The organism is Sphingomonas sp. Y38-1Y (genome assembly GCF_032391395.1).
In the GTDB taxonomy this organism is placed as follows: Bacteria; Pseudomonadota; Alphaproteobacteria; order Sphingomonadales; family Sphingomonadaceae; genus Sphingomonas.
The window spans coordinates 2027071-2084338 of record NZ_CP135916.1; the positions used below are offsets into that span (position 1 = coordinate 2027071).

Sequence of the window (57268 nt, forward strand, 5' to 3'; positions counted from 1 at the left end):
CCTCAACGTCGGGTCGAACGCCGGCTATGCGATGATCTTCGCGCTGCTGCTCGCGGCAGTGCTGTGGAACCTCGCCACCTGGTATGTGGGCCTTCCCAACTCGTCGAGCCACACGCTGATCGGTTCGGTGCTGGGCGTCGGCGTGGCCAATCAGCTGATGGCATCGGGATCGATGGCGGGGACCGCCGGCGTCGACTGGAGCCAGGCGCAAAAGGTGCTGACCGGCCTTGCGATGGCGCCGGCGATCGGCTTCGTCGCGGCGTTCCTGCTGCTGTTCGTGATGCGGCGGATGCTGCGCAATCCGACGCTCTATTCGCCGCCCGCGCGTAGCGCGCCGCCGCCAAAGGGCATTCGCGCGCTCCTCATCTTCACCTGCACCGCGGTGTCGTTCAGCCACGGCTCGAACGACGGGCAGAAGGGGATGGGGCTCATCATGCTCATCCTGATCGGCTGCGCGCCCACCGCCTATGCGCTCAATCGCACCATGCCCGAGAGCGCGACGCCCGCCTTCATCCAGTCGGCCGAGCGCGCGTCGACGGTGCTCGCGGCCAAGGGCGGCTCGACGCCGCTGCCGGTCGAGAATGCGCGCAACATCCTGACCGGTGCGCTCCAGGCGCGCCGCGCGAATTCGCCGGACGCCTATGCCGCGATCGCGACGCTGTCGCGCGACGTGTCGTCGCGAGTCGGCGAATATGGTGCGCTGAGCAAGGTGCCCGCCGCGGCGACGCCGAACCTGCGCGCCGACATGTATCTCGTCCTCGACTCGACCAAGCTGGTGCTCAAGGACAAGTCCGCCGAAGCGCGCTTCACCGCGGCGGAGACCGCCGCGCTCGACGGCTATGCCAAGCAGCTCGAGCAGGGCACGCGCTACATCCCGCTCTGGGTCAAGATCGCCGTCGCGCTGGCGCTGGGCCTGGGCACGATGGTCGGCTGGCGCCGGATCGTCGTCACCGTGGGCGAGAAGATCGGCAAGCAGCACCTGACCTATGGCATGGGTGCCTCGGCCGAGCTGGTCGCGGCCTGCACCATCCTCGCTGCCGATCGCTTCGGCCTGCCGGTCTCGACGACGCATATCCTGTCGTCGGGCGTGGCGGGTGCCGCGGTCGCCAACGGACAGGGGCTTCAGGCCAAGACGATCCGCAACATGGCGCTCGCCTGGTGCCTGACGCTCCCGGTCGCGATGGCGCTGTCGGGCGGGCTCTACTGGCTCTTGCTGACGATCGTGCGGGCGACGGGCAACGCCTGATCGACGACAGTCAGCTTCGGGCCGGCGTTGCTGCGCGCGGCGTCGACCATCGCGGTGATCTCGCGCTTCACGCTGTCCATACGGTCGGGCGTGGGATCCGCCCAGGCGGTGAGGAGGCCGGCTAGCGTCGCGGCGGCGACGGCAAGCGCCAGGCGTCCGGTGCGGCGGTTCTCGCGCATCTTCTCTCTCCCTTACGCTGTCGTGGCGCCGGGCTAGAGCGGCTTTCCTGAGCCGTGGCTGAACGTGGATCAGCCCTCGGCGCGAAGCAGGGTCAGCCGTGCCTTGCCGTGGTTGCGCGAGGTATCGACCGCAAAGCCCTTCACCTCGACCACCTCGTCCTTCGCGGTCTCAATGCTCACCCAGGTCGCCGGCCCCGCCCAGCCGAGCCGTGCCAGCCGGTCGAGCGCGACCATGCCGGCGCCGGTTCCATAGGGCGGATCCATCAGGATGACGTCGAGCGGCGTCGTCACCGGGCCGAGCGCCAGCACCGATTGCGCGCGCACGTCGAGCTTGCGGCCGAGCTTGGCGCCATTGGTCTTGAGCGCGTCGAGCGCAGCGCGATCCTGCTCGACGAACACGCAGCTTGCCGCGCCGCGCGAAAGTGCTTCGAGTCCCAATGCGCCCGAGCCGGCGAACAGGTCGGCGACCGCCAGCCCCTCGAAACTGCCGACCCGGCTGAGCAGCATGGAGAACAGCGCCTCGCGAACGCGATCGGCAGTGGGGCGGGTGGCTTCACCCTTGGGCGCGACCAGCGGGCGGCCGCGATCGGTGCCGGCGATGATCCGCATCAGCGCGGCCCCTTGCGCGGCCCGGAGGGTCGCGGCTTGCCGCCGGGGCGGGGCGAGCGGGTGCCGGTGGCCGGGCGATCGCCGCGGGTCGGCGCAGCGCGGTCATTCCGCTGCGGTCGGGCGGCGGCGCCGCGGGGATTGGCGGGACGCTCGGCCCGGGCGGCGCCTTCCGCGCGAGGCTTCAGCGTGCCGGGGGCGCGCTCGCCATCCGCGTTGCGGGCGGTCCGCTCGCCCGGGTTGCGCGGTCGTTCGGCACGCGGCTTCGGGTTGCCGAACTTGCTGTCGCTGGTCCGGCGCGGCTTGCCCCGAACGGGGCGCGCGGGCTCGGCCGTTTCGTTACTGGCCGGTCGGGCGCGAGGTGCGTTGCGGCCCGCTGGTGCCGCCCGGTCGGGAAGCCGGCGCCGGTCGGTTTCGAGGAACTCGGGCTGCTCGCGCTTGCGAACTGCGCCGGGTGCGCGGCGGGGGCGCTCGCCGACAGCGTCCCAACGCGGCGCGCGCTCGGGTGCCACTTCCTCGCGCTCGACCCTGACCGGGCGGGCGCGGGTCACCAGCGGCGTGTCGCTGCGCTTGTCGGCCGGCAGCTTGAGCTCGCGGCGGAACTGGATCAGGTCGTGCTGGCGAACCTCGTCGACCGCGCCGATCGGCATGTCCGCGAGCGGGATCGGCCCATAGCTGGTCCGGATCAGCCGGCTGACGCGCAGGCCGAGATGTTCGAGGACGCGGCGGACCTCCCGGTTCTTGCCTTCGGTCAGCGTCATTTCGACCCAGACATTGGCGCCGGTGCGACGTTCGAGATTGGCGTCGATCGAGCCATAGCGCACGCCCTCGATCTCGATCCCCTCGATCAGATCCTCGAGCTGCGCCTGGCTGATCTCGCCGAACGCGCGCGCGCGATAGGTGCGCTTGACCTTCGTCGCCGGCAGTTCCAGCGCGCGCTTCAGTTCGCCGTCGGTGGTGAGGAGCAAGAGCCCTTCGGTGTTGAGGTCGAGGCGGCCGACGGGGACGACGCGTGGCATGTCCCGCGGCAGCATGTCGTAGATCGTCTTGCGCCCGCTGAAGTCGCGTTCGGCGGTGAGCACGCCGGCGGGCTTGTGGAAGCGGAACAGGCGCGCCGGCTCTGGCGCGGCGACCGGCTGGCCATCGACGGTGATGCCGCGCAGGTCGGCGAGGATCGTCGCGGGCGTTTCGATCGCGACGCCGTTCAGGGCGATGCGGCGATCCTCGATCATCCGTTCGATCTCTCGCCGCGACGCGATTCCGGCACGGGCGAGCAGCTTTGCGATGCGATGCGTTTCGGTGGGCTTGGACACGGGGTCGGCTGATAGTGCAACCATCGCCCGTCCGCAAAAAATTCTCGCGCCGGGATCGACCGGCGGTCCTAGGATGTTCTGCGGACAGGGGGCTTGAGGCCCGAGTCGCGTCAGGGAATTCGCCAGGGCCATGTTGTTCGGACGCAAAAAGCGGCGCATCGCACGGATCCTCATCGTCGAGGATGAGCCGCTGGTCGCGTTCGACACGGAGCATTACCTCAGCGAAGCCGGATTCGAGGTGGTCGCGACGCTGGACCGCGTGGCCGATGCGGCGATGATCCTGGCGAGCGAGGCGGAGATCGACCTGGTGCTCGTCGACCTCAACCTGGCCGACGGCAGCGGTATCGCGGTGGCGGAGGCGGCCGGATCGCGCGGCGCGCTGGTGCTGTTTGTCACCGGCAATTGCCCGGGCGAGGCGCGGTCGCTGGCGGCAGGCTGCCTCGCCAAGCCCTATCCGCAGCGCGACCTTCTCACCGCGATCGATGCGGTCGAGAAGACGCTCGATGGCAAGGCGCCGAAGCGTTTGCCGCAGAGCTTCAGCCTGTTCCAGCAGGCGGCTTAGGCCGACGCGTTCCCGCGCAGGCGGGAGACTAGGGCCGGAGGCGCGACGATTTTCCCATCATGGTTCCCCGGCGAGGGCCGGGGTCCAGTTGGGAAGGCCCTCGTTGGAGGGCGCTGTGCTCACCATCAGCGTCCCCCAACTGGACCCCGGCCTTCGCCGGGGAACCAAGGGTAAATCGCCCTCAGGACCGATAATCGGCGTTGATGGCGATGTAGCCGTGGGTCAGGTCGCAGGTCCAAACCGTCGCGCGGCCCTCGCCGAGCTTCAGGTCCACCGCAATGTCGATCTCGTCGCCGCGCAGATGGGCGGCGACCGGTGCCTCGTCATAGCCCTCGACGACCAGGCCCTCGCGCGCGACCTCGATTCCGCCGAACGCGATCGAGAGCTTGTCGCGCTCAGCGGGTTCACCGGCCTTGCCGACCGCCATGACGACACGGCCCCAATTGGCGTCTTCGCCGGCGATCGCAGTCTTGACCAGGGGCGAGTTGGCGATGCTCATCGCGATCACGCGGGCGCTGCGATCGCTCTCGGCGCCGTCGACGTCGATGCGGATGAACTTCGATGCGCCCTCACCGTCGCGGACGACCAGGTGCGCGAGCTCGCGGCAGACCTCGGCGAGCGCCGCGCGGAACGCATCCGCGCCGACATCGTCCTCGCGGCTCAGCTCGCGATTGCCGGCCTTTCCGGTGGCAAAGGCGAGGACGGTGTCGCTGGTCGAGGTGTCGCCGTCGACGGTGATGCAGGAGAAGGTGGCCTCGTTCGCATCCTCCAGCGCCTTTTGCAGGAACGCTGGATCGACCGCCGCATCGGTGAAGACGAAGCCCAGCATCGTCGCCATGTCGGGGGCGATCATGCCCGATCCCTTGACGATCCCGCTGATCGTGACGGTGCGCCCATCGACGATCGCCGTCGCCGACGCGCCCTTGGCAAATGTGTCGGTGGTCGCGATCGCGTTGGCGGCGTCCTCCCACCCGGCGACAGACGCAGCGAGAGCGGCATCCAACCCCGCTTCCGCCTTGTCGATGGGCAGCGGCACTCCGATCACGCCGGTGGAAGCCACAAAGACGTCGGACGGCTGGCAGGACAGCGCGCCCGCGACGCGCGCCGCGATCGCCTCCACCGCCGCGCGGCCGCGATTGCCGGTGAAGGCGTTGGCGTTGCCCGCATTGACGACGAGCGCGCGCGCGCGACCGAGCACCAGCGCCTTCCGGCACCATTCCACCTCCGGCGAGGGGCAGCGGTTCATGGCCCATGGCCCTACGAACCCCCACCATCGTACGCAAGCAGACGGTTGCGGGGACACCCCGCGACGCTACGGCGTTGCACCCGCTCGAAGGTTGCGCCTATAGGCCTGCCCAAGCTTGTAGCTCCCCAAGGAACGAGGTTTCATCATCGTGGCCAAGTCACCGGCGCGCGGCGCCCAGAGCGATCCCCAGATTACCAATCGTGAGCGCCCCGCCGAGCCCCAGCGCTACGAAGCCTCGAAGGAGGAGCTGCTCGACTTCTACAAGCAGATGCTGCTGATCCGCCGCTTCGAGGAGAAGGCGGGACAGCTCTACGGCCTCGGCCTGATCGGCGGCTTCTGTCACCTCTATATCGGCCAGGAAGCGGTCGCGGTCGGGCTCCAGTCGGCGCTGGAGGTCGGCAAGGATTCGGTCATCACCGGATATCGCGACCACGGCCACATGCTCGCCTACGGCATCGATCCCAAGGTCATCATGGCCGAGCTGACCGGCCGCGCCGCCGGCATCAGCAAGGGCAAGGGCGGGTCGATGCACATGTTCTCGACCGAGCACCGCTTCTATGGCGGCCACGGCATCGTCGGCGCGCAGGTGTCGCTGGGCGCAGGCCTCGCGTTCAAGCACAAGTACGCCGAGGATGGCGGCGTCTGCATGGCCTATTTCGGCGACGGCGCGGCCAATCAGGGCCAGGTGTACGAAGCCTTCAACATGGCCGAGCTCTGGAAGCTGCCGATCATCTTCGTGATCGAGAACAACCAGTATGCCATGGGCACGTCGGTCAACCGCGCGTCGTCCGAGGACCAGCTCTACAAGCGTGGCGAGAGCTTCCGCATCCCCGGCATCCAGGTCGATGGCATGGACGTGCTCGCCTGCCGCGGTGCGGCGGAGGAAGCGCTTGCCTGGGTGCGCGGCGGCAAGGGGCCGATCATCCTCGAGATGAAGACCTATCGCTATCGCGGCCACTCGATGTCGGACCCCGCCAAATATCGCAGCCGCGACGAGGTGCAGTCGGTCCGCGACAAGTCCGACCCGATCGAGGCGGCGAAGCGCGAGCTGGAGAAGCTGGGCGTGACCGAAGCGGACCTGAAGCCGCTGGAGCAGGAAATCCGCAAGGTGGTCGGCGAAGCCGCCGACTTTGCCGAGAACGCACCCGAGCCCGAGACGGGCGAGCTGTACACCGAAGTGCTGGTGGAGACGTACTGAGATGGCGATCGAACTGAAGATGCCGGCACTGTCGCCCACGATGGAAGAGGGCACGCTGGCCAAGTGGCTGGTGAAGGAAGGCGACACCGTCAAGGCCGGCGACATCATGGCCGAGATCGAGACCGACAAGGCGACGATGGAGTTCGAGGCCGTCGACGAGGGGACGATCGCCAAGATCACCGTCGCCGAGGGCACCGACAATGTGAAGGTCGGCACGGTTATCGCGCTGCTCGCCGAAGAGGGTGAGGACGCCGGCAGCGTCGAGGCGCCCGCCGCTGCCGCGCCGGCCGAGACCAAGGACGACACCGCCAAGGCTGACGCGAAGGCGGACGAGGCCAAGAAGGACGACAAGGTCGAGGATTCGGCGCACCCGGCGCAGGAGAAGGTCGAGACCGGCGCCCGTCAGCTGTTCGACGCCGCCTCCAACGAGGGCGAGGCGCTGCCCGAGGTTCCGGAAGGGACCGAAATGGTCAAGCAGACCGTCCGCGAGGCGCTTCGCGACGCGATGGCCGAAGAGATGCGCGCCGACGACCGCGTGTTCGTGATGGGCGAGGAAGTCGCCGAATATCAGGGCGCGTACAAGGTCACGCAGGGCCTTCTGGAAGAGTTCGGTGCCAAGCGCGTCATCGACACGCCGATTACCGAATATGGCTTTGCCGGCATCGGCACGGGCGCGGCGATGGGCGGCCTCCGTCCGATCGTCGAGTTCATGACGTTCAACTTCGCGATGCAGGCGATCGACCACATCATCAATTCGGCTGCGAAGACCAACTACATGTCGGGTGGCCAGATGCGCTGTCCGATCGTGTTCCGCGGTCCCAACGGCGCGGCCAGCCGCGTCGGCGCGCAGCACTCGCAGAACTACGGCCCGTGGTACGCCAGCGTCCCCGGCCTGATCGTCATCGCGCCGTATGACGCGGCCGATGCCAAGGGCCTTCTGAAGGCCGCGATCAAGAGCGAGGACCCGGTCGTGTTCCTCGAGAACGAGCTGATGTACGGTCGCAGCTTCGAGGTGCCGAAGCTCGACGACTTCGTCCTGCCGATCGGCAAGGCGCGGATCATGCGGCCGGGCAAGGACGTGACGCTGGTCAGCTATTCGATCGGCGTTGGCGTCAGCCTGGAAGCCGCCGAGAAGCTGGCGGCCGAAGGGATCGACGCGGAGGTCATCGACCTGCGCACGCTGCGCCCGCTCGATACGGCAACGGTGCTCAAGAGCCTGAAGAAGACCAATCGCATGGTGGTGGTCGAGGAAGGCTGGCCCACCTGTTCGATCGCCAGCGAAATCGTCGCGGTGGCGATGGAGCAGGGCTTCGACGACCTCGACGCGCCGGTGCTGCGCGTGACCAACGAGGACGTGCCGCTTCCCTATGCCGCAAACCTCGAAAAGCTGGCGCTGGTCGACGCCGCCAAGGTTATCGAGGCGGTGAAGAAGGTCACGTACAAGGGCTGATCGGCCCAACCTCGGTAATCGAACCCGTCACCCCGGACTTGATCCGGGGTCCCGCTTTCTGGCTACGGCTTTGAGTAAGCGGGACCCCGGCTCAAGGCCGGGGTGACGTCGTTTTGGGAGGTCCGCGCGTCTCACTCCACCGTTCGTGCTGAGCCTGTTGAAGCACGTGTTCCGGGCACGTCCTTCGACAAGCTCAGGACGAACGGTTTGGCTCGGTAAGCGTTAGGATCCCTTCGGCACTTCCGGCCCCATCGTCCGCCGCACGGGCGGCGCCACGACCGGCGCCGGCGGCGCGAGCGTCCCGCTCTTGCGGCGCACGCCGCTGAGTTCGGCCGGTGCTTCCTTCGCACCCCCGCCGACGCCGAGTGCCGAGCGGAGGCCGCCGCCGGGGAGCATGTCGAGCTTGAGGTCGTCAGACCTGTCGGGGCTCGACAGGAAGACCTGCGACTTCATGCACTGGCCGAGGTCGGGCCGCTCGTACCGCTCGCAATTCCACAGCGCCTTCTCGAACCCGCGAGCGCGGTCGCGGAGATAGCTGAACGCCATCCGCTCGGTCTGACGCGGATCGGCGGGGAGCGCGGCGGGCGTGTCGGCGCGGTCGGTCCACGCCATCAGCTTGCAATAAGGCCGGTCGCCGCAGACACGCGCGGCGAAGGCGGGATAATCGGCAGTGCCGAGCCGGGGGTCGAGTGTCACGAGGAAGCTGTTGGCATCGGCGGCGATCGGCGCCGGCATCGCCTCGGCCGGGATCGCCGCCGCCGCCAGCGTGCCCTCCGCCGGCGCGATCAGGTCGCCCGCGGCGCTGTGCGCGGGGGCGATGCCCTTCAGCTTGGCGACCAACGGCTCGGCGCCCGTATAGCGGCCGCGAAACGCAGGGGGCGTGCCCCACCAGCCGGTCCAGCGGAAGAACAGGTGCGTGTGCACCTCGCTGATCTTGTCGAGGCTCGCCGACCAGTAAGGGACCACCCAATCGGTGTGATAGTGAGTGGCGGTCCCCACCGCCTTCTCGACCGATCCCGCCAGCGCCGCCGCGGCGACCCCGCGCGCGCGATCCCAGGCGACTTGCGAGTATCGGCGGGCGAGCGCACCGTCGCAGGTGAAGGTGAACTGGCAACCGGTGCGCCGCTCCGCCCCCTGGAAGACGACGGCGCACACGCTCTTGGGAAAGGCGGGATGGCGGACGCGGTTGAGGATGACCTGGGCCACCGCCTTTTGCCCGACCGGATCGTCGCCCGCTTCGTAGAGGACGCCGGCGGTCAGGCAGTCGGTCGCCCGCGCGATGCTCGCCTCGTCGCCGGTGATCCGGAAGGGGCGCGCGGGAAGCAGCGGTGCGGTCGAGAACGGGATCGACGCGTTGTAGGCGCGGGCGTCGGCGGGATCGACCGCGACGAACACCGCGGGCTCGACCGGCGGCAGCTCGGCAGGCGGGATGACGCGCTGGGCGGGACGCACCTTCGCGACCTTGCGCTCGACGGGCACGATGCGCGGCGCGTTGGCGACGATCAGCAGCGGCAGCAGGATCGCGGCGAGCGCCGTCACCAGGAGCACGATCGTGAGCGGCAGGCGGGCCGGTCCCTCGGGCAACAGGCGCCGCGTCACTGGCGGGGTGGGGGTAAGCATCTGGTTCATCGGCTCTAACGAACAAACGCCCCGTCCGCGCGAAGCGGCGGGGCGTTAGCTCATTTGACCGAAAACGGCAAAAATCCGGTTTACTGTTCGGGCAGGAAATCCGGCACCGACAGATACCGCTCGCCGGTGTCGTAGTTGAAGCCGAGCACGCGGCTGCCCGCGGGCAGTTCGGGCAGCTTCTTGGCGATCGCCGCCAGCGTCGCGCCGGACGAGATGCCGACGAGCATGCCCTCTTCACTTGCCGAGCGGCGAGCCATGTCCTTGGCGGCGTCGGCGGACACCTGGATCACGCCGTCGATCGCCTGGGTGTGGAGGTTGGCGGGGACGAAGCCCGCGCCGATGCCCTGGATCGGGTGCGGGCCGGGCTGGCCGCCCGAGATCACCGGCGAGAGCTCGGGCTCGACCGCATAGACCTTGAGGTCGGGCCAGGCCTTCTTCAATTCCTCGGCAACGCCGGTGATGTGGCCGCCGGTGCCGACGCCGGTGATGATCGCGTCGAGCGGCTCTTCACGGAAGTCGTTCAGGATCTCCTGCGCGGTCGTACGGACATGGACGTCGACATTGGCCGGGTTCTCGAACTGCTGCGGCATCCACGCGCCCGGCGTCGCCTCGACGATCTCGAGCGCGCGTTCGATCGCGCCCTTCATGCCCTTTTCGCGGGGCGTGAGATCGAAGGTCGCACCGTAAGCGAGCATCAGGCGGCGGCGCTCGATCGACATACTTTCCGGCATGACGAGGACGAGCTTGTAGCCCTTGACCGCCGCGACCATCGCCAGACCGACGCCGGTGTTGCCGCTGGTCGGCTCGACGATCGTGCCGCCGGGCTGGAGCTTGCCGTCGCGCTCGGCCGCCTCGATCATCGCCAGCGCGATGCGGTCCTTGATCGAGCCGCCGGGGTTCGACCGCTCAGACTTGATCCACACCTCGGCCGTGCCGAACAGCCGCTGGACGCGGACATGGGGGGTGTTGCCGATGGTGGCCAGGATCGTCTCTGCCTTCATGCCATCTTCTCCTCGAGCGGGGGGTATTCGAGTGTCTTGGGGGGATCAAAGCTTCGCGCGGCGCGAAGTTCAGGAAAGAGCTTGTCCCAGAACATCGTGACGAGGATCGCGAGCGCGCCGCCGCCCGCGACGGCCAGCACCGGACCCATCGCCGCGGCCAGGAAGCCGGAACGTGCCTCGCCCAATTCGTTCGAGCCCGAGACGAACAGGGTGGAGACCGCGCCAACGCGGCCGCGCATTTCGTCGGGGGTATAGAGCTGGATCAGCGACTGACGGACATAGACCGAAACCATGTCGGTCGCGCCGACCACGACCAACGCCACGAGCGACAATGCGACCGCAGGCGCGAAGTCGCTGCCGACAGCTGAGGGTCCGAGGATCGGCACAAGCACCGGCGCGGCCAGCCCGAACACGACGGTGGCGGCACCGAAGCCGATCACCGCGGCCAGCATCTTGCCCCCGACATTGGTCTTGAGCGGGCGCCACGCAAACCACGCACCAACCGCAACCGCACCGACCGCCGGCGCAGCGCGCAGATGACCCAGCCCCTCGGCACCCACCATCAGGATGTCTCGCGCATAGATGGGCAGCATCGCGGTCGCGCCGCCGAGCAGCACTGCGAACAGGTCGAGGCTGATCGCGCCGAGGACGAGCCGGTTGCGACGGACGTAATGAAGCCCGTCTACCATCTGCGCCCAGGGATTGCTGGCGCCGGTGATCTTCGCACGCGGGATCGGCCGGATGAAGAGGAGGCAGACGAAGGCGAGGCCGAACAGGCCGGCGGAGGCGGCATAGGCGCCCCAGCTTGCCCAGGCATAGAGATAGCCGCCCATCGCCGGGCCGACGATCGACCCCGACTGCCATGCGAGTGACGAGAGCGCGATCGCGGTCGGCAGCGAAGCGGCGGGGACGAGATTGGGGGCGAGCGCCTGAAGCGCCGGGCTGGCGAAGGCTCGCGCGACGCCGAGCAGCGCGGCGACCGCGAACAGCGCGGGCAGGGTGATCGCGTTGGTATAGGTCAGCCAGGCGAGGATCGCGGCGCACCCCGCCTCGAGCCCCACCGACGCGCGCGCGATCCAGCGGCGGTCGAGCCGGTCGGCGGTCCAGCCGGTGACGAGGCTGAGCAGCAGCAGCGGCACGAATTGCGCGACTCCGATCAGCCCGAGCTGGAACGCGGCGGCCTGGATGCCCATCGTCTCTCGCGCGATGTCATAGACCTGCCAGCCGATGACGATCACCATCGCCATCTGTCCCAGCGTCGAGGCGAGACGCGCGACCCAGAAGGCGCGGAAGCTGGAGATGGCGAACGGATGGGGTGCGGACATGCGGCGTCAGTTGGAACCTAAAGCCCGAGTCTGCAACCGGGGATTGGCTTTCGCGCGCGCGACCTGCGCTATCGCCCGCCCATCTCAAGGAGGCGGCGAGGGGCGGCGAGTTCCCAGCTGATCGCGATCCGGTCGCCGACGCGCTCCCAATCGGTGTCCGGCGCGCCGACGCGCATCGCCACCCAGCCGGAGGGTCCGAGATAGGCCGGGCGATAGTAGAAGTCGGGATCGCGCTCGATCAGCATCGCCTGTTCGTCGGTGCCGGTGGTGCGGACCATCACCGACGTTTCGCCGTCGCCATGATGATCGTGCCAGAAATAGGCGAAGAACTTGCCCTTCTCGACATGGAAGCCGGGCGAGCCGTGGCTGAGCTTCTCGACCGCGGCGGGAAGGGCGAGCGCGATCTCGCGGACGCGGGCGAGGGTGGCGTCGCGATCGGGGCTGAGGCGGGTCATTCGGGGAGGGTAAATAGGAGCGGCGTGATCGGGCAAGATCCAGTGCTTTGCGACGTGTTGGCTGTACCCCCCCAAACCGTTCGTCCTGAGCTTGTCGAAGGACGTGCCGCAAACAGCGCGGCCTCCCACGTGCTTCGACAGGCTCAGCACAAACGGGATTTGTGGTATCGGACTAAATCCCATTCGTCCCGAGCTTGTCGAACGGCTGCTCTTCCGCTCACCCGCGTGGGTAAGGCGACAGGTCCGGACCCTCGGGCGGTGACGCGAACAGTTTGGACGCGCCCTTCTGCAATGCCGGCTTGCTTGCGACCCACAGCGCCTTGTGGAGGAGGGCGATGCCGGTGTCGCTCTTGGGATGCATCAGCCGCGGTGCGAACTTGGGGACGCCCTGCCCCGCCTTGACCATCGGGCGCATCGCTTCCTCATAGGCCGCGAACGCCGCTGCGGGGTCGGCATGCCGGATCAACTCGCTGGCGAGGACATAGCCACCGGTGACCGCCAGCGTCGCGCCGACGCCGCCGAGCGGGGTGACGCACCACGCGGCATCGCCGGTCAGGACGACGCGTCCGCTGGACCAGCGCGGCATCCGCACCTGACGCAGTGCATCGAAATAGAAGTCGTCCGTGTCCGCCATCGCCGCCAGGATCCGCGGCGTCTCCCATCCGGCATCCTCGAAGCGGTCGCGCAGCCATGCCTTTTGCCGTTCGACCGGCCAGTCCTGTTCGCCTTGCGCCTCGCCGTGGATCGACAGCATCGCGCGGGTGGTGCCGTGGCGATCGGGGCGGAGCGAGACGCTGCGCTTGCCCGGCGCATTGTACCAGCGCCACATGCGGTCATCGTCGGGCGCGCGCGGGATGGTGAAATAGGCGATCGTCAGGTCCATCCAGCGCGGATCGTTCTCGCCCGGAAAGACGAGCTCGCGCGTCGAGGAGCCGACGCCCTCGGCAACGATGATGGCGTCGTAGCGCGCCTGTTCGCCGCTCTCGAACGTGACCTCGCCATCTTCGATCGCCTTGACGCTGTCGCCGAAGCGATAGGTCGCGTGATCCTTGGCCTGATCGTAGAGCAGACGGGCTAGATCGCCGCGCAAAATCTCCATTTCCGCAGTGGGACCGTCGGTGCCGATCTCTTCGGTGACGAACGACGCCTCGGGCTCGCCTGATTCGTCGATGAAGGCCGTGCCCTCCTCGCCGGTTCCGGCATCGAGCGCCGCCTGTTCGAGGCCCATGCGCCGCATCACCTCACGCCCGGTGCCGCGAATGTCGACATTCTGGCCGCCGTCGCGGAATGCCGGCGCACGCTCGACGACCGTGACGTCGAAGCCGTGGCGGCCGAGCCACCAGGCGGCGGTATTGCCGGCGATACTGGCACCGGTGATGAGAATGTTGCGGTCGGTCATGCAGGCAGAAACATCAGTCATGATGTTTCGTTCCGACACCCTCCAGATTCTCGATGAGGCGCCAGAGCAGGCCGACCAGAAGCTCGCGTTCACGCGCGTCGAAACCCGCAAGGCCGGCGGCGTTGGCGTCGAGCAAAGCGTGGCCGCCAATCTCCGCCATCTTCGCCCCTTCGGGTGTAAGCGCCACGAGCGCCGCGCGGCGATCGCCGGGCTGGGGCGTGCGCTCGATCAGCCCCATGCGTTCGAGCTTGTCCAGCAGCGCGACCATCGCCGGCTGGCGTACGGCGGAGGCGACGACCATGTCGCGCTGGCGCATCGGCCCCTGCCACGACAGCAGCATCAGCGGGCCGATCAGTGCGAGCGACAGGCCATGCGGGCGAAGTGCCGCGTCGACCGCGCGGTTGAAGACGCGCGCGGCATGGTTGGCGAGATAGCCGGGCGCCTGCGCCGCCGCGGGATGCAGCAGCGGCGCCTCGTCGCTCACCGCGACAGAAACCGATCGAGCGCCGCGGGATAGAGCGCATGCTCGGCGTCGAGCACCCGCGCGGCGAGCGTGTCGGGCGTGTCGCCGGGCAGGATGTCGACCTGTGCCTGGCCGATCACCGGGCCGCCGTCGAGTTCCTCGGTCACCAGATGCACCGATGCGCCGGCAACGCTGTCGCCCGCGGCGATCGCCCGTGCGTGCGTGTCGAGGCCCTTGTACTTGGGCAGCAGCGAGGGATGGATGTTGAGGATGCGCCCGCGCCAGCGCTCGACGAAAGCGGGCGAGAGCAGGCGCATATAGCCGGCGAGCGCGATCACCTCGACCCGCATGCCGCGCAGGGCACGCTCGATCTCGGCCTCGTAATCGGCTTTGGGCCGGCCCTTGGGCGAGGTCGCATAGGTGACGATGCCCTCACCCTCCGCCCAAGCCAAGCCGGGGGCTTCGGGCTTGTCGCTGGCGACGATGACCACGTCGTAGCGCGCATCGGGCAGGCGGCTGGCGGCGACGAGCGCCTGCATGTTCGACCCGCGTCCCGACAGGAGGATTCCGACGCGGCGCCGTTCAGCCATGGTTGTGCGTCGCTTCCCATGCGCCACGCGCCGACCAGGTCTCGTCGCCGCCGACGACGGTGCAGCCGCGCGGTCCCGCCTCGATCGTGCCGATGCGGTGGACGGTCTCGCCGGCGGCGGTCAGGTCGGCGGCAACGGCGTCGGCGTCGTCGACCGCGACGATCGCGACCATGCCGATGCCGCAGTTGAAGGTGCGCGCCATCTCGCCGGGCTCGATCGCGCCCTGTGCCTGGAGGAACGCCATCAGCCGCGGCTGCTCCCAGGCATCCGCGTCGATGCGGGCGTGCGCGCCGTCGGGCAGGACGCGCGGAATGTTCTCAAGGAGGCCGCCGCCGGTGATGTGCGCCAGTCCCTTGATGCGCCGTGCGCGGACCAGCGGCAGCAGGTTGGCGACATAGATGCGCGTCGGGGCCATCAAGGCCTCGATCAGGATCACGTCCTGGTCGAACAGCGCGGGGCGATCGAGCTTCCACCCGCGATCGGCGGCGAGGCGGCGGACGAGCGAATAGCCGTTGGAATGAACGCCCGTGGAGGCCAGCCCAATCACGACGTCGCCGGGTGCGATGTCGCGGCCGGTCAGCAGCGCATCGCGCTCGACCGCGCCGACGCAGAAGCCCGCCAGGTCGTAATCGCCATCGGCATACATGCCCGGCATCTCGGCAGTCTCGCCGCCGATCAGTGCGCAGCCCGCCTGGCGGCACCCCTCCGCAATGCCGGCGATGACCCGCTCTGCAACGGCGTTGTCGAGTTTGCCGCTGGCATAATAGTCGAGGAAGAACAGCGGCTCGGCGCCCTGAACGATCAGGTCGTTGGCGCACATCGCGACCAGGTCGATGCCGACGCCGTCATGCGCGTCATGCTCGATCGCGAGCTTGAGCTTGGTACCGACGCCGTCGTTCGCCGCGACGAGCAGCGGGTCGGTGAAGCCCGCGGCCTTGAGGTCGAACAGGCCACCGAACCCGCCAAGATCGGCATCGGCGCCGGGCCGCCGCGTCGCGCGGGCGAGCGGTCCGATCGCGCGGACGAGCGCGTTGCCGGCATCGATCGAGACGCCCGCCTGGGCATAGGTATAGGGCTTGGGGTCGGTCATGCCCGTGCCGATACGGCGGGGGCGGGGGCGAGGCAATGGGCTGGGTGCGGCCCAGTGCATACTGCCCTCCGGCCGTCACCCCGGGCTTGACCCGGGGTCCCGCTGCCTTTCGCCGCCAGAAGAAGAAAGAAGCGGGATCCCAGATCAAGTCCGGGATGACGAACGAGACGGAGGATGACGAAAGCTCAACAGGACTCTTGGTTTTCGCCACCGGCTTCGCCAAAAGAGCCGCGATGCGGGGTCAGCTTGCCAGGATCGCGACGCTTGCCGCCGGTGCCGCGATGGTGCTGGCGGTTACGTCGTCGCGTGCGCAGGACGGCTCCGGTAGCTTCGAGGTTTCGGGCGTCACCGTCGACGTGACCGCCAAGGATGCCGATGCCGCGCGCAACGGCGGCTGGCGGCTGGCGCAGCGCAAGGGCTGGTCGATGCTGTCGCAGCGGTTGACGGGCAAGGCGGGCGGGCTGCCCGACGGCACGCTCGACAGCCTCGTCACCGGCATCGTCGTCGAGAACGAGCAGATCGGCCCCAATCGCTACATCGCGCGGCTGGGCGTGCTGTTCAATCGCGCGCGGGCGGCGGAGATCCTGGGCGTCAGCGGGTTCATGACGCGCTCCCCGCCGCTGCTGCTGGTGCCGATGATCCGATCGGGCGGAGCCGAGACGGTGTTCGAGCGCGAGACGCCCTGGCATGCCGCCTGGAGCCGCTTTCGCACTGGTAACACCTCGATCGACTATATCCGGCCCGCCGGCAACGGCACCGATGCGCTCCTGATGAACGCCGGGCTGACCGGGCGACCGGGGCGCGGCTGGTGGCGGAGCGTGCTCGACCAATATGGCGCTAACGACGTGCTGATCCCGCAGGTGACGCTCTATCGGCAATGGCCGGGCGGACCGGTGATCGGCGTGTTCCGCGCCGGGTACGGCCCCGACAATCGCGATGCCGGCAGCTTCAGCCTGCGCGTTGCGAACAGCGACGGCCTGAACGCGCTGCTCGACACCGGCGTCCGGCGGATGGACGAGGCGTATCAGGCGGCGCTGCGCGGCGGGATGCTGCGCCCCGATCCGCTGCTCGACTTTACCCCGCCGAGCGATCAGCCGGTGGTCGACGACACGCCGCTGCTGCCCGGCGACATTCCGATCATCGACGAGGGCCCCACGCTGCCCGCCGAGGGGCCGGTCGCCGTCGTCACGCTTCAGTTCGACACGCCGGGCGTCGGCGCGGTCAGCTCGGCCGAAGCGTCAGTCCGCGGCATCCCGGGCGTGCGCAGCGCCGCGACCAGCAGCCTGGCGCTGGGCGGCGTGTCGGTGATGCGCGTCGAGTTCGCGGGCGATCCCGCGGTGCTTGCCGTCGCGCTTAGCCAGCGCGGCTGGACGGTGGAGGGGAGCGGCAGCACGCTTCGTATCCGCCGCGGCGGCAATGCCGCGCCGGCCGAGGCGCCGCCGCCCGGATGACCCAGCTTCGCCTGCCGCTCCAACGCCCGGAGGGAGCGCGCAAGGACGAGTTCATCGTCGGCGACGCGAACCAGGCGGCCGTCCATCATCTCGAACATTGGGGCACCTGGCCGGTGATGGCGGCGCTCCTGACCGGGCCGCGCAAGTCGGGGCGCAGCCTGCTCGCCCGGCTGTTCACACGCCGCGCCGGCGGGCGGATGATCGACGAGGCCGAGCGCGTGAGCGAGACCGAGATCTTCCACGCCTGGAACACCGCTCAGGCCGAGCGCAAGCCGCTGCTGATCGTCACCGATCATGCGCCGCCGGACTGGAGCGTGCGGCTGCCCGACCTGCGCTCACGCCTCGCCGCGACGCCGGTGCTTCGGATCGACGAGCCCGACGACGCGCTGTTCACCGCGCTGCTCCAGGATCAGCTCGAGCGGCGCGAGCTCTATGCCGGCGAAGAGGCGGTCGCGTGGATGCTCCGCCGGGTCGAGCGGAGCTATCTGTCGCTGGTCCGCATCGTTGATGCGCTGGACGATGCGGCGCACGAGGCCGGAAAACGGCGGATTTCGATCCCGCTCGCCCGCCCGGCCTTGTCAGCAAGGGGCCTGCTGGTCCAAGGGGGCGGCGAATTTCGGCACGAGGAACCATGACCCGTCCCGTTCGCCCCAATTTCGAGGAGGCCGCCCCGGACGAGCCGTTCGCGGAGGCACAGACCGGCCGTTACTTCAATCGAGAGCTGTCGTGGCTGGCGTTCAATCGCCGGGTGATGGAGGAGGCGTGCAACACCGCGCACCCCCTGCTCGAACGATTGCGCTTCCTGTCGATCTCGGGCTCCAATTTCGACGAGTTCTTCATGGTCCGCGTCGCGGGCCTTAAGGGGCAACAGGTCCAGGGCGTCGATCCGCGCTCGCTTGACGGCCTAACGCCCAGCCAGCAGCTCGCCGCGATCGTCGAGGAGGCCGGGCGGCTCGCCGATTCCCAGCAGGCGATCTGGCGTGATCTGCGCGCACAGCTGGCCGCCACCGGCATCCTCGTTCTTGACGAGAACGGGATCGATGGGGAGCCAGCCGAATGGCTCGACCGACATTTTCGCGAGCAGATCTTCCCGATCCTGACACCGCAGGCGCTCGATCCGGCGCACCCGTTCCCGTTCATCCCCAACAAGGGATCGAGCGTGATCTTCGACCTCGTCCGCAAGGCCGATGGACAGGCGATCCGCGAGCTGGTGTTGCTCCCACCCACGCTGCCGCGCTTCGTGCGGTTGCCGGGTGATCGCGCCTGCTACGTCCCGATCGAGGCGATGCTCAAGCGGTTCGCGCCGCAACTGTTCCCGGGATACGAGATCAAGGGTGCGGCGGCGTTCCGCGTCCTGCGCGACAGCGATATCGAGCTGGAGGAAGAGGCCGAGGACCTGGTCCTCTACTTCCGCACCGCCATCAAGCGGCGCCGCCGCGGCCGGGTCATCCGGCTTGAGATGGAATCGGCGATCACGTCCGAGCTGGAAGCGGTGCTCAAGGAGGAGTTGGGCGGCAGCGAGGCGATCCTGACCGAGGAGGGCAGCTTCCTGGGCGTCGGCGACCTGTCGGCCTTGGTCGACGAGGATCGGCCGGACCTCAAATTCCCGCCTTTCAGCCCGCGTTTCCCGGAGCGCATCCGCGAATATGGCGGCGACTGTTTCGCGGCGATCCGCGCCAAGGACATCGTCGTCCATCACCCGTACGAGACGTTCGACGTCGTCCTCGCCTTCCTGAAGCAGGCAGCGGCGGATCCCGACGTCGTCGCGATCAAGCAGACGCTGTATCGCGCGGGCAAGCAGTCGGCGGTCATCAGTGCGCTGATCGCCGCGGCGGAGGCGGGCAAGTCGGTGACCGCGGTCGTCGAGTTGAAGGCGCGTTTCGACGAGGAGCAGAATCTCCTCTGGGCCGATGCGCTGGAGCGCGCGGGCGTCCAGGTCGTCTATGGCTTCATCGATTGGAAGACGCACGCCAAGATCTCGATGGTCGTCCGGCGCGAGAATGGCGAGTTCCGCAGCTACGTCCATTTCGGCACGGGCAACTACCACCCGATCACCGCGCGCATCTATACCGACCTCAGCTACTTCACTGCCGATCCGGCGCTGGGGCGCGATGCGGCGCAGCTGTTCAACTACATCACCGGCTATGTCGAGCCGCAGGGGCTCGAACAGCTGCGGATGAGCCCGCGCGACCTGCGCGCCAGTCTGATCGCGCTGATCGATCGCGAGATCGGCTTTGCGCGCGCGGGCAAGCCGGCGGGGCTGTGGGCAAAGATGAACTCGCTGGTCGACCCCGCGATTATCGAGAAGCTTTATGAGGCTAGCGGCGCGGGGGTCGAGATCGACCTGATCGTTCGCGGCATCTGCTGCCTGCGCCCCGGCGTGCCGGGCCTGTCCGACCATATCCGGGTCAAGTCGATCGTCGGCCGCTTCCTGGAGCACAGCCGCATCTGGGCGTTCGGCAATGGCAAGGAGCTGCCCAACGACGATGCCCGGCTCTACATCTCGTCGGCCGACTGGATGCCGCGCAATTTCGATCGGCGCGTCGAATTCATGCTGCCGATCAACAACCCGACGGTGCACGACCAGATCTTGGATCAGGTGATGGTCGCCAACCTCCTCGATACCGAGCAGAGCTGGGAATTGCAGCCCGACGGCACCTATGAGCGCGAGGAGCCTGGCAGTAAGCCGTTCAACCTGCACCGCTATTTCATGACCAACCCTTCACTGTCGGGGCGCGGTGCGGCGCTGGCCAGCCGCGGGGCGGTGCCCAAGCTCAAGCTGCGCCGGCCACAGGCGGCGCTGCCGCCTCCGCCGCCGACGCAGGACCTCGATCCGGCGTGAGTTTGTTCTTCCGCAAGGGCGCGGACGACGCGCGCGCGCGTACCGCGATCATCGACATCGGTTCGAACTCGATCCGGCTGGTCGTCTATGAAGGGCCGGCGCGGCTGCCCGCCACCTTGTTCAACGAAAAGGTGCTGGCGGGGCTCGGTCGCGGGCTGGCCGAGACCGGCGCGATCAGTGACGAGGGCATGGCCGCGGCGCGCAAGGCGCTGGCGCGCTTCGCGATGCTGGCACGGGCGATGGAGGTGAGCGAGCTTCGCACCGTCGCCACCGCCGCGGTGCGCGAGGCATCGAACGGCCCCGAACTGCTCGCCATGGCCGCCGAGCTGGGCCTGGAGGTCGAGCTTCTGTCCGGCGAGGCGGAAGCGATGGCGTCGGGGCTGGGCGTGCTGTCGGCGTTTCCCGACGCGGACGGCATCGTCGGCGATCTGGGCGGCGGCAGCCTGGAACTCGTTCGCGTGCGCGGCGGCGAGCTTGGCGAGCGCGTGTCGTTTCCGCTCGGCGTGCTGCGCATCGCCGCGATCCGCGCGGGCGGCAAGGGGACGCTCGACCGACACGTCGCGCGGGTGCTGGCCGACGCGGGCTGGACCGGGCGTGGCCGCGGACTGCCGCTGTTCCTGGTGGGCGGATCGTGGCGCGCGCTGGCGCGGCTCGACATGCACCAGACCGCCTATCCGCTGCCCGTCATCCACGGATATCGCCTGTCGAGTGACACGATCCAGCGGCTGATCCGGACAATCGGCGCGCTGCCCAAGGGCAAGCTGCGCACCATCCCCAATCTGTCGGGCGGGCGCATCGGCACGATGGACGATGCCGCCCGGCTGCTCACCGTGCTGCTGAAGCATCTGGGCTGCGAGGCGACGATCACTTCCTCGTTCGGGCTGCGCGAGGGGTTGCTGTACGAGCGGCTCGACGCGCCGACGCGCGGCCTGGACCCGCTGATCGTCGCGGCACGCGAGGAAGGGCGGCGGCTGGGCCGCTTCCCCGAGCATGGCGATCTCCTCAACGACTGGATCGCGCCGCTGTTCGGGCAGGAGGCACCCGCGCTGGAGCGGCTGCGCCATGCCGCGTGCCTGCTCGCCGACGTCGCCTGGCTTGCCAATCCGGAGTTCCGCGCCGAACGGGGGCTTGAGGTCGCGCTGCACGGCAACTGGGTCGCGATCGCTACGGCGGAGCGGGCGATGCTCGCGCAGGCGCTGTTCACCTGCTTCGGCGGCGGCAGCGAGTCGCCCGATCCGCTCGCGCGGCTGGCCGATCCCGAAGCGCTGGAGACCGCGATGCGGTGGGGCTTGGCGATGCGGCTGGGGCAGCGCCTGTCGGGCGGGGTCGCCGCGCCGCTCAAGCGGAGTGCGGTCGCCAAGGCGGGTGAGGCGCTCGAACTGCGCACCGATCCCGGCCAGACCGCGCTTTACGGCGAGGCGGTCGAGCGGCGGCACAAGGCGCTCGCCGCCGCGCTGGGGCTCGCCCACGCCCATGTACCCGATCTCGTGAGGACCTGATGACGCTTCCACCCCGCCGGATCGGCCCGTTCACCGTTTCGGCGATTGGCCTGGGCTGTATGAACCTCAGCCACGCCTATGGCACCAAGCCCGAGCCGGCGGACGCGGAGGCGCTGCTCAATCGCGCGCTCGATCTGGGGGTGACCCTGCTCGATACCGCCGCGCTTTATGGCTTTGGCGAGAACGAGCGGCTGGTCGGCCGTGCGGTCGGGCATCGCCGGTCGGAATACACGCTGGCGAGCAAGTGCGTTCTCGACGTCATCGACGGCAAGCGCGGGCTCGACGGATCGCCCGCGGCGATTGCGCGCACGCTGGATGCCGCGCTGGAGCGGCTCGGCACCGACCATATCGACCTCTACTATCTTCACCGGCTCGATGCGCGAGTGCCGATCGAGGACTCGGTCGGCGCGCTCGTCCGCGCGCGTGAGGCGGGCAAGATCGGCGCGATCGGCCTGTCGGAAATGGGCGCCGAGACGATCCGGCGCGCGCAGGCCGTGCACCCGATCGCGGCGGTGCAAACCGAATATTCGCCGATCGTCCGCAATCCCGAGATCGCGGTGCTCGACACGTGCCGGGAACTCGGCATCGGCTTCGTCGCCTTTTCGCCGGTCGCGCGCGGATTGCTGGCGGGGGCGATCGCGAGCGACGACTATGTCGAGGGCGACATCCGCCGCGCGATGCCGCGCTTCGCCGGTGAGGCGCTGCGCCACAATCTGAAGGCGGTGGCGGCGTTCGACGCGCTTGCCGCCGAGATCGGCTGCTCGTCCGCGCAGCTCTCGCTCGCGTGGGTGCTGTCGCGGGGCGAGCATGTCGTGCCGATCCCAGGAACGCGGTCGGGCACGCACCTGGAGGAGAATCTCGGCGCAATCGACGTCGCGATCACTGAAGAGGTGGCGGCTCGCATTAAGGCGATCTTCGGTCCCGGCGCGATCCGCGGCGCGCGCTATGCCGCGCCGATGCAGGCACAGGTCGATACCGAAAAATTCGCCGACGAAGAGCTTGCCTGACGCGCCGCGATTTGGACGCAAAGCCCGGCTATCGCCCCGCCGCCGGTTGAAGGTTCTCGTGCGTGTCCCTGTCGCTTAGTCCCGTCCTCCACCGGTTGCCCGAGCGCTTTCGTGGCGAGACGGCGCGGCGTGTCGTCGGCGTGGTGCTGGCGCTCCTGCTCGAGTTGTTGCTCGTCCTGATCCTGCTGACGCTGAAGCCCGACCTGATCGGGCGGCCGGTGAGCAACTCGACGCCGGTGTTCACGCTCGATGCCGAAGCCGATGCGGAGTCCAAGCCAGCCGCCGAGACGCCGCCCACCCCCGAGCGCGCCGATACGCCGCCGGCGGAACCCCGGCCCGAGACGCCGACCGAGCCGCGCCCGGTGCCGCCGAGCCCGTCAGCGCCGCCCGCTCCGTCGATCGTGCCACCGCTCAACCTGCCGTACATTCCGATGGATCGCCAGGCGATGGCATCCGCCGACATCCGCCGCGATCCGGCACCGTCGACGCCCGCCGAGCCGGCGGCGCCCGCGCGGCGGCCGACCTATGGTCCCGTCGACAAGGGGCGGCCCGGCCCGCCGGACAGCGAAGTGGTCGGGCGCGCACCCAATGGTCAGCCGCTCTACGCCGCCGCCTGGTACCGCGAACCCTATCCCGAGGAACTGCGCGGCTACCTGTCGACCGCGAGCGGGCCGGGCTGGGGGCTGATCGCCTGTCGCACGGTGCGAGACTTCCGGGTCGAGGATTGCGTGGCGCTGGACGAATCGCCGGAGGGTTCGAACATCAACCGCTCCGTCCTGGCCGCCGCCTGGCAGTTCCGCGTTCGGCCGCCGCGGGTCGGCGGCGAGTACCGCGTCGGCGAATGGGTCCGCATTCGCATCGACTACGGAATCGAGCGCCGCAGCCGTTGAGCCGGGATCAAGCCGCGGCCGGTGCGGCGACGCGGCCGGTCCGCTCCAGCTTGCCCCAGCCGACGACCCATCCACCGATTGCCGAGGCGATGGCGCGCAGCACCACCCAATACATGATCTGACGATAGATCAGCCGCTGCGCGATCAGCAGGAGCGCGGGATACCGCACCCGGTGTCCGTCGCGGCGATAGGCGACCCACCCGCACGCGACGTCGATCGCGGTGAACGCGGTCCAGTAGAGCGCCATCGTCCCGAGATCGCCCGACGTCTGCGCCCAGCCATGCGCGGCGACCCGTAGCGCGGTCCCGACGATCGAGGCGACCAGCGCCAGGTCGATCAGCGGGGAGATCGCCGCGAACAGGATCTGGAACAGCCAGGCCTGGGGCAGGCCGACCAGCGCCAGGCCAGAGGGCCGGCGCGTGCGAAGGATCGCGCGGTGTTTCCACAGGCATTGGAGCGTGCCGAACGCCCAGCGATATCGCTGCTTGGCGAGTGCGGCGAAGCTCTCCGGCGCCTCGGTCCAGGCGGTCGCGCGCGGGTCATAGGTGACGCGCCAGCCCGCGCGCTGGATCGCGATGGTGAGGTCCTGATCCTCGGCGAGGGTATCCTCCGGATAGCCGCCGACGCTGTCGAGGGCGGCGCGCCGCCATGCGCCGACCGCACCCGGCACGACGGTCATCGCCTCGAACCCGGCGAGCGCGCGGCGTTCCAGGTTCTGCGCGGTGATATACTCGACCGCCTGCCAGCGGGTGACGAGGTTGACGCGATTGCCGACCCGCGCGTCGCCCGCCACCGCGCCGATCGCCGGATCGACGAACCAACGGGCGAGCCGGCGGATCGTCGTCGGCTCGAACTGCGTATCGGCGTCGAGCGCGATCACGACCTCTCCGTCGGAGTGCGTCAGCGCCCGGTTGAGCGCCGCTGCCTTGCCGCCATTGGTCAGGCGCAGCAGCCTGACGCGATCGTCCCCGGCGAAGCGCTGCTCGACGATGTCGGCGGTGCCGTCCTTCGATCCGTCGTCGGCGACGATGACCCGCAGCGCCGGATAGTCGCTGGCGAGTACACGGGCCACCGATGCCGCGATCACCCGCGCCTCGTTATAGGCGGGGATCAGGACGGTGACGCTGGGCTCATGCGTGGGCGGCGCCGGACGCGGGCGGCGGCTCTGCCACCAGGCGAGCGTCGCCATCATCACCGCGCGCGCGATGCCGAGTGCGATCGCCGCGTAGAAGAGCCAAGCGAGCAGGAACGATCCCGCGGCCAACGCCAGGAAGATTGCGACGTCGGTCCGCACCGCCCAGAGGTCATCTGCCGGGACGCGAGGCATCGCGCGTGCGGCCGGGATACCGGCGAGCTGCGAGGCGGTGACGAAGTGATAGCCCTCGTTTCGGAGCGCGGCGATGATGCGGGGGAGCGCCGCCAGCGTCTGGGACCGGTCGCCGCCCCCGTCGTGGAGCAGGACGACGTTGGACGAGCTTTCCGGGGTGGCGCCGTGGATCTGGTCGATCACTTGCCGCACGATCGCGTCCGTGCCCGGCCGCTGCCAGTCGTTCGGATCGACGTGGAGGCCCACGACGGTATAGCCGGCGCGCTGCGCCTCCAGCGCCGGGCCGAGTTCGTCGGCGGTGGTCGGCTCCGCATCGCCGAAATAGGGCGCCCGGAACAGCGTCATGCTGCACCCGGTATACGCCTCGACAAGGCGCTGGACCGCATTGAGCTCCAGCCTGGTCTGCCGCTCGCTTGCGAGCGCGAGATTGGGGTGGGTGTAGCTGTGGTTGCCGATCTCGTCCCCGTTGGCGATCATGCGGTTGAGAAGCGAGGGATTGCCGAGTGCATTCTCGCCGATGACGAAGAAGGTGGCCGGCACCTTCTCGCGCTCGAGCACGTCCAGGATCCGCGGGGTCCAACCGCTGTCCGGCCCATCGTCGAACGTCAGCGCGATCGCGCGCGGATCGGCCGCACCCGTGCGGCGGACGACATAGGGGGTGGGAAGCGCGTCGTATCGCTCGTCGCGGATCATGCCGTTAGTATCACGGTCGACCCACCGGCGCCCGGCCGCCGGCGTGGCGGCGATGCGGAGGATTTCGCCCGTCCCCTCGACATCGGTGCCCAGCAGCGCGGTCGGCCGCGACAGGTCGGGTACGCCGCCGCGGCGGAATGCGGTGAAATCGGCCCAGACGCCGGGATCCTCGCTCCCCAACCGCCACAGGGCGACGTCGTCCAAGCCCATCCGACGAAGCGCGGCCAGCTCGTTCCAGCTTGTGGCGGCATCCATCATCCAGATCTCGTGATGCGCGCCGCCCTCGTCATAGGCGAAGCCGGCATTCGCGCTCGCCTTGTCGAATCCGGGGTGCGTGTCGCTGTCGCGCGCGGCAAGCCAGGCATCCTCGATCGACAGCGCGTCGGTGTCGTCGCCGTGCCAGTCATAGGCATAGCTGCCGATCGCGACGACGAGCTTGTCTGCGGGTACGGCGCGGCGTGCGCCCTCGACCTCTCGCACGAACCAGTCCTGCGCGGCGATCGGGCCGGGCGTGCCGCCCTCCCAATGCTGGTCATAGGCCATGAAGATCAGGCGGTCGGATGCCGCCGCCAACGCGGCCAACGGCCAGTTCTCGTCCTCGGCCGGGGCGGTGACGGCGAGCTGGCTGCCAGCGGGGAGCGCGCGGCGGAGCTGACGCAGGAAGGCGAGATAGTCGGGCATCGCGCCCGAGGGCAGCGCCTCGAAATCCATCACCAATCCGGCATCCCGCCGCCGCGCGACGAACGCGCCGAGGCGCGCGGCAAACGCGGCGCGGCGGGCCGGATCGCGCAGCAGCGCCGCGGCGCCGGCCCCGTCCCACTCGGCATCGCCGAAATTCTGGACCATCGGCAGGACACGGGGCGCGTGGGGCATCGCTGCGAGCAGGCGATCGAGCCGTGCATCATTCTCGACGCTGATCCGATGATCGCTGCCGGAGACGCTCACCAGCGCGGGGACGAGCCAGTCGAGCGCGGCGGCATGCTGGCGGAGCGAGGCATAGCCGGCATCGTCGCCGGGCACGTAGAAGCCGATCGACAGCGGGCTGTGCGGATCGGCCCCGGCGTGCCGCGGCAGCCAGGCGGCGAGGCCCGACTGGTGCGTCCTGCCGAGCTTCAGTGGCACCGCGTGGAGCCGCGGCCAGGGGAAGGGCAGCGCGCGCTGGCTGGGGACCGCGACCAGCGTGGTCGCGAACGCCGCCGCCGCCGCCAGAACGATCGCCATGGCGATCGCCACCAGCCGCTTCGACCAGCGGCCACGGCGCCCCGAGGGATCGTAGAAGACGGGCATCGACATTCATTCAGTCCTTTGATGCCAGCAGCGCAGGGTCGGCGGCGCGCAATTCGCGAACGAGGGTGGTGACGAGCAGCCGGCTGTCGTTGCGAAGGAAATGGCCGCCCGGCAGGGCGATCGTCCGGGCGGCGCTGCCCGCCAGCTCCGGGCAGAGGCTGTCGCGTTCGGCCACCCCCCACACGCAGATGACGGGCGCCCACCGGAGCGCGCGCATCCCCGCCGCCGGACGTGCGTCGGGCGTGCCGAGATAGGTGAGGTCGGTCGGGTCGGCGCGGAAGAAGGCGGTATTCCCCGGCACGACGAGCGCGATTGCCGCCACGCGCCGGCGAAGCTCGGCCGGCAGGTCCGGCGCGGCGACGGCGACCATGTCGGCGCCGAACGACTGACCCATCAGAACGACGCGGTCGGCGCCGGTTCGTGCCAGTGCCTGCCGAATGGCATCCGCGATCACGCCGTCGACTTCGGCGCGGGTGCGCCGCGTGCCGAACTGCACTGGCGAGCTGACGCCGAGAACGGGGATGCCGCGCGCCGCGAGCGCGGGGGCGACCTGCTTTCCGAGGCCGTAGCCCAGACCCATGTCGCCCGACACGAAGACCGCCGCCACCCGCGACCGCCCGTCCGCGTCGAACAGTCGCAGCGGCACCGAGTCGATCAGCTTCAGGCCCGGTGCGGCGAGCGCCAGCGCGACCAGGGCGCCGATGATGAGCGCCGACCAGCCGGCGATCCTGCGAAGCCGCTTCATGCCGCTTCCCTTTCGATGCGTGCTGCGCTTCGCGACGGAACCTGACCGGCGCCGCCGATCAGCCGCGACACATCGCGAAGTCCCTTGATGAGGCCCAGCCCGCCGGGGCCCGCGACATAGCGGGGCTCCCACACGGGGGCGAACTTCTCCTTGTAGCTTTGCAGCCCGCGGAAGCCGTAGAAGCGCTCGCCGTGGCGGAACAAGAGCGCCGCCGCGCGCGCCCAAACCGGCGCCAGCCGACCCCCCTCGATCCCGGCGAGCGGCGCCATGCCGAGCGAAAAGCGGCGATAGCCACGCGCCTTGGCCCAGAGCATCAGCCGCACAAACAGGAAGTCCATCGATCCGCGCGGCGCATCGCCGACATGGCGCATCAGGTCGACGGACGCCTCGTCTAGCCCGGCGGTCAGCCACAGATTGGCGAAGGCGACGATGCGACCCTCGACCTTCACCACGCCGACGTCGAAGTTGAGCAGATAGTTGCGGTCGAATCGGCCCAGGCTGAAGTTCTTTTCCTTGTGCCCCTTGGCCAGCACCCAATCGTCGGAAACGGCCTGAAGCTCGTCGAGGATGACGGGCACCGCGGCGGCGGGAACGATCCGGAACTCTGCGCCGGCCTTCGCCGCTGCCCTTTCGGCGCGGCGGACCGAGCGCATGCGCGGGAGGTCCATGTCGAAGTCGGCAAGCTCGACGATCGCCTCCTCGCCATATTTGACGATCTGGAGGCCGAGCCCGATCGCGACGTCGAGCATTGCCGGCGAGATTTCATAAAGGACCATGCGTCCCTGGGCGCGGTCCGCACGGTCGCGAAGCGTCCAGAGCAGTTCGCCCCAGCGCGCGGGATTGCCGACCGGATCGCCCATCACGATCCAGCTCGCCCCCTGCACCTGGTACATCAGGAACGCGTCACCATCGGTCGAGACCAGCAGGCGCTTGTCGCCGGCGAGCGCGAGCATGGCTTCGGTGCGGGTGGCGCGGGGCAGGATCGGGCGGATCGCGTCGACATCGGCGTCCGCGGCGACGGCGGGGGTGGCCGGTGCCGGTGCGAGCAGCCGCCACAGCGCCGCGCCGCCAAGCACCACCGCCACGCCGAGCATTGCCCGCAGGAACCGCGGCGCGTCGCCGTGCAGCGCGAACCGCCACCACAGGTCGTCCGCATAGGGGACATGGCGGTACGCGAAGAAACCCGCCCACACCGCCAACCCCAGCACCACCGCCACCGACGCCAGCCAGCCCGTCGACAGCGGTCGCTCGGTCATGGCGGTGCGGCGATAGAAGGCGCCGCGGGTCCATTGCAGCAGCCCCGCCAGTGTCAGGCACAGGACCGCTTCCTCATAGTCGATGCCCTTCGCCAGCGAGAAGAAGGCACCGGCCACCAGCAGCAGCCGCGTCGCATGGAACGCGCCGTCCAGGCGTCGATAGAGGCCGGGGGCCAGCAGCAGGAGGCCGGTGCCGACCAGGCTTGCGGCGACGTGGCTCGCCTCGATGAAGGGAAGCGGGAGGATGCGGGCGAGCACGCCCATCCGCGCATGCAGCGACGGCAGCGATCCCGACAGCAGCAGCATCGCCCCGCCCAGGAAGGTTGCGGTGCCGAGCAGCAGCGGCGAGGCGCCGTTGGCGATCGCCTGAACCCCCGACAGCCACCGGGCGAGCTTCCGCTCGCGCGCACCCTCGTGCCAGGCAAGCAGCGCGACACCGATCGCCAGCGGCAGCAGATAGTAGATCACGCGATAGGCGATCAGCGCCGCGAACAGCGCCGCCTTGTCGACGGGCACGATCGCGAGCAGCACCGCCTCGAACACGCCGATTCCGCCCGGGACATGCGTGACGAGCGCGGCGACGATCGCGAGGGCATAGGCGAGTACGAACGCCGGGAGGAGGGCGGGCGCCGCGCCGGGGACGAGTACGAACAACGCCGCCGCGGCACAGCCGATGTCGACCAGCGCGATCCCGATCTGCGCGGCGAACTGATCGGCACGGGGCAGGGGGAGCACGAAGCCGCCGAGCCGCATCGAACGGCCGTGGTGGCGAAGGACCAGGAACGCGCCTGCCATCGCCACCAGGATCGCCGCACCGATCGCCTGTGCGACGCCTGTCTCCAGCGTCACGGCGGCGAGCGGCACGGGGCCGCCATGCGACATCAGCGCCAATGCGGCCACCGCCGCGACGCCCGCCCAGAAGGTGCCGCTCGCCAACGCGATCACCCGCGCCACGTCCGGCGCGTCGAGGCCGGCAGCGGTGTAGATGCGGTAGCGTGCGGAGCCACCGGTCAGCAGCGCGAGGCCCAGATTGTGGCTGAGCGTATAGCTGGTGAACGAGGCGAGCGCCGCCCGCGCCCAAGGCAGCGGGCGGTCGATGATGCGCAGCGCCATCACGTCGTAGAAGCCGAGCGCGACATAGCTTGCCGCGGTGAGGACCAGCGCGAGCGCGACGCGGCCAGGCGTCAGAAGCGCGATCGCCTGGCGCACGTCGGCAATATGGATCTCCCGCGTCAGCGCCTCCAGCGCGGCGAAGCCCAGCGCGACCAGCGCCAGCACGACCGCGATGGTGACGATGCGGCGATAGGGCGCGAGCCGGGCGACGAGCGCGTTCATGCCGGCAGCTTCTCGATCCGCGTCCACATCTGCGACTTGCAGATCAGGCCGCCGAGAATGCAGCCCTTCACGCGAAGCTTGTCGGGCGCGACGGTGTCGATGCGGGACGAGAAGCGCCGGTTCATGTCGGGCACGAACACCGTGCCCGACCAGCTCCCGCCGCCGTTGGGGCGATAGTCCTGAAGAAGCTCGGTCCCGATCAGCGGCCCGCCGCCGCCCTCGCGCGCGTCGCTCTGCGCCTCGGCACTGGCCCAGGCGACCCAGCCGCAAAGCTTGTCGCCGCACGGTCCGGTCCGCACCGCGACGCTGCCGTGCGGGTTCATCCAGAGGCCGACGACCTGAGCCGATGCGGGCAGCGGCGCCGCAAGGGCGGCCATCGCCGCCAGAACCGATCCGATCCGCATTCAACCGTCCCTTTCCGTTATGGGCGGTCTAGGCGGATGGGAATGGCCGGGCGGTGGCCCCTGGATGAAGTTTTGGTCATGTCAGCGATTGAGCGCATAGGTGATGACGAAGCAGGCGACCGTCAGCAGCAGCATGGCAATGATGAACGCGCCGTCGGCGACCCGCTCCAGGCCGTGCAGGCGCTGGTTCGACTGGACGCGCAGCGCGAAATAGGACGTCAGCGTCGCCAGCAGGAACAGCACCGCGTCGATCGACAGAAGGTCGTCGGCGATCGTCCCGGTGCCATGCATCGCGAAGGCGACGCGAAGCAGCCCGATCCCGGTCAGGCAGACGCCCACCATCGCCGCCGCAATGGGACAGATCAGGCGACACACGCGCTCGTCGAGCACCGCGCGCCGCGCTTCCGGGGATCGCCGATCGACCATTTCGCCGCTGTAGCCGAGCGCATCTCGCATCAAGCTGGAGCGAAGATGACCAAAGCTTCATCTTCGCGCTCTTGCCAGCCCGGGCGACCGTCGCCACGCTTGCCGCGGCCAGAGCAGCGGGAAGGGGTGGATGGGATACAGGATCCTGGTCGTCGAGGACGATGCGGCGACCGCCGACTATATCGCCCGCGGCCTGGGCGAGGAGGGGTTCGTCGTCGACCGCGCCGACAATGGCCGCGATGGGCTCTATCACGCGACCGACGGCAGCTATGACTGCATCGTCCTCGACCGGATGCTGCCGGGGCTCGAGGGCATGTCGGTGCTGGGTGCGATGCGCGGCGCGGGCATCGACACGCCCGTCATCCTCCTGTCGGCGCTGGGTTCGGCGGAGGACCGCATCAAGGGGCTGACGGGGGGTGCCGACGACTATCTGGTCAAGCCGTTCGCCTTTGCCGAGCTCACCGCCCGCATCCGCCTTCTCCTCCGTCGCCGCTCCCCCCCCTCCGCCGAGACGGTGCTGCGCTGCGAGGACCTGGAGATGGACCTGCTCGCGCGGCGCGTGCGGCGGGGGGCGCGGACGATCGAGCTTCAACCACGGGAGTTCGCGCTGCTCGAATATCTGATGCGCCACGCCGATCAGGTGGTGACGCGAACCATGCTGCTCGAAGGCGTGTGGGACTATCACTTCGATCCGGGCACCAACGTCGTCGATGTCCATATCAGCCGGCTGCGCCGCAAGATCGACGAGGGCGCGGCGCCGCTGCTCCACACGGTGCGCGGTGCCGGCTATCGGCTGGGTCCGGCCGGATGAAGCTGCGGTCGACGACCCTGCGGCTCGCCGCGATCGTCTTCCTCTTCCAGCTCGTGGCGGCGGTCGTGCTGCTCGTCGGAATCGGCGCGGTGCTGCGCGGGCAGAGCGCCGCCACCGCGACGCGGACGGCGGAGGCGATCCGCAGCGACCTGACCGCCGCCTATGCGCAAGGCGGAGCGCCGATGCTGACGCGCGCGATCGAGCTGCGCGTCCGGCCCAGTGCCGTGCTGCTGCTCGTGGATGCGGACGGCCGGCGGCTGGCCGGCAATCTGGGCGCTTGGCCGGGAGTGCCGATCCCGCATGGCCGTTATCGCGAGGTCGCACTCCAGCGCCTGGGCCTGCCGGGCACGGAAGCGTCGCTGGTGCGGCAGATGCCGCTGCGCGGCGGCGAGCGGCTGTTGATCGGCGTGACCGTGGAAGGCGAGCGGCAATTGCTGCGCACGCTGGAGCGCGCAAGCTTTGCCGCGCTGCTGCTCGCGTTCGGGTTCGCGATGCTCGCCGCGTGGATCGCGGCGCGGCTGATCGTCGGGCGGCTCGGCACCGTCGTTGCCACCCTTCGGTCCGTGCGCGAGGGGCGCCTAGCCGAACGAACCCCGCCCGATCGATCGAACGACGCCTTCGCCGCTCTCGGTCGCGAAGTGGATGCGACGCTCGACCGTCTGCAGGGGCTGATCGGCGAGCTCCAGATCGCGACCGACGGGCTGGCCCATGATCTGCGTTCGCCGCTCACCCGGCTTCGCGCGGCATTGGATCAGGCGGGGCGATCGGTGGACGGCGAGGCCGCTTCGACGGCGATCGACCGGGCGCTTGCCGAAAACGACCGCCTGCGCACGCTCGTCGACACCGCGCTGCTCATCAGCCGCGCCGAGGCCGGGATCGGACGCGAGCAGTTCGAGCCGCTGGACCTTGCCGACCTCGTCCGCGTCACTGCCGAGATGTTCGAGCCGCTGGCGGAGGAGGGCGGGCGGACCATCGGGGTCGCGGCACCCGCTACGCTCGTGTGGCCGGCGCATCGGCAGTTGATCGCGCAGGCGCTCGCCAACCTTGTCGACAACGCGCTGAACCATGGGAGCGGTGCGATCACGATCGCGGTATCGGCGCTGGACGATCGAGGTGCCGCGATCACCGTTACCGATCGCGGTCGCGGGATCGAACCGGCGCGGCGCGAGGAAGCGCTTCGCCGCTTCGGCCGGCTGGATCCGGCGCGGGCGGGTCCGGGCGCAGGGCTGGGCCTGTCGCTCGTTCAGGCGGTCGCGCACCTCCATGGCGGCGGGATCACGCTGGCGGACGCGGCCCCTGGCCTGTCGGTGACGATCACGCTTCGCTAGCCGTTCCGATAGACCTTGAGGAAGGGCTCCAGGTGGCGGCGATAGGGTAGAGCGACGCCCAGGCCGAAACGGCCGATCGGCTGGCGAACCTGTGCGCTGCTGGACGTGGTCACCGCGCGCGCGTTCGTTTGCGGCGCATAGGGGCCGGGTTCGTCCGGAAGGCGGCAGTGCGCGAGGATGCGCGCGATCTGAAGCGCCGGGTCCTCGACCAGTTTGGCATAATCGACGGTCAGCAGCTTGGGGCCGAGCCGCTCGGCCCACCGCGCGTGGAGGTCGTCCTCCAACCGCATGTGGTGGGCGATGTCGGCGAGGTCGAGGCTCCACGCCGCGCCGCTCGCGAAATGCGTGCGGAAGCAGGACCAGGCGGTGTCGAGCGGGTCGCGGCGGACCCAGATGACCGGACTGTCGGGCAGCACCGCGTCGATCAGGCCGAGGAAGCGGGAGGTGGTCAGCGTCTTGTCGACGATGCGGCCACCCGGGCCGAACCGCTGATCGAGCAGATGGTCGTAGAGCGCGGCGAGCGCCGGACGATCGCTCGCTCGGGCAGCGGCCGCGTTCGTGCCGCCGGCATCCTGCGCGATCAGTCGGAGGAGGTTGAGTTCGCTACCGCCTGCCACGTCGCTGTGCGCAGTGACGATCTGCTCGACCAGCGTCGTGCCAGAGCGCGGCATGCCGGTGACAAAGATCGCGCGCCCCTTGCCGCTACCAGCCGTCGCTCGATCGAAGCCGCGCGTCGCCGCGGCAGCGTTGGCCACGTCGGCAGCGCGGTCATGGGGAAGGACGCGCCGATGCTCTGCCGCAGCCCGCGCGAAGGCGGCGAACGCCGCGTCGTGCTCTCCACGCGCCGCAAGCACCCCACCCGCGGCATGGAGCGCGGCGACGCGCTCGTTCGGGGCGGTGTCGTAACGGCCGGCGACCAAGGCCAGCAGCGTGTCCCCCAGCGGCTCGTCGATCCCGCCCGCCGTGCCGAGCGCGAGCCATGCCGACCCGGCCAGCGGCGCCCTGGTAACAAGATCGCGCAGCAGATCGCGCGCCTCTTCAAGCGCGCCTCGATCGAGGGCGATCGTCGCGCGGGTGAAGGCGACGCTGGGATGGTCGTCGAGCCCGGCGAGCACCGCTTCCGCCGCGTCGAGCCGGCCCGATCGGGCGAGTAGCACCGCCTGCTCGTGCCGTGCGGGAGGGGCATCGCCGCTCGCGGCAACGAACGCCGCCATTGCGGCAAGCGCTAGGTCGACCTCGCCATGATGCATCGCCAGCGTGGCAAGCGAGCGCCAGCCGGTGCCGAGCGACGCCCTTCCGTCGATCAGCGCGGCGATCGCGTCGTTGGCGCCGGCGCGGTCGCCACGCGCCAAGGCCTGTTTTAGGATATCGAGCGACGCCATGTCCTGCACGCCCTAGCCCGGCCAAGGTTCAGATGAAAACGGGGACGCCGAAGCGCCCCCGTTTCCCTTGCCCCCGAAGATCGGCACCGTTCAGGGCAGTGCCGACCTTCGATCCCCTCCGGCCCCGCCGGGCCGGGAGAGTCGAAGTGCATCAGCGCCGCTTTTCGCCTAGGCGCACGCCGAAGGTGAGGCGAACCGAGCGCGGCGCCTGATATCCAAGGACCTGCGCATATTGCTCGTTGATCGAACCGTCGGGCAGGTCGCCGAACTCGTCATAGTCAGTCTCGGACTTCCAGTTGAAGACGTTGAACACATCGACGCTGAGGAAGCTGCCCGGCAGGTCGGCAATGTCGAACTGGACGTTGACATCGATCTGCTTGCGCCAATCGCTCTCGAATGCCGTACCGCGCTCGACCAGATAGCTCGGGCGGCCGGTTGTCGGATCGCTAAAATTCGGCCGATCCGAGAAGCGAGGCTGAGCGCAATAGAAGCTTGCGTCCTGATACGCCGCAGCGAAGTTGCCGAGGTCGTAGTAATAACCGATGCACGAGAATTTACGCGGCGACTCAAGCAGCGCGTTCAGGCCGACACGGAGATTGTCGGTAAGCCCGACGCTGCCGAACAGCTTGAAAACATGCTCTCGACCGTTGGCAAGCACACCATTCGCGCCTTCCAGAAGGCCGGGCTGATCGAAGTCCTGCGTCAAGCCGGCGTCGGCCTGACCGTTGTCCGACTTGACCGCGCCCTCATAATTGCCGCGCAGGCGCGTGTAGACATAGGAACCCCGCAGGAACCAGTTGTTCGTGAAGCCCTTCTCGAATTCGAACTGGATGCTGTCATAGTTGCGGACGGCATTCGGGTAGCCGAGATCGGCCGCTGATAGTGTCGCCACCTCGCACTGCCGCGGATCGACTTCGCAATCGCCGTCAAGACGAACGGTGATGTCCGATCCCGGGTTCGCCAGCACATACTGATGGAAACCGGTGAACACGTCGTCGCAGCCGCTGATACCGTTCTGGTCGCAGTAGGCGAGAACCGCGGCATCAACCGCAACGTCGTCGAGCGTACGGCCCAAGCGCCGGTTCAAGTAGGTCAGGCGGAATGACCAGTCGCCGATCCGATGCGATACGCCGATGTTCCACTCATCGGTGTAGCTTGGCTGGAGCGACGACGACACCAAGGTGTCGATCGGCCCCTGAACGCCGTCGCTGTTGATCGCCGAGCAGAGGCTGCCCGCGTCCACGGAAATCGCGGGACAGGGTCGGCCGCCGCGGTTGGGGCCGAGATTGGTAATATTGCCATTATCGTCGAATTGCAGACCGGCCGGGATGCCCTGGCCCGGGATCACGCCGGTAGGATAGAGGAACTGCTGACGATAGAAGAGCTCGGCACCACCCAGCCGGATGCTGGTATTGGTCGCGACGGGCATAAAGTAGCGGTTCCACGACCCGAACACCTTCGTCCGGTTGTCGCCGAACACGTCGAACGAGGCACCGACGCGCGGACCCCACTGATCGCCGGACCGGAAGTAGGTGTTGCCGTCGAGCGCGTCGTTGCTGAACTTGTCGTTCCGCACGCCGAGCTGAAGGGTCAGGCGATCGTCGAACAGCGTCCAATTGTCCTGAATATAGAACGCCTCGTTCCGGCCGTTCCATTGCCCGGCATTCTGGTAGAAGGTCCGCTCGATATAGGCCGGCGTCAGCAGGTTGCCGGCAGCGTCGCGCTGTTCGTTTGTAAGAATGTAGCTGTAACCGCCGGCTCGCACCGTGTCCTCGGTCGACGTCAGGTCCTCTCGCTCGTAGCCGAAGCGGAAGTGATGCGAGCCGAGCAGGTTCACATAGACGTCGGCATCGGCGCGATAGAATTTACGCGTATCGCTGGATCGTTCGGTATTGCCCTGAAAGCCGCGGACCGTCGCCGTGGATCCTGTGAAGGTGTTCTGGACAAGCGCGACGTTCGGGCTCGGCTGAGACGAGCGATCGTCATGATTCTCGCCGTACGACGCAGACAGGGTCAGCCAGTCGGTGAACTGACCGGTGTAGGTGCCGACGAAATTGTCGCCGCCCTCCTCGTCGATCGCCGAGCCGACGAAGTCGCCATATTGACCCGTCGTCGGATTGAAGCGGTAGTAGGTATATTCGTCGCTTCGTTTGTTGCGGAAATAGGTGCCCTCCAGCCGGTGGCCATCGGTGATGATCGCATCGATCTTGCCGCCAAAGAAGGGTGACGTGCTCTTGCGCGTGACCTGCTGGTTCGACAGCAGACTGATATCACTCTGCTTTTCGTAATTTGGATTGTAGAGCGCGTAGAAGAACAGCCGGTCCTTGATGAGCGGCCCACTGAGATAGAAGTTCGCCTCAAGGTCCTCGGCATAATCGCGTTCGTTCAGCGCTGCATAGGTGTTCGGCGCGTCGTCGCGCAGCGCATCCGGCGAATAAGCGACGATCGCACCGGCCTTGAAGTCGTTCGACCCAGACTTGGTGGTCACCGTGGTGAAACCACCGAGCGCGCGGCCATACTCTGCGGGCAGGCCGAACGTCTTGACGTCGATGGTGTCATAGAATTCGATCGGCGGATTGTTGCTGCCGACGAAGTTGCGGAAGTTCGTGATGTTGAGGCCGTTCACGTAATACTGGTTTTCGGCGACGGTCGCGCCGGAAAAGGACGCCAGGTTGCCGAATGCGCTGTCGCCAGCGGTGGTGCCGGGCGCAAGCAGCTGGATTGCGGTTTGGTTGCGCGCAATCGGCGTGGTGTTCAGAAGCTGCGAGACGTTGCCGATCGCCAGACCGCCGGTGTTGGTGCCGAAGTCGGTGCCGCGCTCGACGGATCCGGTGACGACAATGTCCTCACCCGTATCCGCAGGCGGTGCGGCCGCCGTGTCAGCAGCGGCGGGACGGAAGGTGTAGGTGCTGTTGCCGCCCGGCGAGACGCTGACGCGCTGGTTCTCGATCGCGGTGCCGCCGGTGGGCGTGACGGTGACGATATACTCGCCGCCCGGCAGTGCCTGGACGCGGAAGCTGCCGTTCGCGGCGATCGGTACGGTGCGGGTGAAGCCCTGCGCGACCGAGCGGACGGTGACGGTGCCGCCCGTGGCGGGCTGACCCGCATCGTCGAGCACGCGGCCGACGAGCGCGCCGGTGGTGAAGTCCTGCGCCGACGCCGGCGCGGCGAGTGTCATCGCGATCCCCGAGGTGCCGATCAGCGCCAGCGCGCGCAGGGCGAGTCCGGGGCGCAGACCGCGCCCGATCGAAAACTGCTTAGCCATTTGCGTTCCCTCTTTTTCTCGTCGCGAGGCGCAAGCCTCGGTTTTTGTTCGGGGAAAGGAGGCGATCCTTGCCGCGACGACGTCAAAGAGAGTGGTCGGGAGCGTGACTGTAAAGTTCGAAACTAATCGATGTTTCCGAATCTTTGCAGAGTGTTGCTGGCCGGTGACACTTTTGGGTGATTGACAGGGCAGCCTTCGTCACGGGCCGACATGACCAATGGGCGCGCATCGGAAGCCCGCGCGCGCGACCATCAGTCGGCGACACAATCATTGACGGCGCGGAAGGTTCAACGCCTTGATTAAAGGTGCGAAAATGGGAGTAGGCGCGAGTTAACGGGCCTTGACCCCAACCAGCGGACGATCAGTAGGATCGGCAGCGACGGCTCAACCGCAGCGACTCTAAGCGGGGCATTTCAGCTAGCGCAATTATGGAGCGGGTGAAGGGAATCGAACCCTCGTCGTAAGCTTGGGAAGCTTCTGCTCTACCATTGAGCTACACCCGCGTGCCGTGCCTCGCTGCGCTTACGCGTGGGCCGGTAGGTTCGCGTCGTTTGCCCGTGCTTGGCGCGGGCGTCAATGGGCCTCGCGTTCAGCGGGGTTCGGCGGTGATGATCGGGGCGGCGGGATCGGCAGCTTCGGCTTGCGGGGCGCGGCGGGCGGCGTGGGCCTGGGCGACGGCGGCGGCGAGGGTACGCTGGTCAAAGGGCTTGTTGAGGAGCGCGAAGGGCTTCTGCTCCTGCGGCGCCAGTTCGGCGAAACCGCTGACGAGGAGGACGGGCAGGTTCGGATGGAGCGTGCGCGCTTCGGCGGCGAGTTGGACGCCGCTCATCCCCGGCATCATCTGGTCGGTGACGAGCAGGTCGAAATGGCGGCCGCGATCGAGCAGTCGCAGCGCCTCGGCCCCACTGGCAGCGGTGAGGACGAAGTGGCCGAGTTCCTCCAGCATCGCGGCGGTGTTGCGGAGGACGAGCTCGTCGTCGTCGACGACGAGCAGCGCCAGCGGCGGCAACTCCGGCAGGTCGCCAGTCAGCCGTACGCTCGGCGCCGCGCGGGGGGCGTCGGCGACGGGCAGCCAGAGCTCGATCGAGGTGCCCTTGCCGAGCGCACTGTCGATGCGGAGGGATCCGCCCGACTGTGCGGCGAGGCCCTGGACCATGCTGAGGCCAAGGCCGGTGCCCTTGCCGACGCCCTTGGTGGTGAAGAAGGGCTCGCTGGCGCGCGCGAGCGTCTGGGCATCCATGCCGATGCCCGTGTCAGTGATCGTCAGCCGCACGAAGCGGCCGCCCAGCGCGTCGGCGCCCAGATCTTCGGTCGCCGAGATCGTCAGCGTGCCCCCGGTCGGCATCGCATCGCGCGCGTTGACCGCCATGTTGAGGAGGGCGAGTTCGAGTTGGTGCGGGTCAGCCATTGCGAGTGGCAGACGGGGTGCGAAATGCGTCTCGATGCGCACCAAGGGGCCGAGCGTGCGTGCCAGCATCTCCGACAAGCCGCCGACCAGTTCCGGCACGTCGACGCTTTCGGGCTGGAGATCCTGGCGCCGGGCAAAGGCGAGGAGGCGCTGAGTGAGCGAGGCGCCGCGGCGCGCGCCCTCCATCGCGTTGTCGACGAGCCGGCGGGCGCGCGATCCTTCGGCCACCTGACGCTCGAGCAGGTCGAGATTGCCGATGATTACGGAGAGGAGGTTGTTGAAATCGTGTGCAATGCCACCGGTCAGCTGACCGATCGCCTCGATCTTCTGGGCCTGATGCAGCGCCGCTTCGGCGCGCTTGCGTTCAGTAACGTCGGTTAGGCCGCCGACGACCTGGACATGGCCGTCGGCGCCGTGCTCGAGCCGCCAGGAGGCGATGACTTCGCGCACCTCGCCGGAGCGGGTGACGATGCGGTACGGGCGGTCGAGCAGCACGCCGTCGCGGCGCAGCGCCTCGCAATCCGGACCGGTCGCGAGATCGGCGGAATCGCTGGTCAGGAACTCCGAAAAGGCGCGGCCGGCGACCTCCTCGCGCGCATAGCCCGTCATGCGAAGCCAGGCATCGCTGACCTGTTCGATCCGGCCCTGCCGATCGAGCGCGTGTAGGGGCAGCGGCGTGCCGCGATAGAGCGCTCGGAAGCGTTCCTCGCTACGGCGAAGCGCAGCCGCCTCTCGCGCGGCAAGCTCGGCAAAGCGCCGGTCGAACATGGCCGCGACGAGCGCGAGGAACAGGATGAGCAGCGCCGCGGCCGAGACGATGAGCGCGAGGCTGGTGTGCGACAGCGCGGCGACAGGCTCGGCACCGGGGCTGCACAGCATGGTGAAGTGCGCCGCCATCATGCCCGAGAAATGCATGCCCGCGATGGCGAGGCCCATCACCGCCGCGGCGGCGAGGCGCTGGCGGATGTCGTTGGTGCGCATCGACAGCCACAGCGCCGTCGTCGCGGCGCCGACCGCGACCGCCACCGACACCGCGACCCAGGCGGGATCGTAGCTCAGCATCGCCGGCATGCGCATCGCCGCCATGCCGAGATAGTGCATCGCCACGACTCCGAGCCCCATGAACAGTCCGGCCGCTGCAAGCAGCGCACGCGACTTCGGCCGCGTGGTCAGCACCGCGAAGCTGATGCCGGTCACGACCACGGGAACGGCGAGCGAAGTGGCGGTGAGCCGCAGGTCGTAGCCGACCGTCATGCCCGGCATCGTGTAGGCGAGCATCGCGACGAAGTGCATCGCCCAGATGCCACCCGCCATCGCCAGCGCCGCGGTCGCGAGCCAGGCGAGCCGTGCGTGCCCGGTCGAGGCGCGGACACGGCCGGCAAGGTCGAGCGCGGTGTAGCTCGCCACCATGGCGATCAGCACCGACATGACCACAAGTCCGAGATTGTGGGTTCCGGCCGTCATCGCGCGCTTCTCTGCACGATCGTTTTGCGGCTGGCCAGATCGGTCGCTGGACAGTGGTCGAAGCAGCGCCGTGCTGCTAGGCGGCGCGCATGCTCAATCTGAACGACATCACCGTGCGCCTGGGCGGGCGAACCATCATCGACGGCGCCAGCGCGCGGTTGCCGCCCAAGGGGCGCATCGGGCTGATCGGGCGGAACGGTGCAGGCAAGACGACGCTGGTGCGCACCATCACCGGCGGGATCGAGGCGGATGCCGGCAGCATCGACATGCCGCGGGGCGCGCGCCTGGGCTATATCGCGCAGGAAGCGCCGGCGGGCGACGCGACGCCGTTCGAGACGGTGCTGGCCGCCGATGTCGAGCGCGCGGCGCTGATGATCGAGAGCGAAACGTGCGAGGATCCTGATCGGCTGGGCGACGTCTACGAGCGGCTGATCGCGATCGATGCCTATACCGCGCCGTCGCGGGCGGCGCAGATCCTGGTGGGGCTGGGCTTCGACGAGGAAGCGCAGCACCGGCCGCTCGACAGCTTTTCGGGCGGATGGAAGATGCGCGTGGCGCTGGCGAGCCTCCTGTTCTCGCAGCCCGACCTGTTGCTGCTCGACGAGCCATCGAACCACCTCGACCTGGAGGCGGTGCTGTGGCTTGAGGATTTCCTCAAAAGCTATCCCGCGACAATCCTGCTGGTCAGCCACGAGCGCGACTTCCTCAACAACGTCGTCGACCACATCCTGCATCTGGGCGGTGGCAAGCTGACGCTCTATCCGGGCGGCTACGACGCGTTCGAGAAGCAGCGGGCGGAGCGCCAGGCGCAGATCGCCTCCGCACGGGCCAAGCAGCAGGCGGAGCGCGAAAAGCTCCAGGACTATGTCGCCCGCAACTCTGCCCGCGCCTCGACGGCCAAGCAGGCGCAGGCGCGCGCGAAGATGCTGTCGAAGATGCAGCCGATCGCCGAGCTGATCGACGACCCCAGCCTGTCGTTCGACTTTCCCGATCCCGATGCGCTGCGCCCGCCGCTCGTCACGCTCGACATGGCGGCGGTGGGGTATGGTGAGACGCCGATCCTTCGCCGGCTCAACCTGCGGCTCGATCCCGATGATCGCATCGCACTGCTTGGCCGCAATGGTAACGGCAAGACGACGCTGGCGCGCCTGATCGCCGCGCAGCTCGCGCCGATGGAGGGCGGGATGAACGCCAGCGGACGGATGCGCGTCGGCTACTTCACCCAGTATCAGGTCGAGGAGCTCGATCGGGACGAGACGCCGCTTCAGCACATGAGTTCGGCAATGAAGGGCGCGACGCCGGGCGCGGTGCGCGGGCAGCTCGGCCGGTTCGGGTTCGAGGGGGCGAAGGCGACGACCCAGGTCGGGCGACTGTCGGGCGGCGAGCGGGCGCGGCTGGCGCTCGCGCTCATCACCCGCGACGCGCCGCACATGCTGATCCTCGACGAACCGACCAACCACCTCGACGTAGACGCGCGCGAGGCGCTGATCCAGGCACTCAACGCCTATAGCGGCGCGGTGCTGATCGTCAGCCACGACCGCCACATGATCGAGATGACCGCCGACCGGCTGGTGCTGGTGGACAAGGGCACGGCGCGCGACTTCGACGGGTCGGTCGACGACTATATCGCGATGGTGCTGAGCAAGGAGCCCGCCGAGGCGAAGACGGCGCGGGCGTCGGGCAAGGGGCCGATCGATCGCGAGCGCGACAAGGCCTTGCGCAAGGCGGTCAAGACGACGGAGGCCGAACTCGCGCGGCTGTCGGAAAAGCGCGGCGAGGTGGACCGCGCGCTTGCCGATCCGGCGAAGGGCGGGGCGGCGGCCGGTGACCTGATGAAGAAGCGCGCGGCGATTGAGGCGGAGATCGAGGTCGCGGAGCTGGCGTGGATGGAGGCGAGCGCGGCGTTGGAGGCGGCGGGGTAGGGCAGTGCTCCCGCGGAGGCGGGAGCCCAGGTTTCTGCGCGCAACGCTCTCCCACATAGCGCCTCCCCGGCGAAGGCCGGGGCCCAGTTGGTAAGGCTTTCGTTGGCTAGCCGACGCTCATCATCGGCGTTCCGCAACTGGGCCCCGGCCTTCGCCGGGGAGCAGATTGAGTACCGACGCCCCTGTGTTCCCGCCTTCGCGGGAGTACGCTTATCCTCAGAGCGTCGCCTCGATCGCTCTGGCGGCGACGTCGGGATCCTCCGCCTGGGTGATCGGCCGGCCGACCACCAGGATCGACGCGCCCGCGTCGAGCGCGGCGCGGGGCGTCACCACGCGCTTCTGGTCGCCGGACGATCCCTCCGCGGGGCGGACGCCGGGGACGACGAAGAAGCCGTGCGGCCATGCCTTCTTGGCCGCTGCCACCTCTGCGCCGGAGCAGACGATGCCGTCGACGCCCGCATCGTGCGCAAGCTCGGCGAGCCGGAGAACCTGCTCGTGCGGATCGCGGTCGATGCCGATCGCGCGCAGATCCTCGCCGTCCAGGCTGGTGAGCGTCGTCACCGCGACGACCTTGGTGCCCGTAGGCGCCGCCGCCTTTGCGTCCTCCAGCATCGCGCGGCCGCCGGAGGCGTGCACAGTCAGGATCGCGGGTTCGAGCGGGCGCAGCGCCTGGATCGCCTTGGCGACGGTATTCGGGATGTCGTGGAACTTGAGGTCGAGGAAGATCGGCAGCCCGATCTCCGCCATCTCCTTTACGCCCGACCGGCCGTTGGCCATGAAGAATTCGAGGCCGAGCTTCAGCCCGCCGACATGATGGCGCACGCGCTTGGCGATGGTGCGGGCACGCTCCAGATCGGGCGTGTCGAGCGCGACATAGATGGGCGAGCTCATGCGCGCGTCTCCACGGGGCTGTCGCCGGGAATCAGCGGCGGCGCGGCGGCGGGTTCGATGACCGGGTCGGCGGGCGCCTGCGCCAGCGTGACGCCGCCGGCAGGCGCTGCGGGCTGCGCGGCACGCAGGTCGGCAAGGGTGCGCTCGCTGCTGGCGAGGCGCGACTTCAGCCGCCAGCGCGTCCCGACATGCACGAGCCAGGCGGGCACGAAGCCCAGCAGGAACATCACGCCCATCAGGAGCGGCAGGTTGATGTCGGCGACCAGCCCGCCCCACAGGCGGACGGGCACGGGCGCCCAGTTGTTGAACGAAAAGGCGACGACGATACCGGCGACGAGCACCCAAATCAGCGTGCGCAGGAACTGCATTGCGACCCCTTTGGGTTGTTACGTGGGCGATGCTACGCGCTGGCGTCCGCCGCGGCTAGGCCCAATCCCGCCTCGGTCCGTCCGCCGAGCTCGGCGCGGAGCGACGCGATCAGCCCCGGAATGGCGGTCAGGCGAGCTTCCTCCTCGTCGAGGATCGCCTGGAACAGCGCGCGCTTGATCGCGGTGAGGCGGCCGGGGCGGAGGCGCGTCCCCTTCGGCAAGGAGGTCAGAACGATGTCGACGAGCCTCTCGGCGCCGTGGAGGCGGCCCCAGAGATAGTCGTTCTCGCGATAGGCGCGGCTGAAGAAGGCGCCGAAATTGTGGAACTGGATCCCCTTCAGGCACGCCGCCGCGCCGCCCTCCCGGATCGCGGTGGCGTCGTCGGGGCTGATGCGGTCGACACGGATGGGATCGAACTCGTCCAGCCCCTCGCCCTGGAGCAGTGGCAGCGTGGCGATGTCGAAGAACGGAAAGCCGAGATAGGCGAGGAGCAGCGGCCGCTTGAGGTCGCGTGACAGCCCGCTGAGCGCGCTTGCGAGCGCCGCGTCGGTCTCGGCATCGAGGCGGGTGAGGTCGAGCGTGGCGGACAGCGCGTCGAGCGCGGCGCCCGCATCGTCCGGCGAGCGACGCGCGACGGCGTGGAGCGCGGCGTGCGTCTCCGACCGCTGGCAGTCGAGATAGGCCGACAGCGACGTATAGGCCGCCTCGCGAATGTCGGCGAGCGCAGCGTTGTCGTGGTCGCCATCCTGCTCGGCAATGCGGCGGAGCAGCAGGCGGAGGCGACGGATGCGAAAGCCGATATCGAAAGCGCGCAGGAAGTCGATCGCCTCCGACGCGGCGCCACCGTTGTGCGCAGTGCCGATCTCGAACGCGCCGCGTTGGCGTGCCGCCTCCGCCACGGCATCGCGGATGCGGCGCTGGGGTTCGGGGCCGTCGCGCTTGGCGACCTGCGCCAGGATCTGCGCGATGCGGTCGATGACGCCCTCGACCTTGAGCAGGCCATAGGCGGCCTGGCCGTAGCCCGCCTTGCTCGCCGCCGCCGACTGGGCGCGGCGACGCCATGCCGCCAGCCGCTTTGGCGTCGGATAGTCGAGCAGGAAGGTGTAGCCGAACAGCCCCTCGACCTGACCCTCCACCTCGCCGCGAAGCTGGTCGAGGATCGCGTGCATCCGCTCGGTCCGCGCCGACATCGCCGACAAGGTGTCCAGGCTGTCGCGGATCGGCTGTGCGCGCGGGATTTCGGACAGAGCGCCGATCAGCGTCTGGAAGAAGCCGGGCACGCCGTGGATCTCCGCATTCAGTGCGAAGCGGAAGCCGGGGGCGGGATCGATGAAGACGAAGCGGCGATCGATCTGGCGCCGTGCCGGCCGCTCGCGAAGCGCGGCGATGGCGGGGCGGAAGGGGGCGTTGGCGAGCACCGATCCGTCGATCAGCACCGCGCGCTCGGCACCGTTGACGCTGGCGTGACGCGGCATCGCGCGAGCGATGAAGGCGTCGCGCCCACCCCATTCGGCCTTTCGCGCTGCCATCACGCGGTCGAGCTCGGCGAGGGTGAAGGGCGGGAACGCGCCGGGGAAGCTCGACGTCGCACGCGCGGCAAAGGTGAGTTCGGCCGCACCTGCCAGCGGCCCGTCGCCGCGCCCCTTCGACCCGAAGGAGAGGACCAGGCGATGCTCGTTCTCGACCACCTCGGCTGGCGAGTTGAGCCGCAGGCGCTCGGGATGCCCAGTGAAGTCGGTGACGGTCACGAACAGGTCGAGCGGCTGACCGGGCGGCAGCAGACGCGGCCCCTTGGTCGAGGTCGCCATTGCGTCGAACGCGTCGAGCAGCAGGTGGCACAGCCGCTCGCCGCCGAACGGCGGCTCGAACCAGCGTGAGCGGACGAAATGGTCGAGCTTCGCGCGGACCTCGTCGCGGGCGGCGACCTCGACGGTCTCGTCGACCATCTTGCCGCCGCCGGCCGCCATCCAGGCGAGCGGGCGCGCCCAGAACTTGGTCATGGCGTGACCCGGCGCCTGGGCGGGATCGATCAGCGCCTCAACATCGGCATGGCTGAGCCACAGCTCGGTCAGCGGGTCGAGGCTTTCGCCGGTGTCGATCGCGCGCGCCAGGAATACGCTGTTGATGCCGCCGGCGCTCGCGCCCGCCAGGATGTCGGTGAGGACGCGCAGACGCAGGCCCGATGCCTCCGCCACCTCCTCGAACATCGCGCGATAGATGTCGGGCCCGCCCTCCGGCGCGGGCTCGCCCGCCGCGAACGCCTGGCTGGCGCGCAGCAGGCGCCACAATTCCTTGGTGATGCCGTGCATGTAGACGGCCAGGCTGATGCCGCCATAGCAGACGAGCGCGAGCCGCAGTTCCTTGTCCCGCATCAGGCGAGCAGCGCCCAGATGGGAAGGTGGTCGGAGGCGACGCGCGCGGCCGGGCTGACGTGCACCCCGCACTCGGCGATGGTTAGGCCCGGGCTCACCATGATCCGGTCGAGGCGGCCGACGGGGCGCTTGGCATGAAAGCTAGGCCCCGTTTCGGCGATCGAGTGACTGCGCGCGAAATCCTGAAGGCAGCCGGCGGTGGGGCGCCATTCGTTGAGGTCGCCCATCATCACGCTCGGCATCGCGTCACTCGCGTCGGCGAGATGGTCGAGCACCGCCTTTGCCTGGCGCCGCCGCCACAGGCCGGACAGGTCGAGATGCATGCCGACGACGCGGATGCGCGTGCCCGCGACCGCCACGTCGGCGCTGACCGCGCCGCGCGGTTCGAGCGCGGGAAGCTGGATCGGGGTGGCGGCGAGGATCTCCGCCGACTTGCGGACCAGAAGGACGTTGCCGTGCCAGCCCATGCTGGCCGCGCGCACCGCGACGGGAACCGCCTGATAGTCGCTGTGCTCGGCCAACAGGTGCGGCGTCAGCACCGCCGCGCGTGTGCCGAAGCGGCGATCCGCCTCCTGGAGGGCGACGATGTCGGCGTCGATCTCACCCAGCACGTCGAGGATCCGCTCGGGCCGCCGCCGCCGGTCGGTGCCGATGGCCTTGCGCATGTTGTAGCTGGCGACCTTGAGCATCAGGGGCGGTGTAGCAAGCGCATGGACGATGGGAAATGCGGGGCCCGGGCGGGTGGTTCCGAGCGGGCAACCGAACCTGCGGCCGACGGTTTTCCAATCTGCATCAACAAAGGGGATGTCCGATGATCGAGGCGAGCTGTCATTGCGGGCGCAACAAGCTTCGGGTGGACGCCGAACTGCCGGACAAGGTGGTTCGCTGCACCTGCTCCTTCTGTTCGAAGCGCGGTCTGCTCCATGCCTATTTCGCGCCGGACCAGCTGATCGTCGACGAGGCGTCGAGCGATGCGATCTATCGCTGGAACCACAAGCTGGTCGCGCATCATTTCTGTTCGGCGTGCGGTTGCTCGCTCTATTCGGACTCGCCCGCGTTCGGCGAGGACGGCGAGTGGGACGGGGAGACGCGCAAGGTCGGGATGAATGCGCGGATCATCGACGGGGTCGAGGCGGCGGACCTGCCGGTCGACGTCATCGACGGCAAGACGCTCTGGTAATCAGCGATCGAGCTCGATCCGGGCGACGAGACCGCCGCCCTCGCGGTTGGTCAGCGTCACCCGGCCGCCCGCGTCGCGCACGATCGCGCGGGTGAGGGCAAGGCCCAGGCCGATGCCGCCGGTCTCCCGGTTCCGGGAGGTTTCCAGGCGGACGAAGGGGTCGAACACCGCTTCGACCTGATCGGGGGGCAGGCCGGGGCCGCGGTCGCAGACGGCGATGACGACATGATGCGGGGCGGCGCTGATCTGCACCTCTGCGGCGCCGGCATATTTGATCGCGTTCTCGATCAGGTTGCGGACCGCGCGCCGCATCAGGCTGGGACGAAGGCGCATGCGAATCCGCTCGGCCTCGTCAAAGGCCACGTCGTGGTCGAGGTCGCGGAAATCCTCGACCACCGCGTCGACCAGCGCGGCTAGGTCGACATCGGCGATCGGCTCGCTCGGGCGGCCGAGGCGCGCGAGCGAGAGAATGTCCTCGAGCGTGCGGTTCATCTCCTCGACGATGTCGGCCATGCGCTGGCGATCGGTATCGTCGTCCACCGACTCGATGCGGACGCGCAGCGCGGCAAGCGGAGTGCGCAGGTCGTGGCCGATCGCGCCGAGCATGCGATCCTTCTCGTCGAGCATCGCCGACACGCGAGCCGACAGTTCGTTATAGGCGACGATCAGCGCGCGCAGGTCGCCCGGGCCGCGCTCGACCATCGGCTCTGGATCGCTGCCGGGCGCAAAGGCACGGGCGCGGGCGGTAAGCTCCGAGAGCGGGCGCGCGACGCGGCGGCCGATCCAGAGGACCGGTAGCAGTACGACCGCGTAGAGGATGAGCGTCTGCGCGACGAGCTGCCAGATCAGGCCCTGTTCGGTGCGCGGCCAGGGACCGCTGAGGCTCAACCAGCGGCCGTCGGCAAGGCGGACGCCGACGATCACCTCGGCACCCAGGCTGGCGAGGCGGCGCGCGCGGTCGGGTCGCATGTCGGCAAGCCGCGGATCATCCGATCGGAAGCGGCGGATGCCGCTCACCACCTGCGTATAGGCGATGTTGCTTTCGGCAAGGCCGGCGCGAATGCCAGTCTCGATCTCGGTCGCGTGGGGCAGGCCCGCGGGCACGGGGTTGCGCAGGACGATCTTGAGGCGCGATCGCGGCCGCTCGAACTGGGCGATGCGACCCGCCTGATAGCGTTCGGCGGCGTCGACGACGCGTGTCACGGTGGGCGTGACGATCTGCGTGAAGCGAAGCTCGCGGCGTTCGCGATAGAGGAGGGCGAAGTTGATCGCCTGCGCGACGAACAGCGCGACCGCGACGAGCAGCGCGATCTGGCCCGACAGGCTGCGCGGTGCGCCGACCCGCAACCTCACAGCCGCGTGACTTCGGCCGCCAGCGTGTAGCCGCCGCCCCACACGGTCTTGATGATCGCGGGGTTCTTGGGATCGGTCTCGATCTTCTTGCGAAGGCGGCTGACCTGATTGTCGATCGCGCGGTCGAACGCGGCGGCCTCGCGCCCCTGGGTCAGGTCGAGCAGCTGGTCGCGGGTCAGCACCTGGCGCGGACGGGTGACGATCGCGAGGAGGAGGTTGTACTCGCCGGTCGAGAGCGGCACCTCCACCCCCTCGCGGTCGACGAGCGTGCGCTCGCCCGTCTTGAGCACCCAGCCGGCAAAGGCATAGGCGCCCGCCTCCGGCGCGTGCTGACGCGTAGCGCCGGAGGCCACGCGGCGCAGGATCACCTTGATGCGCGCGAGCAGCTCGCGCGGCGAAAAGGGCTTCACGACATAATCGTCGGCGCCCATTTCCAGCCCGACGATGCGATCCGTTTCCTCGCTCCGCGCGGTCAGCAGGATGACCGGCGTTTCGCTCGTCTCGCGGATGTGGCGGCAGAGGCTGAGGCCGTCCTCGCCCGGCATCATGATGTCGAGGATGGCGAGATCGATGGCATAGGCGGCGAGGCGAGCGCGCGCGCCCTCGGCATCGCCCGCCTGGGTCACGCGAAAGCCTTGCTTGGTCAGATATTGCGCCAACGGCTCGCGGATCGAGCGTTCGTCGTCGACGAGCAGAAGGTGCGGGATCTCGGCCATGACATAACCTGTGCAGACGAATGAAGGGCTTTGCCAGCCCAAGTTGAGCCGGGCGGGCAGGGGAGGAGGACCCTGCCCGCCCGGCTCGCCGGCTTACGCCCCGGGGGCGGGCGGCGGCGGGGGTGTGCCGCGGCCGTGGCGTGCGGCGCGGCGGTCGGCATGGGCCTTCATCTCGGCGGCGTCGATGCGGCCGTCGCCGTTGGTGTCGAGGCGAGCGAAGCGCTTCTGCGCGCCGGCCATGAACTCGGCCTGGCTGATCGCGCCGTCGCGGTCGGTGTCGAGGCGGGCGAGCATCCGCGCGCCCTTGGCCTGGCCGCGCTGTCCGCGCATCGCCTGACGCTCGGCCGGTTCGACGCGGCCGTCGCGATTGGCGTCGGCGCGGGCGAAACGGGCGACTGCCGCCGCGCGGAACTCCGCCTGGCTGATCGTGCCGTTCCTGTCGGTATCGGCGCGCGCGATCATCCCGCCGCCGCGACCCCCGCGCCGGCCCTTCAGTTCGTCGGCGCTGAGCTGGCCGTCCTTGTTGGCGTCCAGCCGCTGGAACATGGCGTCGGCGCGGGCAATCGCTTCCGCCTGGGTCGTGGGCGGGGCTGGACGCTGACGCGCGGGTTCCTGCGCGGCGAAGGCGGCGCCGGTGAGGGCGGCGGCGCCGACCGCGGTGGCGGCGATCGCCTTGTGCAATCGGGTGAGAGTCATCGAAACATTCCCGTGATGGTCGGCGGGACGATCCCGCCGCTGACGGTCTTTTGGCCCAAGACTGTCGCGCCGATATGTCGGGCGGCCCCGCATTTGTCGCGGAGTGTCGCAGTCGATCGGTTGCACTTCGCTACTTTTCGCAATCCGGGTATGCTCCTTTCGAGCGATGATGCCGCGGCGCCACACCCGCACAATCCGCAAGCAACTGGCGCAATTTGCGCTTGACGCGATGATCGCGCCGTAGCTTATTCGAGGGACGGGTACGCGAGAAGGAAAAATCCGCGGCTCGGGAGGAGAGGATATGACCAAGCCGCAGTTGATGACCGCGTGCGGGCTCGCCGCGTTGACGTTCGCCTTCGCCGCGCCCGCCGCGGCACAGCAGACGCCCGCCGAGCCCGCCGCCCAGACGCCGACCGCGACCGAACAGGCTTCGACGACGCAGGACGAGACCGGCGGCGTCGGCGACATCATCGTCACCGCGCAGGGCCGCGCCCAGTTGCTTAGCGACGTGCCGGTCGCCGTGTCGGCGGTGTCGGCCGAGGCGCTCCAGCTGTCGGGCGCGACCGACATCCGCGCGCTCAACCAGCTCGCGCCGTCGCTGCTCGTCAGCTCGACCGGCAGCGAGGCGAACGGGTCGGCGCGTATCCGCGGCATCGGTACGGTCGGCGACAATCCCGGCCTCGAAAGCTCGGTCGCGGTGTTCATCGACGGCGTCTATCGCTCGCGATCGGGCATCGGCCTCAACGAACTGGGCGAGATCGACCGGATCGAGGTGCTGCGCGGACCGCAGGGTACGCTGTTCGGCCGCAACGCGTCGGCGGGCATCATCAATATCGTCTCGAAGCAGCCGACCTTCGACGGCATCAACGGCATGGCCGAGGCGACGTACGGCAATTACGACTTCTGGCGCTTCCAGGGTGCGCTCAACGTCCCACTGGGCGAGACGCTCGCGGCGCGGGTGGACGGCGTCTATGTGAAGCGCGACGGCTTCTACAACGACGTCGCCAACAACATCGACGTCAACAATCGCGACCGCTGGTTCGTGCGCGGGCAGCTCCGCTTCGAGCCGACGAGCGACTTCAGTGTCCGCATCATCGGCGATTATACCAAGCGTGACGAGCGGTGCTGCGGTGCGACCTATGTCGACCGGTCGGTCAACCCGCTGGTCGGCAACCTCAACAATCCCGCGACGCCGCTGACCACCGGCCTGCCGAGCGGGAACAACATCATCAACGTGCTTCGCGACCTGGGCCAGCCGATTGGGTCGTTCACGCCGGGATACGACCGGACGATCTATTCGACGCCCGGCCGCAGCTTCGCCGGCGAGACCGAGGACAAGGGCGTTTCGGCCCAGATCGACTGGGATTTCGGCGGCGCCAAGCTCACCTCGATCACCGCCTTTCGCGACTATCGTTCCGACCAGGGTTCGGACACGGACTATTCGACGATCGACATCCTCTATCGCGCAGCCGACGGCAATTCGAGCCGCCGTTTCGAGACGTTCAGCCAGGAACTGCGCCTTCAGGGCGAGGCGTTTGGCGGGGCACTCGACTGGCTGATCGGCGGCTATTACGCCAACGAAGACCTGACGGTCAGCGACAATCTTCGCTTCGGCAACCAGTATGGCCGGTTCGCAACGTGCCGGATCATCTCCGGCAGCGCGCTCGCCAGCCTCTACTCGCCGACCAACGCCTCCTGCATCAGCCCGGCGGGCCGCGCGGTGCTCAACGGGCAGGTGCCGCAGGTGCCCTCACCGCTGGGGGCTGCCGGGCCGTTGGTGGTGGCGGCACTCGATCGCCTGAACGGCATCAACGATCGCGGGACGGGTCGCGACCTGTTCGAGCAGAACAGCCGCAACTATGCGTTCTTCACGCACAACATCGTGCATCTGGCCGACACGCTCGATCTGACCCTCGGCCTTCGCTACACCAACGAGCGCAAGCGGCTGAACGCCAGCTTCACCAACGACAATATCGCGTGCGTCCAGAACCAGCAGGCGCTGGGAAGCTTCCTGACCAATCCGGCGCTCGCCGCGGTCGCAGGCGGCATCATCGGCCTGTCGTGCCAGGGCAATTCGACCGCCGAGATCAACGGCGCGACGATCGCCGACGAGCGTAACGAGGACGAGTTCACGGGCACCGCGATCCTGTCGTGGAAGCCGATCGACGACCTGCTCCTCTATGGCAGCTACTCGCGCGGCTATAAGGCCGGCGGCTTCAACCTCGACAAGTCGGCGCTCAAGAACCCGCTCGTGCCGTTCGCCGCGCTCGGCGGGCCGCAGGCGCTGACGCGCAACCTTCAGTTCGATCCGGAGATCGTCAACGCGTATGAAGTCGGCGCGAAATACTCGACGCGCGGCTTCTCGCTCGCGGTCGCGGGCTTCCGGCAGGAGTTCAAGAACTTCCAGCTCAACACGTTCAACGGCGCCGTCTTCCTGGTCGCCACGATCAACGCCTGCAAGACCGATCTGGGCGGCGGCGACCGCGACCTGAGCGCGACGACGGGCGCGTGCGCGGCCGACGACGTGACGTACGGCGTGGTGTCGCAGGGTGTCGAGATCGAGGCCAATTTGTCGCCGGTGCGCGACATCAACCTCAATCTCGGCGTCACCTATGCCGACACGCATTACCGTGAGAACCTGGTCGGCAGCGCGAGCGGCATCCCGCTCGACCCGGCGTTGCGCGTGCTGCCCGGCAACCAGCTTTCCAACGCGCCGGAGATCGTCGCGACGGGCAGCTTCTCCTGGACGCCGGAGCTGGGATCGTCGGGGCTGCGCGGGCTCCTCTATGTCGACACGCGCGTGACCGACGACTTCAACACGGGCTCCGACCTGTTCCCGCAAAAGGCGCAGGACAGCTTCGTCCTGGTCAACGCGCGCGTCGGCATCCGCGGCCGTGACGAGCTGTGGGCGCTGGAGGTCTGGGCGCAGAACCTGACCAACACGCAATATGCGCAGGTCGCGTTCAACTCGCCGTTCCAGGCGGGTGCGACGAGCGCACCGTTCGTCGACCCGCAGTTCCCCGGCGGGCGGCAGATCTTCTCGCAATATCTCGCCGAGCCGCGCACCTATGGCGTGACGCTCCGCACACGGTTCTGACGGGGGAGCGGCGGGCGGGGGCGGCGACGCCCCCGCCCGTCAAGCTTCAGTCGAAGCGGATCACCGATCGCACGCTGTCGCCCGCGCGCAGCTTGTCCAGCGCTTCGTTGATACCCGACAACGGGATCGTCTCGGCGATCATCGTGTCGAGGTCGAGCAGGCCATCGAGGTACATCCGGACGAGGCGCGGCAGATCGATCGGGAAACGGGTGGAGCCAAGGAGCGAGCCTTGCAGCTTCTTGCCCGTCAGGAACGAAGGGCCGGGGATCGACACCGACTGGCCGGGGGCGATCATGCCAAGGATCGTCGCGGTGCCGCCGCGCTTCAGCAGCGTCCAGGCAAGCTCCGCGGTCGCGGATCGTCCCACCGCCTCAATCGCGTAGTCGACGCCGCCGCCGGTGAGCGCGGGAAGGTCGCGCGCAGCGTCATCGGGCGTGAAGGCGTGGGTCGCGCCCATGCGGAGCGCGAGCGCACGCTTGTCGGCGACCGGATCGATCGCGGCGATCAGGCCCGCGCCGGCGATGCGCGCGGCGTTGATCGCGGCCAGGCCGATGCCGCCCGCGCCGATCACCGCGACGCTCTCGCCCGGCGCGACGCGGCTGTCGTTGAAGATCGCGCCGGCCCCGGTGATGACCGCGCAGCCGAGCAGCGCCGCGCGGTCGAGCGGCATCGCCTTGTCGATCGCGACGCAGGCATGCTCATGGACCAGCATCGCGCCGGCGAACGCCGACAGGTTTAGGAACGGCGTCAGCGGCGTGCCGTCGGCCAGGCTGATCCGCGGCGGTGCCTCGCGCGGGCGGCGGGTCGCAGGGCTCGCGCAGAGCGAAGGCCGGCCGGAAAGGCAATAGTCGCAGGTGCCGCAATAGACGGTGAGGAAGGTGACGACGTGGTCGCCCGGCCTGACGGTCGTGACGTCCTCGCCGACCGCCTCGACCACGCCCGACGCCTCATGGCCGGGTACGACGGGCAGCGCGACGGGCCAGGCGCCGTCGATGAAGTGGAGGTCCGACCGGCAGATGCCGCACGCCGCGGTGCGGATCAGCACTTCGCGTGGTCCCGGCGCGTCGATGTCGATCGGCTCGATCGATAGCGGCTTGGCGACCTCGCGCAGGACGGCGGCGTCGACCCTCATGCGGCGTGGCGGCCGAACTCGGCGCGGGCAATGGCGCGGTTGTGGACTTCGTCCGGGCCGTCGGCGAAGCGGAGCGTGCGTAGCCCCGCCCAGGCGGCGGCGAGCGGCGTGTCCTGCGACACGCCCATGCCGCCATGCGCCTGGATCGCGTCGTCTAGCAGTTGCAGCGCCATCGTCGGCGCCTGCACCTTGATCATCGCGATCTCGAGCTGCGCGGCCTTGTTGCCCGCCTTGTCCATCATGTCCGCGGCCTTGAGGCAGAGGAGGCGCGTCATCTCGATGTCGATGCGGGCGCGGGCGATGCGCTGTTCCCAGACCGACTGGTCGGCGATGCGCTTGCCGAAGGCGGTGCGCGACTGGAGGCGCCTCGCCATCAGCTCGATCGCCATCTCGGCGGTGCCGATGGTGCGCATGCAATGGTGGATGCGGCCCGGCCCCAGACGACCCTGCGCGATCTCGAACCCGCGGCCCTCGCCCAATAGCAGGTTGTCGGCAGGCACGCGGACATTGTCGAGCACGACCTCGCCATGGCCGTGCGGGGCGTGGTCATAGCCATAGACCGACAGCATCCGCTCAATCCGAACACCGGACGTGTCGAGCGGCACCAGGATCATCGACTGCTGCTGGTGACGCTTGGCCGCAGTGTCGGTCTTGCCCATCACAATCGCGATCTTGCAGCGCGGATCGCCGGTGCCCGAGGACCACCATTTGCGACCGTTGATGACATAGTCGTCACGGTCGCGCGTGATCGAGGTCTCGATATTCGTCGCGTCGGACGAGGCGACCGCGGGCTCGGTCATCAGGAAGGCCGAGCGGATCTCGCCGTTCATCAGCGGCCGCAGCCAGCGTTCCTTGTGTTCGAAGGTGCCGTATCGCTCCAGCACTTCCATGTTGCCGGTATCGGGCGCCGAGCAGTTGAACACCTCGCTCGCCCAATGGATGCGGCCCATCTCCTCGGCGCAGAGCGCATATTCCAGGTTGGTGAGCTGCTCGCCCTCGAACCGGAAGCGATCGTCGACGGGAACGATGCCGGACGCGGGCGGCATGAACAGGTTCCAGAGCCCGGCGGCACGCGCGCGCGGCTTTAGTTCCTCGATGACGGCGGAGGGTGCCCAGCGCTCGCCAGCCTCGACATCGACGTGATAGTCGTGATCGCGCGGAGCGATCTCTCGCGCGATGAAGTCGCGGATGCGGTCGCGGAAATGCGTCTCGCGCTCGGTCAGCGTGAAATCCATGCACTTCCCTCCCGGCTGTCGATCTCGCTTGCCTAGACCATACCCGATCTTCGGACAAGCGGGGGAGGGTGCCGAATGCCGCCGCGTTAACAGCGATTGCAGCGGCCGCACAAAAAACACTGTATCTTCGAAAACCACGCGCTAAGCTTTGGCGATGAGCGCGATCGAGGGGGTCGCCCGCGCGGGCGAAGGAACCAAACGCTTTCAGGCCAAGCGCGACGCGATCCTCGCGGCGGCGGCCGAAGCGATCAACGAGCAATCGGCAAAGGGCATGACCTTTGCCGACGTGGCGCGGCGCGTGGGGCTCAACACCACCAGCGTCACCTATTATTTCAAGCGCAAGGAAGACCTGGCGGCTGCCGCGTTCGACCAGACGATCGACACGCTGCTGGCGACGCTGGACGACGCGCTGGAACAGGCGACGCCGGAGGATCGCGTCGCGCGGTTCGTGGCGCTGACCTTTGCGCGGCTGACGCGGGTGCGTGCGGGCAGCGAGGCCGCGGTCGCGGTGCTCTCCGACCTTCGCGCGATGGACGAGCCGGCCAAGGGCGCGCTGCTGGGGCGGTGGCGGGAGGTGTTCCGGCGGACGCGCCAGCTGTTCGGGCCGATGCCGACGCGCGCGCATACCGACCTCAATGGCGCGCGGGCGCACGTGCTGCTGGAGAACAGCTTCTGGCTGACCGCATGGCTCGATCGCTATGACAGCGACCAGTTGCCCCGTGTCGAGGCGCGGTTGATGGACCTGCTCGCGGGCGGCCTTGCGGGACCGGGTGCCGAATGGGCGCCGTCGCTGCTCGACCTCACTCACGGCGCGACGCGGTCCAGCCGCGAGAATTTCCTGCTCGCCGCCACCCGCCTCATCAACGAGCTCGGCTATCGCGGGGCGTCGGTGCAGCGGATCGCGAGCGAGCTGAACGTCACCAAGGGCAGCTTCTACCACCATCTGGACGCCAAGGACGACCTCGTCACGCAATGCTATGCGCGCAGTTTCGAGACGATCGCCGGTGCGCAGCGAGAGGCGGATGCGGGCGGGGGCAGTCACTGGCACCGTCTGTCGAGCACCGTCGCGACGTTGCTCGACAGCCAGTTCTCGGACGCGGGGCCGCTGCTACGCACGACGGCGCTGTCGGGGCTGCCGATCGGCGTGCGCCAGGTGATGATGGATCGGTCGAACCGGATCGCGCGCCGCTTTGCCGGGACGATCAGCGACGGCGTCGCGGAAGGGTCGTGCCGCCCCGTCGACGCGCTGATCGCCGCGCAGGCGCTGATGGCGCTCCAGAATGCCGCGTTCGACATGCGGAGCTGGTCGCGGACGATGCCGCGCGACCGCGCCGTGGCGCTCTATGCCTCGACGCTGATGTTCGGGATGTTCGACGATCGCGCCATCAAGGAACCGGCGTCAAGGTGACGCGATTGGCCGGGATCAGCCCATCGTTGGAGACCGACGTGATCCCGTTCGCCGCCCTCGTCCTGACCCTCGCCCCGCCACAGGATGGTGCGCTCAAGAAAGCCGGCGACATCGCCAGCCAGCCCGCGCGCGATGTCGGCGTTGGCAAGCGTGAGATCCCGCTGGTGCTCCAGAACGCGACGGAGGCTCCGTACCGCCAGGACACGGCCGAGACCTGTCCCGCGATCGCGACGGAGATCGGCGCCCTGTCGGCGGAGCTCGGCCCCGACCTGGACCGCAAGCGCGACGAGAAGGGGAGCGCCGGCCGCTATGCAGAGGCGGGCGGG

The 57268-nt window shown here is 68.9% G+C and carries 46 protein-coding genes and 1 tRNA gene (2 of these 47 running past the window's edge); 17 read left to right on the forward strand and 30 right to left on the reverse strand.

The window, feature by feature from the left end; translation table 11 throughout:
- A protein-coding gene (locus RS883_RS09720) for an inorganic phosphate transporter (protein ID WP_315760006.1) crosses the window boundary here: on the forward strand, window positions 1-1246 show its 3' portion. 407 nt of this gene lie to the left of the window's left edge; only the last 1246 of its 1653 coding nucleotides appear in the window; its start codon lies off the left edge, out of view; it ends in the stop codon at window positions 1244-1246.
- On the opposite strand, the gene RS883_RS09725 is transcribed toward RS883_RS09720, so the two are convergent.
- The 3 genes from RS883_RS09725 to RS883_RS09735 all read right to left on the reverse strand — a co-directional run bounded on the left by RS883_RS09725 (window position 1201) and on the right by RS883_RS09735 (window position 3344).
- A complete protein-coding gene (locus RS883_RS09725) occupies window positions 1201-1425 on the reverse strand; it encodes a hypothetical protein (protein WP_315760007.1) in 225 nt (74 codons plus the stop codon). The genes RS883_RS09720 and RS883_RS09725 overlap by 46 nt on opposite strands.
- Window positions 1426-1494: 69 nt before the next feature.
- Entirely contained in the window at window positions 1495-2034 is a 540-nt protein-coding gene (gene rsmD, locus RS883_RS09730) for a 16S rRNA (guanine(966)-N(2))-methyltransferase RsmD (protein ID WP_315760008.1), read from the reverse strand.
- Window positions 2034-3344: a pseudouridine synthase gene (locus RS883_RS09735; RefSeq protein ID WP_315760009.1), complete on the reverse strand. Its 1311-nt coding sequence runs from the start codon at window positions 3342-3344 to the stop codon at window positions 2034-2036. The genes rsmD and RS883_RS09735 overlap by 1 nt, the downstream gene beginning before the upstream one ends.
- 130 nt (window positions 3345-3474) lie before the next feature.
- Between RS883_RS09735 and RS883_RS09740 the strand changes: the two genes are divergently transcribed.
- On the forward strand, window positions 3475-3906 hold the full coding sequence (locus RS883_RS09740; protein ID WP_315760010.1) for a response regulator: 432 nt from the start codon (window positions 3475-3477) through the stop codon (window positions 3904-3906).
- A gap of 181 nt (window positions 3907-4087) precedes the next feature.
- On the opposite strand, the gene argJ is transcribed toward RS883_RS09740, so the two are convergent.
- A complete protein-coding gene (gene argJ / locus RS883_RS09745; RefSeq protein ID WP_315760011.1) occupies window positions 4088-5152 on the reverse strand; it encodes a bifunctional glutamate N-acetyltransferase/amino-acid acetyltransferase ArgJ in 1065 nt (354 codons plus the stop codon).
- A 148-nt stretch (window positions 5153-5300) separates the two neighbouring features.
- On the opposite strand from argJ, the gene pdhA reads away from it, so the two are divergent.
- Both pdhA and RS883_RS09755 read left to right on the forward strand, forming a co-directional pair.
- Window positions 5301-6350 (forward strand): pyruvate dehydrogenase (acetyl-transferring) E1 component subunit alpha, encoded by a 1050-nt coding sequence (pdhA, locus tag RS883_RS09750; RefSeq protein WP_315760012.1) that lies wholly within the window; start codon window positions 5301-5303, stop codon window positions 6348-6350.
- A 1-nt stretch (window position 6351) separates the two neighbouring features.
- Complete coding sequence (locus RS883_RS09755; protein ID WP_315760013.1) at window positions 6352-7800, forward strand: pyruvate dehydrogenase complex E1 component subunit beta; 1449 nt, start codon at window positions 6352-6354, stop codon at window positions 7798-7800.
- A 222-nt stretch (window positions 7801-8022) separates the two neighbouring features.
- Here RS883_RS09755 and RS883_RS09760 read toward each other — a convergent pair whose 3' ends face one another.
- From RS883_RS09760 to purM, 8 genes are all read right to left on the reverse strand, one after another.
- Window positions 8023-9429 (reverse strand): cell wall hydrolase, encoded by a 1407-nt coding sequence (locus RS883_RS09760; protein ID WP_315760014.1) that lies wholly within the window; start codon window positions 9427-9429, stop codon window positions 8023-8025.
- A gap of 80 nt (window positions 9430-9509) precedes the next feature.
- Entirely contained in the window at window positions 9510-10430 is a 921-nt protein-coding gene (gene cysK, locus RS883_RS09765) for a cysteine synthase A (protein WP_315760015.1), read from the reverse strand.
- A complete protein-coding gene (locus tag RS883_RS09770; protein WP_315760016.1) occupies window positions 10427-11755 on the reverse strand; it encodes an MFS transporter in 1329 nt (442 codons plus the stop codon). The genes cysK and RS883_RS09770 overlap by 4 nt, the downstream gene beginning before the upstream one ends.
- A gap of 68 nt (window positions 11756-11823) precedes the next feature.
- Window positions 11824-12210 carry an MmcQ/YjbR family DNA-binding protein gene (locus RS883_RS09775; protein WP_315760017.1) on the reverse strand — a complete coding sequence of 129 codons (387 nt, stop codon included), beginning with the start codon at window positions 12208-12210 and terminating at the stop codon, window positions 11824-11826.
- Between the two features lie 217 nt (window positions 12211-12427).
- On the reverse strand, window positions 12428-13630 hold the full coding sequence (locus tag RS883_RS09780; RefSeq protein ID WP_315760018.1) for an FAD-dependent monooxygenase: 1203 nt from the start codon (window positions 13628-13630) through the stop codon (window positions 12428-12430).
- Entirely contained in the window at window positions 13623-14093 is a 471-nt protein-coding gene (locus tag RS883_RS09785) for a MarR family winged helix-turn-helix transcriptional regulator (RefSeq protein ID WP_315760019.1), read from the reverse strand. Before RS883_RS09785 ends, RS883_RS09780 begins: the two co-directional genes overlap by 8 nt.
- Window positions 14090-14662 (reverse strand): phosphoribosylglycinamide formyltransferase, encoded by a 573-nt coding sequence (purN, locus tag RS883_RS09790; protein WP_315760020.1) that lies wholly within the window; start codon window positions 14660-14662, stop codon window positions 14090-14092. Before purN ends, RS883_RS09785 begins: the two co-directional genes overlap by 4 nt.
- Window positions 14655-15752 (reverse strand): phosphoribosylformylglycinamidine cyclo-ligase, encoded by a 1098-nt coding sequence (gene purM, locus RS883_RS09795; protein WP_315760021.1) that lies wholly within the window; start codon window positions 15750-15752, stop codon window positions 14655-14657. The genes purN and purM overlap by 8 nt, the downstream gene beginning before the upstream one ends.
- Before the next feature lie 233 nt (window positions 15753-15985).
- Here purM and RS883_RS09800 point away from each other — a divergent pair, with 233 nt between their 5' ends.
- The 6 genes from RS883_RS09800 to RS883_RS09825 all read left to right on the forward strand — a co-directional run bounded on the left by RS883_RS09800 (window position 15986) and on the right by RS883_RS09825 (window position 23441).
- Complete coding sequence (locus RS883_RS09800) at window positions 15986-17203, forward strand: heavy-metal-associated domain-containing protein (RefSeq protein WP_315760022.1); 1218 nt, start codon at window positions 15986-15988, stop codon at window positions 17201-17203.
- Window positions 17200-17838 (forward strand): HdaA/DnaA family protein, encoded by a 639-nt coding sequence (locus RS883_RS09805; RefSeq protein ID WP_315760023.1) that lies wholly within the window; start codon window positions 17200-17202, stop codon window positions 17836-17838. Before RS883_RS09800 ends, RS883_RS09805 begins: the two co-directional genes overlap by 4 nt.
- Window positions 17835-20045, forward strand: coding sequence for an RNA degradosome polyphosphate kinase (locus tag RS883_RS09810; RefSeq protein ID WP_315760024.1), 2211 nt, complete (start codon window positions 17835-17837; stop codon window positions 20043-20045). The genes RS883_RS09805 and RS883_RS09810 overlap by 4 nt, the downstream gene beginning before the upstream one ends.
- Complete coding sequence (locus tag RS883_RS09815) at window positions 20042-21544, forward strand: Ppx/GppA family phosphatase (RefSeq protein ID WP_315760025.1); 1503 nt, start codon at window positions 20042-20044, stop codon at window positions 21542-21544. The genes RS883_RS09810 and RS883_RS09815 overlap by 4 nt, the downstream gene beginning before the upstream one ends.
- Window positions 21544-22551, forward strand: a complete 1008-nt coding sequence (locus RS883_RS09820; RefSeq protein ID WP_315760026.1) for an aldo/keto reductase — start codon at window positions 21544-21546, stop codon at window positions 22549-22551. Before RS883_RS09815 ends, RS883_RS09820 begins: the two co-directional genes overlap by 1 nt.
- A 62-nt stretch (window positions 22552-22613) precedes the next feature.
- A complete protein-coding gene (locus tag RS883_RS09825; RefSeq protein ID WP_315760027.1) occupies window positions 22614-23441 on the forward strand; it encodes a hypothetical protein in 828 nt (275 codons plus the stop codon).
- Window positions 23442-23448: 7 nt separating this feature from the next.
- Here the strand turns inward: RS883_RS09825 and RS883_RS09830 are convergent, their stop codons facing one another.
- The 5 genes from RS883_RS09830 to RS883_RS09850 all read right to left on the reverse strand — a co-directional run bounded on the left by RS883_RS09830 (window position 23449) and on the right by RS883_RS09850 (window position 30944).
- On the reverse strand, window positions 23449-26754 hold the full coding sequence (locus RS883_RS09830) for a glycosyltransferase (protein WP_315760028.1): 3306 nt from the start codon (window positions 26752-26754) through the stop codon (window positions 23449-23451).
- Window positions 26755-26758: 4 nt separating this feature from the next.
- Window positions 26759-27493, reverse strand: coding sequence for an AcvB/VirJ family lysyl-phosphatidylglycerol hydrolase (locus RS883_RS09835; protein ID WP_315760029.1), 735 nt, complete (start codon window positions 27491-27493; stop codon window positions 26759-26761).
- On the reverse strand, window positions 27490-30084 hold the full coding sequence (mprF, locus tag RS883_RS09840) for a bifunctional lysylphosphatidylglycerol flippase/synthetase MprF (RefSeq protein WP_315760030.1): 2595 nt from the start codon (window positions 30082-30084) through the stop codon (window positions 27490-27492). The genes RS883_RS09835 and mprF overlap by 4 nt, the downstream gene beginning before the upstream one ends.
- Window positions 30081-30488, reverse strand: coding sequence for a DUF2147 domain-containing protein (locus RS883_RS09845; protein ID WP_315760031.1), 408 nt, complete (start codon window positions 30486-30488; stop codon window positions 30081-30083). The genes mprF and RS883_RS09845 overlap by 4 nt, the downstream gene beginning before the upstream one ends.
- An 81-nt stretch (window positions 30489-30569) precedes the next feature.
- The gene (locus tag RS883_RS09850) at window positions 30570-30944 is read right to left on the reverse strand and encodes a hypothetical protein (protein ID WP_315760032.1); all 375 of its coding nucleotides are present in this window, start codon (window positions 30942-30944) and stop codon (window positions 30570-30572) included.
- A 100-nt stretch (window positions 30945-31044) separates the two neighbouring features.
- Between RS883_RS09850 and RS883_RS09855 the strand changes: the two genes are divergently transcribed.
- The gene (locus tag RS883_RS09855; protein WP_315760033.1) at window positions 31045-31725 is read left to right on the forward strand and encodes a response regulator transcription factor; all 681 of its coding nucleotides are present in this window, start codon (window positions 31045-31047) and stop codon (window positions 31723-31725) included.
- Window positions 31722-33053 (forward strand): sensor histidine kinase, encoded by a 1332-nt coding sequence (locus RS883_RS09860; RefSeq protein ID WP_315760034.1) that lies wholly within the window; start codon window positions 31722-31724, stop codon window positions 33051-33053. Before RS883_RS09855 ends, RS883_RS09860 begins: the two co-directional genes overlap by 4 nt.
- Here the strand turns inward: RS883_RS09860 and RS883_RS09865 are convergent.
- The 4 genes from RS883_RS09865 to RS883_RS09880 form a co-directional block, all read right to left on the reverse strand.
- Window positions 33050-34435, reverse strand: a complete 1386-nt coding sequence (locus RS883_RS09865; protein WP_315760035.1) for a tetratricopeptide repeat-containing sulfotransferase family protein — start codon at window positions 34433-34435, stop codon at window positions 33050-33052. The two genes, RS883_RS09860 and RS883_RS09865, sit on opposite strands and share 4 nt — an antisense overlap.
- A 151-nt stretch (window positions 34436-34586) precedes the next feature.
- Complete coding sequence (locus RS883_RS09870) at window positions 34587-37700, reverse strand: TonB-dependent receptor (RefSeq protein WP_315760036.1); 3114 nt, start codon at window positions 37698-37700, stop codon at window positions 34587-34589.
- 429 nt (window positions 37701-38129) lie between these two features.
- Window positions 38130-38203: transfer RNA gene (locus RS883_RS09875), tRNA-Gly, on the reverse strand.
- A gap of 86 nt (window positions 38204-38289) precedes the next feature.
- The gene (locus RS883_RS09880; RefSeq protein WP_315760037.1) at window positions 38290-40572 is read right to left on the reverse strand and encodes an MHYT domain-containing protein; all 2283 of its coding nucleotides are present in this window, start codon (window positions 40570-40572) and stop codon (window positions 38290-38292) included.
- A gap of 89 nt (window positions 40573-40661) precedes the next feature.
- Between RS883_RS09880 and RS883_RS09885 the strand changes: the two genes are divergently transcribed.
- Window positions 40662-42494 (forward strand): ABC-F family ATP-binding cassette domain-containing protein, encoded by a 1833-nt coding sequence (locus RS883_RS09885; RefSeq protein WP_315760038.1) that lies wholly within the window; start codon window positions 40662-40664, stop codon window positions 42492-42494.
- Between the two features lie 216 nt (window positions 42495-42710).
- Here RS883_RS09885 and pyrF read toward each other — a convergent pair whose 3' ends face one another.
- From pyrF to RS883_RS09905, 4 genes are read right to left on the reverse strand one after another with little or no spacing between them, the layout of a single operon-like run.
- Window positions 42711-43385, reverse strand: a complete 675-nt coding sequence (pyrF, locus tag RS883_RS09890; protein WP_315760039.1) for an orotidine-5'-phosphate decarboxylase — start codon at window positions 43383-43385, stop codon at window positions 42711-42713.
- A complete protein-coding gene (locus RS883_RS09895; protein ID WP_315760040.1) occupies window positions 43382-43753 on the reverse strand; it encodes a LapA family protein in 372 nt (123 codons plus the stop codon). The genes pyrF and RS883_RS09895 overlap by 4 nt, the downstream gene beginning before the upstream one ends.
- 32 nt (window positions 43754-43785) lie before the next feature.
- Window positions 43786-46125: a patatin-like protein gene (locus RS883_RS09900; RefSeq protein ID WP_315760041.1), complete on the reverse strand. Its 2340-nt coding sequence runs from the start codon at window positions 46123-46125 to the stop codon at window positions 43786-43788.
- Entirely contained in the window at window positions 46125-46814 is a 690-nt protein-coding gene (locus tag RS883_RS09905) for an endonuclease/exonuclease/phosphatase family protein (protein ID WP_315760042.1), read from the reverse strand. Before RS883_RS09905 ends, RS883_RS09900 begins: the two co-directional genes overlap by 1 nt.
- 122 nt (window positions 46815-46936) lie before the next feature.
- Here RS883_RS09905 and RS883_RS09910 point away from each other — a divergent pair, with 122 nt between their 5' ends.
- The gene (locus tag RS883_RS09910; protein WP_315760043.1) at window positions 46937-47305 is read left to right on the forward strand and encodes a hypothetical protein; all 369 of its coding nucleotides are present in this window, start codon (window positions 46937-46939) and stop codon (window positions 47303-47305) included.
- On the opposite strand, the gene RS883_RS09915 is transcribed toward RS883_RS09910, so the two are convergent.
- The 3 genes from RS883_RS09915 to RS883_RS09925 all read right to left on the reverse strand — a co-directional run bounded on the left by RS883_RS09915 (window position 47306) and on the right by RS883_RS09925 (window position 50070).
- Entirely contained in the window at window positions 47306-48652 is a 1347-nt protein-coding gene (locus RS883_RS09915) for a sensor histidine kinase (RefSeq protein ID WP_315765050.1), read from the reverse strand.
- A 2-nt stretch (window positions 48653-48654) separates the two neighbouring features.
- Entirely contained in the window at window positions 48655-49374 is a 720-nt protein-coding gene (locus RS883_RS09920) for a response regulator (protein WP_315760044.1), read from the reverse strand.
- A gap of 93 nt (window positions 49375-49467) precedes the next feature.
- Window positions 49468-50070: an EF-hand domain-containing protein gene (locus RS883_RS09925; RefSeq protein WP_315760045.1), complete on the reverse strand. Its 603-nt coding sequence runs from the start codon at window positions 50068-50070 to the stop codon at window positions 49468-49470.
- Between the two features lie 301 nt (window positions 50071-50371).
- On the opposite strand from RS883_RS09925, the gene RS883_RS09930 reads away from it, so the two are divergent.
- Window positions 50372-53167 carry a TonB-dependent receptor gene (locus RS883_RS09930; protein ID WP_315760046.1) on the forward strand — a complete coding sequence of 932 codons (2796 nt, stop codon included), beginning with the start codon at window positions 50372-50374 and terminating at the stop codon, window positions 53165-53167.
- Window positions 53168-53213: 46 nt separating this feature from the next.
- Here the strand turns inward: RS883_RS09930 and RS883_RS09935 are convergent, their stop codons facing one another.
- Both RS883_RS09935 and RS883_RS09940 read right to left on the reverse strand, forming a co-directional pair.
- Window positions 53214-54299, reverse strand: a complete 1086-nt coding sequence (locus RS883_RS09935) for a Zn-dependent alcohol dehydrogenase (protein ID WP_315760047.1) — start codon at window positions 54297-54299, stop codon at window positions 53214-53216.
- Window positions 54296-55534, reverse strand: a complete 1239-nt coding sequence (locus RS883_RS09940; RefSeq protein WP_315760048.1) for an acyl-CoA dehydrogenase family protein — start codon at window positions 55532-55534, stop codon at window positions 54296-54298. The genes RS883_RS09935 and RS883_RS09940 overlap by 4 nt, the downstream gene beginning before the upstream one ends.
- Window positions 55535-55688: 154 nt before the next feature.
- On the opposite strand from RS883_RS09940, the gene RS883_RS09945 reads away from it, so the two are divergent.
- Together RS883_RS09945 and RS883_RS09950 are read left to right on the forward strand one after the other, a co-directional pair.
- Window positions 55689-56942: a TetR/AcrR family transcriptional regulator gene (locus RS883_RS09945; protein WP_315760049.1), complete on the forward strand. Its 1254-nt coding sequence runs from the start codon at window positions 55689-55691 to the stop codon at window positions 56940-56942.
- Window positions 56939-57268: the 5' portion of a hypothetical protein gene (locus RS883_RS09950; RefSeq protein ID WP_315760050.1), read on the forward strand. 165 nt of this gene lie beyond the right edge of the window; only the first 330 of its 495 coding nucleotides appear in the window; it begins with the start codon at window positions 56939-56941; its stop codon lies beyond the right edge, outside the window. Before RS883_RS09945 ends, RS883_RS09950 begins: the two co-directional genes overlap by 4 nt.

What these genes read in the sequence shown, in the direction of transcription:
- RS883_RS09725 (WP_315760007.1), bottom strand. Translation starts at nt 1,425, where the DNA reads ATGCGCGAGAACCGCCGCACCGGACGCCTGGCGCTTGCCGTCGCCGCC.
- rsmD (WP_315760008.1), bottom strand. Translation starts at nt 2,034, where the DNA reads ATGCGGATCATCGCCGGCACCGATCGCGGCCGCCCGCTGGTCGCGCCC.
- RS883_RS09740 (WP_315760010.1), top strand. Translation starts at nt 3,475, where the DNA reads ATGTTGTTCGGACGCAAAAAGCGGCGCATCGCACGGATCCTCATCGTC.
- argJ (WP_315760011.1), bottom strand. Translation starts at nt 5,152, where the DNA reads ATGAACCGCTGCCCCTCGCCGGAGGTGGAATGGTGCCGGAAGGCGCTG.
- RS883_RS09755 (WP_315760013.1), top strand. Translation starts at nt 6,352, where the DNA reads ATGGCGATCGAACTGAAGATGCCGGCACTGTCGCCCACGATGGAAGAG.
- RS883_RS09760 (WP_315760014.1), bottom strand. Translation starts at nt 9,429, where the DNA reads ATGAACCAGATGCTTACCCCCACCCCGCCAGTGACGCGGCGCCTGTTG.
- cysK (WP_315760015.1), bottom strand. Translation starts at nt 10,430, where the DNA reads ATGAAGGCAGAGACGATCCTGGCCACCATCGGCAACACCCCCCATGTC.
- RS883_RS09770 (WP_315760016.1), bottom strand. Translation starts at nt 11,755, where the DNA reads ATGTCCGCACCCCATCCGTTCGCCATCTCCAGCTTCCGCGCCTTCTGG.
- RS883_RS09775 (WP_315760017.1), bottom strand. Translation starts at nt 12,210, where the DNA reads ATGACCCGCCTCAGCCCCGATCGCGACGCCACCCTCGCCCGCGTCCGC.
- RS883_RS09780 (WP_315760018.1), bottom strand. Translation starts at nt 13,630, where the DNA reads ATGACTGATGTTTCTGCCTGCATGACCGACCGCAACATTCTCATCACC.
- purN (WP_315760020.1), bottom strand. Translation starts at nt 14,662, where the DNA reads ATGGCTGAACGGCGCCGCGTCGGAATCCTCCTGTCGGGACGCGGGTCG.
- purM (WP_315760021.1), bottom strand. Translation starts at nt 15,752, where the DNA reads ATGACCGACCCCAAGCCCTATACCTATGCCCAGGCGGGCGTCTCGATC.
- RS883_RS09800 (WP_315760022.1), top strand. Translation starts at nt 15,986, where the DNA reads ATGCGGGGTCAGCTTGCCAGGATCGCGACGCTTGCCGCCGGTGCCGCG.
- RS883_RS09805 (WP_315760023.1), top strand. Translation starts at nt 17,200, where the DNA reads ATGACCCAGCTTCGCCTGCCGCTCCAACGCCCGGAGGGAGCGCGCAAG.
- RS883_RS09810 (WP_315760024.1), top strand. Translation starts at nt 17,835, where the DNA reads ATGACCCGTCCCGTTCGCCCCAATTTCGAGGAGGCCGCCCCGGACGAG.
- RS883_RS09820 (WP_315760026.1), top strand. Translation starts at nt 21,544, where the DNA reads ATGACGCTTCCACCCCGCCGGATCGGCCCGTTCACCGTTTCGGCGATT.
- RS883_RS09830 (WP_315760028.1), bottom strand. Translation starts at nt 26,754, where the DNA reads ATGTCGATGCCCGTCTTCTACGATCCCTCGGGGCGCCGTGGCCGCTGG.
- RS883_RS09835 (WP_315760029.1), bottom strand. Translation starts at nt 27,493, where the DNA reads ATGAAGCGGCTTCGCAGGATCGCCGGCTGGTCGGCGCTCATCATCGGC.
- mprF (WP_315760030.1), bottom strand. Translation starts at nt 30,084, where the DNA reads ATGAACGCGCTCGTCGCCCGGCTCGCGCCCTATCGCCGCATCGTCACC.
- RS883_RS09845 (WP_315760031.1), bottom strand. Translation starts at nt 30,488, where the DNA reads ATGCGGATCGGATCGGTTCTGGCGGCGATGGCCGCCCTTGCGGCGCCG.
- RS883_RS09850 (WP_315760032.1), bottom strand. Translation starts at nt 30,944, where the DNA reads ATGCGAGATGCGCTCGGCTACAGCGGCGAAATGGTCGATCGGCGATCC.
- RS883_RS09855 (WP_315760033.1), top strand. Translation starts at nt 31,045, where the DNA reads ATGGGATACAGGATCCTGGTCGTCGAGGACGATGCGGCGACCGCCGAC.
- RS883_RS09860 (WP_315760034.1), top strand. Translation starts at nt 31,722, where the DNA reads ATGAAGCTGCGGTCGACGACCCTGCGGCTCGCCGCGATCGTCTTCCTC.
- RS883_RS09865 (WP_315760035.1), bottom strand. Translation starts at nt 34,435, where the DNA reads ATGGCGTCGCTCGATATCCTAAAACAGGCCTTGGCGCGTGGCGACCGC.
- RS883_RS09870 (WP_315760036.1), bottom strand. Translation starts at nt 37,700, where the DNA reads ATGGCTAAGCAGTTTTCGATCGGGCGCGGTCTGCGCCCCGGACTCGCC.
- RS883_RS09880 (WP_315760037.1), bottom strand. Translation starts at nt 40,572, where the DNA reads ATGACGGCCGGAACCCACAATCTCGGACTTGTGGTCATGTCGGTGCTG.
- RS883_RS09885 (WP_315760038.1), top strand. Translation starts at nt 40,662, where the DNA reads ATGCTCAATCTGAACGACATCACCGTGCGCCTGGGCGGGCGAACCATC.
- pyrF (WP_315760039.1), bottom strand. Translation starts at nt 43,385, where the DNA reads ATGAGCTCGCCCATCTATGTCGCGCTCGACACGCCCGATCTGGAGCGT.
- RS883_RS09895 (WP_315760040.1), bottom strand. Translation starts at nt 43,753, where the DNA reads ATGCAGTTCCTGCGCACGCTGATTTGGGTGCTCGTCGCCGGTATCGTC.
- RS883_RS09900 (WP_315760041.1), bottom strand. Translation starts at nt 46,125, where the DNA reads ATGCGGGACAAGGAACTGCGGCTCGCGCTCGTCTGCTATGGCGGCATC.
- RS883_RS09905 (WP_315760042.1), bottom strand. Translation starts at nt 46,814, where the DNA reads ATGCTCAAGGTCGCCAGCTACAACATGCGCAAGGCCATCGGCACCGAC.
- RS883_RS09910 (WP_315760043.1), top strand. Translation starts at nt 46,937, where the DNA reads ATGATCGAGGCGAGCTGTCATTGCGGGCGCAACAAGCTTCGGGTGGAC.
- RS883_RS09920 (WP_315760044.1), bottom strand. Translation starts at nt 49,374, where the DNA reads ATGGCCGAGATCCCGCACCTTCTGCTCGTCGACGACGAACGCTCGATC.
- RS883_RS09925 (WP_315760045.1), bottom strand. Translation starts at nt 50,070, where the DNA reads ATGACTCTCACCCGATTGCACAAGGCGATCGCCGCCACCGCGGTCGGC.
- RS883_RS09930 (WP_315760046.1), top strand. Translation starts at nt 50,372, where the DNA reads ATGACCAAGCCGCAGTTGATGACCGCGTGCGGGCTCGCCGCGTTGACG.
- RS883_RS09935 (WP_315760047.1), bottom strand. Translation starts at nt 54,299, where the DNA reads ATGAGGGTCGACGCCGCCGTCCTGCGCGAGGTCGCCAAGCCGCTATCG.
- RS883_RS09940 (WP_315760048.1), bottom strand. Translation starts at nt 55,534, where the DNA reads ATGGATTTCACGCTGACCGAGCGCGAGACGCATTTCCGCGACCGCATC.
- RS883_RS09945 (WP_315760049.1), top strand. Translation starts at nt 55,689, where the DNA reads ATGAGCGCGATCGAGGGGGTCGCCCGCGCGGGCGAAGGAACCAAACGC.